We start from the raw sequence: 42,672 nt of genomic DNA on the forward strand, positions 1-42,672 counted from the left end.
GAAGTCCGCGACGACATCCACGAAGCCTTCCTCAGCCTCGGCTGTGCCCTGATCTGCTGGCGTCGCCTCAACTCATTGCGTTAGCAGCTCTAAGGACGAGGTCACCTGGGACGGCCTGACCCTGGTCAGCGAGGTCCTGGTGATCGACGTCGGAAGCCCCGGTTCCCGGCAGGCGCTGAGCAGGGCGAGTGGTCTCCTACAAGAGCACGGGTGGTCGATCATAGATCAGCAACTTCCTGAATCAGTCACCATGGAGTCGAGTCAACGAGAATATGTGCGACTGTCGCTTTATGGGATGGAGTTCGTTGAGTCCGTTGGACCCATGGATCCGCATGAGGAAAGGGTGCTCAAAGACGCTCGGACGCGAGGCGGGTCGAAAGCACTGCTGTTCCTGGAGTTGAGTCCCGCTGGATGATCAGCCTTACGGTCAATGATGCCTCTTGGCGCACTCTTTGGCTTTGATCGTTCGCGCCTCCAGCAGATGCACCTCGAAGGTCGGCATACGCGCTGGCCGGGGTCTCAGGGCTCAGGACCCGTGCGACATATCCGGCGCAGGAGGAGGGCGACACCCCAACTAGATGATCTTTGGTATGTCTTGGCGACAGTATCGTGGCCGGCGTGCCGGGGACAGAGTGCGGTCAGGGATCGGCCGATCCGAGGAAGTCAGCCGGCCCAGAGGCGTTGGCCTTGCTTCAGCACGGCGAGGGCTGCGGGACTGCCGGTCGGCCAGATGTCGATGCGGTAGTGGAGGTGGTCGCCGGGTTCGGAATCGTCGTGTTCGGATGCCGGAGGAGCAGAAGGCGTGTAAGACACGCGCACCCGGCAGCGCCCGGCTGCGACGTTGACGTGCCGTTCTTGGCCGGGACCGTCGGCTGGGCCGTAGACCGCCAGGTCACCGGTGGGTAGCTCGATGCCGGCCTCAACGACGTGATCGGCTTCTTCGAGACTTGCCATGGGGGCGGTGGGGGGGGAACAGCAGCGTCGTCTCCACCATGTCGCTTCGAGCGGTTCCGATGGCGATCGAGTGCGGCTGCACGCCGATGCGGTGGACGTAGACGGCCTCCTCGGTCCACCCGGCAGGAGGATGCTGGTCGTCCTCGGCATGCGATCTCATCCACACACCATGCGCCTCAAGATCCTGCAGATAGAACTGGCAGCAATAGGCAAGAGCCGTGAAACGGTGGCGATCAAACGATGAGGGGGGCATCCGCCAACGGTACTGAAGCCGGGCATCACGGCCCGGCCGTCCGGCCTGTCCACCCCATCTGGACCGGCGGTTCGGCCGTCCTGAACAACGGGCTCGGATCGTCGCGTTCACCGACCCACGTGGTCTTTTGTGGTCTGCGGACCTTGAAACGGGCGATCGATTCGGTGGTTGTGCGAGCGACCTCGGAGACGACCTGGCCGGCGCGGGTGATGCGGAAGGTCGCGTCGGCTTCTTCGACGATCACAGTCGTTCCGGCATGAGCGATGCCGACGCCGATGCGTTGTCCGGCGATGGCGGTCCAGCCGCGGCTGCTGACCCTCCGCTGCACCCGCACCTGCTCGGTGGCCGGTCGGGGTGCGGGTCCGGCGGGGCGGGCATCACGCAGACGGGCCGCCCCATCACCTCATCACCGGTAAGGGGGGTGGGCAGCGTGCGCAGCAGTTCCTGCCCGTCGCTCAGATGCAGTACGTTCTGACCTGAAGGAGAAACGCCCATTCCTTGACTTTGGTTCCCCAGGGCCGCACGTCATCGATGGCAAATATTGGTAAATAAGAATAAATAACCACTTTTTCAGATAAGCCGGAAATATTGCTTATGCTGAAGTGATGATAACTTTATTCCTGTATGGGCTCTTCATCTTGTTTCGTAGATCGAAGCGGGTGAATCGGTAGATGCGAACACTCAGGTCGCCGCCGGGCAGGTTGTCGGGCGATCCCGAACAGTCCGAGCCACTGAGCTCTTTCCATCCTGACGGCGCAGGTCGCAATGGGATGGCTCGGAGAGGTGGCGGACAAGAGGAGGCTCCCGGTAGGACAGCGGTCAATCAAGATCTGATGCTTCACCGGAGCCTTGTTGCTGTCTCATCGTGCCTCGATTCCGTCGTCCAACCACACCCCGGCCCGCCTGTCCGACCTCATCCGGACGCGACCGGGCCCTTCTGGCCGACGACCATGATGGTGCCGTCGGCGGAGACGGGGCGCTGGAAGGCAAGGACTTGGCGCGCATAGTCAATGACATGTCCTCCGATGTTTGCGATGTTCCTACTTGACGAGAACGCAGCGGATCCATCACAAGTGATTTCGGCGAGGTGTTCGCTGCTTGATGTGAGGAGGAAATATGGGCAAGTCTGTGCGCGTAATGTGGCTCACCGCAGCGGCGGCACTGGGAATGCTTTTCTCCGCGGCTCCGGCGAGCGCGGCGGACGTAACGGTAGTCGTGTACGTCAATGGAGCCAAAGCTGGCTCCGGCACGTCATACAACAACAGCACCACGGTTCGAGCCTGCGACGTCAGGGCCGACAATCTCGGCATACGTACGGAGTACATCACCGCCAAGGGACTACGCGACTCCGTCGGTGACGGCAACGGGTCCGCTGACGGCTGTGGATCGGAGCGGCCGGCCGACGGTGGCAGCATCGATCAACTCAGGGTGTGTGCCGGCTCAGGTACCGCGAACTGTTCGCCCTGGAAGCGCGGATATTAAATAGCTGCAAAAGGCCGTTAGGAGCTGTTCAGAGTTCGGATCATGTGGTTGAGGTGAGGAGCTTCAGCCACACGATCGAGCCTCGGAGGTAGATCCCGGCCTCGTGGCCTTCTGGAGCTTCGTCGTAGCGGGTGGCCCGACCGGGCAAGGCCTTGAGCTGCTGGAAGCAGCGTTGACGGTGTTGCGCTGCCACTAGCGCTCAAGAGCCTCCCGCGTGGGCCCATCGAGCCGCCGGCCGTTTCGGTTGCGGTCCACCGGAGCGCCAGATCCCGGCACGGAGGCGGAGGCGATGAGAACGACCCAGCGTTTACGCGTCACGTTCATTGAACGTCAGCCATACGGTGCCGGTTCACCGGAGAACCGAGGCTAAAGATCAACCACTGGGCGGCTACGGGGATACCCGGGTCACCTCGTACTCGGCCAGGTGAATTCCCTATGGCTGCGCGCCCGCGGTGTCCGTCACGCCGGCCGCCAGCTGCGCGACCCAATCGACGATCTTGTCACCCTCGGCGACGCCGTCGCGGCCGACGTCCTCTACGTAGGTGTGACGGGTACCGAGATAGGCGAAGGTGTGAGGGTCGAGGATGAGGACCATCTCCGAGCCGCCGAGCTCCGACACGGGTTCCCACGCGATGCCCAGCCCTCGGTGATCCGTCACGTCCAGGACGTCCTGAAGCACTCGTGTCCCGGGCACTTTTGCCAGCGCCCGGTAGGCCGCGGGCCGCAGGTCCGGGGGGAGTACGGGGTTGGACAGCAACCCGGCGAGGTACATGGCCACCTCCTTCGCTACGTTCACAGCGATCAGCCCGACGGCCATGGTGAGGGCGAGCGTGCCGGTGACCGCGAGCCGCGGCCACCGGCGAGGTGTCCTGGTCGTGCTCGTGCGCGCGGCGGTGAGCAGCCGGTCACGGCCCAGGGCCAGCGCATGGGGGCGCGTGACGTATCGATGTATCTCCTCCGCGTGCCTGTCGTACAGGTCGGCGAACCGGTCGGGCTCATGACGGGACCGCTCGATGATGGTCGCGTCACAGATCCGCTCGGTCTCCACGCTCCATCCCGTCGTCATCTCCGGCACTGTTCACTCATGCGCAATTCCTCGAGGCTCGGGTGGCAAGGTGGGTCATCACCTGCTCTCACCCGTTCACCCGGATCGGCTTCCCGCCCGGACAATCGTGTGGATCGCTCTGTCCCGGCGCCGGCACAATCGTCCGATGCGTTTGTGGACGGTGCAGCATCGAGCGGTTCTCGAGTCGCTGGAGGATGCCGGTGAGCTGCTCGGGGACTGGGACCGGATCATGGTCCGAAACTACCGGGCCTGCTACCAGGAGATGGTGGCGGAGATGGCACGGCGCGGCCTCGTCGGTGGAGACCGGCCACCGGTGTGGGCGTGGGCCGGGCCGGACACCCGCGACAACCGCGTGGCGCTCGTGGCGGAAGCGCTCCTGTGTCCACAGACCCCGGAGGAGTACGCCCGCTATGTGGTGCTCGACCTGGACGTGCCGGACGAGGTCGTCCTGCTCAGCTCGTACGGGCGCTGGAACGAATTCATGGAGGCGGTCATCCTCGGCGAGGAATCGCCGGTCATGGACTGGTCGATCGGACGGGAGGAGCTCAACGGAGTGCAGGCGTGTCTTCCGCGTGTCGCAGCCGGATGGGTGCTCGGTGTCCGTCCGCTGGAACCGTTCAGGCCCGAAGAGGAAGAGGAGGAGGACGAGGACGACGGAATCGGCTCCTGACCGTGCACCGGGATCCGAGTCGTCGGCCGGCGCATGTCGGAGACTCGCCCATGCCCGAGAAGAGCCCGCGGCCTGTCCGCCTCAGGAAGATCATGACTCTGGCGACGGTCGACGGCACCCCGACCGGGCCCGGCCGACATGAGCGGCTGAGCCTGGTCGGGGTGCCGACATGTTGTGACATGTCGCTCAGTTCTGATGTGCGACCTCCGAGGTGGGTTCCTCCTCCGGACGGTAACCAAGACGGCCACGGGTCGCGGCGATCACCGCGATCGCCGCCACGGTGCCCGCGAGCAGGGTGACCCGGGACGCCTGCTCGGCGTCGGCGATCGAGGGGAACATGTCCGAGTAGGCGAGCGACATGAAGTTGTTGACGCCGACGTGCAGCAGCATGACGAGCGGCAGGCTCTGGCCGGTCCTGTTGAACACCCAGGTGACGACCACGCTGAAGACGCAGCAGAAGGCGATGAACTCACCGACCCTCATCCACGTGACGGCCGGCCAACCGCCCCACTCGCTCAGGAAGAGCGGCAGGTGCCACAGACCCCACAGCGGGCCGAGGATGAAGGTGCCGCCCAGCGGACCGAATCTGCGCTGCATGCGAGGCAGGGCGAAGTCACGCCAGCCGGGCTCTTCCGCCAGACCGGTGGTGACCATCTGGATCATCAGGCTCGGCAGGTAGGCCACCAGCACGATGGCAGGCGGCAGACGGATGTCTCCGCCGGACACCGCGAGACCGGAGAGGATGATGGCGGCGGGAACACCGAGGAGGGTCACGAGGTACCAGATCCAGCTGACCCGCCACTTCGTCATTCGCCTGGCCCACCGACGGACGCCTTCCCTGCCGTCCGCGACCGCGGTCACGATGAACGCGGCGAGGATGGGGCCGAGGTAGGCGCCGGGGAGAACCCCGAGGATCTGCGAGCCGCCGAACCGCGTGGGGAACGTGAAATCCCAGACCCCCAGGCCGGTGGACGAAAGAATGTAGGGAATCCAGGCGATCCAGCTCATCAGGTTGGCCAGCACGAAGAAACTGATCAGCGGACTGCGACGGATGATGCCTCGAAGCCCGGTCCGGCTCGGATACTGCTCGACATCCGGTTGGCTGTTGACTGCCATTTCGCCATCTCCTCAGAGGGATTCACCGACAGCCATCAGCACACCAGGCACGGGCCCTCCCGGTCATTCCCACGTACACCCGAACGGAGGTACAGCTAGGGGTACCGGTGAGAGAACGTCCAGGTCGGAGAGTCGCTCAGGAGACGACGGCCCTCCTTTCGCATCGAAGCGGGAAGGCATCCGTGTCATGGTCAGCGACCGGTTGCGAAATGAGTCACAGTCCCATAGGTGCCAAGGCACCGGCGCTCCGCGTCGCCGCACGGCCCGCCGTCCGCCGGCCGGGCGTGCGGAATGGGCGTCGGTCTTCCGGTATTCGTGGCGGCGGTCGTCATCCCCGTGGTGATGGCCGTCGTGCTCATCCGGCTCTTTCGAAGCCGATGTCTCCGGCGGGGGACTCCGCTCCGGGATGAGTGCGGCTGCCGATCACAGAGCCGTGATCGGCCGAGACCGAAGGCCCGGTACCCGGTCGCGCCGGTGCCGGGGTCGAAGAGGTGCGCCGGTCAGTCGCCCTTGCCCGGGATTCCTTTGTACGAGTCGGAATCCATGATGGCCGGCAAATTCCGTTCCAGATCCGCGATGTGGACACCTGACGAAGCGAGAACCTGCGTCGGGAGGGAATGGGGGTCCCGGACTATGGCGAGGAACAGGTGCTCGACGCCGACGTGATCGTGATTCAGTCCTCGTGCGATCTCCCGGCCGGCTCTCACGATGTTCTCGTGACGGGGCGTCGGGCGTGGATTGGTGGGGCTCACGGGTTCTCCCTTTCGTGATCGACGCGGCATTCTCGAGGCCACCTCTTCCTGCTGTCGCAGCGGCTCGGTTCGCAGCCGGTCGTCCCGGTGGCGGGGCCGGTCTGCGGGCGGGAAGCCGTCGAGCCGATACGGTCCTGCGATCGGATCGCCGGGGGACGGCCGGCGCCTGCCCGTGGCCTGGCATCCGTGCCTCGTTCCTCGGCGCGGGTCACCGGGTCACCGTTTGCGGGCCAGCAGTTGCACTGCTCGCGCCGGGTGGCCGTTCATCGTGACGACGGAGATCCGGCGTTCCTCCATGAGATCGAATTCAGGCAGCAGGGCGTACAGGCCGGCCGTGTCGTGGTGTCGCACCACCGCACCGTCGTCGGTGGCGAACACCCCGTACGGGGTGCCGAATCGCCGGGCGTAGGCGGCGTAGCGGTCCCGGCTTCGTTCGTCGTCCTGCAGCACCATGTCACTGATGTAGAGAAGCCCGCCGGGTGCCAGGACGCGGACGAGTTCGGCGATGAGCGCCCGCTGCGCGTCGTCGTCGGGAATGCACGTCAGCACCGCGAACAACAGCACGACGTCGAAGCTCGTCGGCGGGTACGGCAGGTGTGGCGGGGACTCCAGTACCGCGAGGCGCAGGTCGGGGTGCAACCGGCGGCCCCGCGCGATCAGAGCGGAGGACAGGTCCACTCCCGACACGTCGGAGAAGCCCCGGCGGCTCAGCTCGGCGATGACACGGCCGTAGCCGCAGCCGTAGTCCAGGATTCGAGCCTCCCGGCCCATGATCGTCGTCCAGCCGGGATCGACGGGGTGGGTGAAGGTCTTCTCGGCGCCGACGGTGTCCCAGTAGGTGAGTTGGCGATCAAGACCGTTCATGGGACCACGGTGCGCGGCGCGTCTCGACCGTCCCGTGGGTGGCGATCGGAGTGCCGGGGCGCACCGGTCGTGTCAGTGCCCACCGCCGAGCGTCCGGGCCGGTCGCCGGTCGGGTGCCGACATCGCTCCGGCTGCGCGGAGGCGGCCGTCTCCTCAGCCGGTGGCAGGAGCACGCCTTCGAGCTCCTCGGCCGGTGGCAGGGGCAGGACTTCGAGCTCCGCGGCCGACGACAGGAACAGGCCTTCGCGTTCGGGCGTGAGTACGGTGGCCATGGCCGTTCAGGTCCCTCCTGCCGAGTCGCCCCAGGGTTCGCGCTCCCGCGCTCCTTCGATCACCCGCCCATGCCCATGTGACGGTACGTGGGTTCCCATGCTGTGAAATTCCGGGCGTTCTGCGAGGAACGCGGGGCCGTAGAGCTGGAATGCGAGGAGAACGCTGAACCATGGCGCGCCGGGACCCGTGAGGCGGAGCGGGTCGATGCCGTTGAAGACCAGGGTGAAGGTGAAGTCCTGCGGTGCGGGCCACAACTCCACGACGGCCCGGTGTTCCCAGGTGACCCACCGGTCCGAGGCGAACGCCATGATCCGATGGCTCGTCAGCATGGTGCGGTTGTGACCGTGGAACCGCCATTGCTGAGCCGCCATGGCCTCGGCCTGGCGTTTCCGGTGCGCGTTTCCGGCGGCGCTCGCCAGCAGGCCGGCGGCGAACATCACGGGCCCGCCGAAGGCGAACGTCGAGTGCGTGTAGGTGACGTCCATGCCGTACCACACCTCGTGGCGCAGCTGGGTGTCTCCGTGCAGGATCTCGCCGGGGAGAAGCCGTACGGTCTGTGGTGGAAGCCGAGGCACCGGGTGCCCGGCCAGCAAGGACTGCCGTAGGTGGGACGCGCTGTGCCAGCCGTGCGCCAGTTCCTCCTCGGTCCACGAATTCATGATCGATCACCACCAAGGCTGCGAAGGGGCATCCGTCATCTTCCCCGGAGCCTGAGCCCGTGGCGATCGTTGAGGGATTAAGGGATCTCCCATATGTGACATCCGTAGCGGGACGCGGCGCTTAATGTCATACAAAGGGATCCGTAATGCATATGTCCTTTTGAAGTGCCCGTCGCTCCCTCCTGTGCGACGGGCCGGATCCGGAGGTGGCGGACCGTCCCGCTGACCGGTGCCGGCGTGGCCGACCAGGTTCGACACCACCACGCCCGCCGAGGTGGCCCGGCGCTTCCCCGGCGCCGTCTTCTCCCGGGTCCGCTTCGCCGGTCACGACCTCACCACGGGCGCGCCCGCGGACGAGTGCGTCCGCGCCACGCTGCGTACGGTCCTGGCGAACCCGCGCGCCTTCCACGGCGCGCCTCGGTGCGACCGGACGAACTGCGGCCGTCCGGACGGCGAGGTCACCGCCCGGCTGGACGTCACCGGCGGAACCGGCGAAGCGATGATCAAGGTGGCCATGATCCGGTTGACGGCCGCCCGGCTGGCCGGGGAGGAGGTCGAACCGCACGGTCCGATCGAGACCGAAGCGGCTCGACGCCTCGCCGAAGACCTCAATCAGGAGTGATTGCCCGGTTACCCAACACTTTCTTAGGCTTGGCCGCATGACGGGCTTTGAGATCGTCACGCATGTCATGGCGCCGCCGGAGCGGGTCTTCGACGTCTCGTTGGACGTGGACGTTCACGCGGCGTCGATGGCGGGATCCTCTGAGCAGGCGGTCGGAGGTGTGACCGCCGGTGCCCTGAGGCTGGGCGACACCGTCACGTGGCGGGCACGGCACTTCGGCGTCAACTGGCGGATGACGTCCGTGATCAGCGCCTACGATCGCCCTGACCTTTTCGTGGACGAGCAGGTGTCAGGCCCTTTCGAGCGCTGGCACCACGTCCACCGTTTCCGGCCCGACGGCCGCGGCGGCACGGCGATGAGCGACGTCATCGAGTTCGCCGCGCCTTTCGGACCCGTCGGAGGTATCGCCGAGAGGCTGGTTCTCCGCCGCTACATGGCCGAGCTGATCGAGGCCCGGAATCGGTACGTCAAGAAGGTCGCCGAGACCGTGTGCCCTCGCCGCCTCCCGCACGTCGGTCCGCGGCACGGGTCTCGCCCTGGCCGAGTCCGCAGCTCCCGTTTTCTCTGAAAGTCAGGGATCCGGGGTCGCGGTGTAGAAACGGCCCGCTCCTCGTTCGACGTACAGGTGAGAAAGGGCCGCTCGGCGGAACGGGACGGGCGGCCACCACCGAGGAAGGACACGTCATGAAGGTCATGGTCATGATCAAGATCAACGGTGCCGACGAGGCCGGGATCACTATGACGCCGGAGATGGCGGCGGCCATGGACGCCTACAACGAGAAGCTGACGAAGGCGGGCATCATGCTCGACGGCACAGGTCTGGGGTCGAGCTCCGGCGGGGCGCAGGTCGTCTTCGAAGGGGGGACGACCTCGGTCGTCGACGGCCCGTTCACCGAGAGCAAGGAGATCGTCGTCGGCTTCTGGATCTGGCAGGTCTCCTCCGTGGAGGAGGCCGTCGAGTGGGCCCGGCAGTGCCCCGTCCACCCGGACGGGGCACGGGAGGTCCTGGAGGTGCGGCCCGTCCACGAGGAGGGGGACCCGGAGGCCGCGGGAGCGCGGGGCTGAGGACGTCCCCGGTGTCCGGGAGGAGGACCTGATGGACGTACGGCGCACGGTCGAGGCGGTGTGGCGGATCGAGTCCGCGCATCTGGTGGCCTTCCTGGCCAGGGTGGTCCAGGACATCGGGCTCGCCGAGGAGATCGCACAGGATGCGTTCGCCTCGGCCCTCGAACAGTGGCCGCGACAGGGCGTCCCGGACAATCCCGGCGCCTGGCTGACCACCGTGGCCAGGCGCCGGGCGATCGACCTGATCCGCCGCGAGCGCATGCGGGACCGCAAGTACGCCGACCTGGCCAACGGCCTCCTGGAGTCGGGACCCGGGACCGGTGCCGCGGCGGACTCGGAGCTGCTGTCGCTGATCTTCGTCGCCTGTCACCCGGTCCTGTCCCGCGAGTCCCGCGCGGCGCTGGCCCTGCGGCTGGTCGCCGGGCTGGGCACCGAGGAGATCGCCCGCGCGTTCCTGGTGCCCTCCGCCACCATGGGGCAGCGGATCTCCCGGGCCAAGCGCACGCTGGCCGAGGCGCAGGTGCCGTTCGAGGTGCCCGGCGACGGGGAGCTGACGGCGCGGCTGTCGGCGGTGCTGGAGGTCGTCTACCTCGTCTTCAACGAGGGCTACTCGGGCACGTCGGGACAGGAGTGGGTGCGCCGGGACCTCGCCGAGGAGGCCATGCGCCTCGGCCGGATCCTGGCCGGCCTGCTGCCCCGCGAACCCGAGGTGCACGGGCTCGTGGCGCTGATGGAGCTGCAGGCGTCCCGCTTCCGGGCCCGTACCGGCCCGGACGGCGAGCCGGTCCTGCTCCAGGATCAGGACCGTTCCCGCTGGGACCGCACCCTGGTGGCGCACGGCCTGTCCTGTCTCGCGCGCGCCAGGAGAACGGGCGGGCCGCTGGGGCCGTACACCGTGCAGGCGGCCATCGCCGCCTGCCACGCCCGCGCCCCCCGCTTCGAGGACACCGACTGGGAGGCCGTCGTCTCCCTGTACGACGCCCTCGTCCAGCTCGCGCCCTCACCCGTCGTGGAGCTCAACCGCGCGGTCGCGCTGGTTCACGCGGACGGGCCCCAGGTCGCGCTGGAGGCGCTCGACGCGGTCCGCGCCGATCCGCGGATGGCCCGCTACCACCTGTTCGGCGCCGTGCGCGGCGACGTCCTGCTGCGCCTGGGCCGGCACGCCGAGGCGGCCGAGGAGCTGGAACGGGCGGCCGCCCTGGCGCCGACGGCACGCGAGCGCACCCTGCTCATGGAACGGGCGGCGGCCGCGGCCTCCCTGTGAACGACCGGGGACGCGCCCGGACCAGGCCGGACCAGGTCGGACGTGCTCCATGAGGGGCCGGCCGCGGCCCGCGTCCTCAGTGCGTCCCGGCGTGGCCGGCCGGCACGTCCCGGAGTCCGGCCAGTACCATCAGCGCCGCGGCGGTGGTGAGGACCGCGCACATCACGGCGCCGCCCCGCAGGCTCGCGGACCGGGGTGGCGCCGGTGACCGGGGCGTTCACCGGACCGTCCGACGATCGGGGCGATCGGGGTGATCGGGTCGGCCGAGGTGACCGGGATGCCGGGGGTGGCCGGGGTGGTGTCGGCGGCTCCGGCGGACGCGGTCGCGTCGCCGGGCGCGCCGGTCGGCGACGACGGGGCCGGGCCGGTGCCGGCCACCTCCCGGCTCGGCAGGTAGGGCATGTGCGGTATCGGCATGACCAATCTCCGTCTTGTTCGGCGTGGTGTCGCCGGTACAACCCGCGGCGACCGCCGAACTCATCGCCCGGCACGGAACCGGCCCCGATCGTGCCGGGCGTTCTGGGCGTGCCGGTGGTATGACGTGGACGCACCCCCTGGTTCCACGGTCATGAGCAGGGTTCCGGTGACCGGTGCGACCGGCAGTGCGCCGGAGACGGCCCGCGAGCGGTCGACGGCGGCCGGAGAGCGCGGCCTTCGCAGAGGCCGGGCCGAGGGCGTGGGAGTCGTTCGTGGCCTCGCCCGAGCGGGTGACCGACACCGCGGAACGCCTGCTCGGGCGATCGGCGCGGACGTCCCGCCCGTGGGCCGAGGAGCACGCGGACGACCTCCGCCGGCGTCCGCGGGATTTCACGGGAACGGTGTCCGGCCCGGTCGGCCCGGTCGGTGCGGTCGGTGCGGCCGGTGCGCGGTTCAGAGGTCGGGGGCGGGCCGCTGACCCGGGCACGGTGCTCCGACGCCGATGAGGACCTCCCGGAAGGCGCGCCCGTCCACGCTGACCAGGAGCGGAAGGCAGCCGGCCTTCCGGGCGAGGTATCCGCCGACGAAGGCGATCCACTCGTTCCCGGCGTCGCAGCGATTCACCACGCGCATGCCGGTCGGGCCCTGACGCCCCCATTTCAGCCAGAAACGGTCGGTCACCCTCTCCGGCACGGCCAGCTCGACGTGCCGTCCGCGCCGCACCATGAGGCCCTGCTTGGCGAACAGGCCCTCGCTCCCGTCGGGCAGCCTCGTTCTGGACACCTGCAGGGCCCGCTCGTGCGTCCTGCTCGTCGGCAGGGCCACGGCACCGCCGACGACGTCCAGGTCCGCGGAGGGGGCGCGTTCGGCGGCGACCATGCCGTCGCACTCCATGACCACGGAGTCCGTCGAGCCTCGCGGGGCCGCCGTGGATGGCGGGGAGGGCGGGGAGGACGGGGAGGACGGGGAGGCCGACGGTGGTGGCGGGGAGGACGGGGACGCGCTGCGCGGCCGTGCCGGGGACTCGCCGGACGAGCATCCGGCCGCGCCCTGGAGGGCGGCGAGCAGGACGACCACGGCGACGCGGGTTCGCATGCGCCCAGTCTGCCCGCCGCCCTCCTCTGACGCACCGGCCCGCCGACCGCCCTCCCGCGACGCACCGGCTCGTCCGTACCGGCCCGCCCTCCCACCGCCCTTTCGCGTTCCCCTCTCCCGACGTGCCGGTACGGCACTCCGGAGACGATCGTCGTTCCGGCCTGTCCCGGACCCCCTCCGATCGTTCCGCCGGGTCGTCCGAGATGCTTGGAAGCGACACCGGAGTCCGGCCCGGGGTCCGCCGGTGACACGGCCGCGGGACCGGCCGGTCCGGACCACCACACAGGCAAGGAGCGCCTCGTGCGAGACATCACCGTGTTCAGCGGTAGTGCCCACCCCGAGCTGGCGGCGGAGATCTGCGCCCACCTCGGGACCCCGCTGCATCCGGTCCGGGTCAAGCGCTTCGCCAACGACTGCATGGAGGTGCAGCTCCAGGCCAACTGCCGGGAACGGGACGTGTTCCTGATCCAGCCGCTCGTCCCCCCGGTCCAGGAGAACCTGGTCGAGCTGCTGCTCATGCTGGACGCCGCCAGGGGGGCCTCGGCGGCCAGGACGACCGTGGTGATGCCGCACTACGCCTACGCCCGCTCGGACAAGAAGGACGCCCCCCGCATCTCCATCGGCGCCCGCCTGGTGGCCGATCTCCTGGTGGCGGCGGGCGCGGGCCGGGTGCTCACCATGACCCTGCACTCGCCCCAGGTCCACGGTTTCTTCAGCGTCCCGGTCGATCACCTGCACGCCCTGCGCGAGCTGGCGGCCCACTTCCGCCGGTACGACCTCTCCGAGACCGTCATCGTCTCCCCCGACCTGGGCAACGCCAAGGAGGCGGCGACGTTCGCGCGGATGCTCGGCGTGGGGGTCGCGATGGGGGCCAAGCAGCGGCTGAGCGACGACCGCGTCGTCATCAGCTCGGTGATCGGCGACGTCGAGGGCAAGGACGTCATCATCCTGGACGACGAGATCGCCCGGGGCACGACGGTGATCGAACTCCTCGACCGCCTGCGCGAGCGCGGGGTCCGTTCGGTACGCGTCGCCTGCACGCACGGCCTCTTCGCCGACGGGGCCGTGGACCGCCTCGCCGACCGGGCCGAGGTCGAGGAGGTCGTCTGCACCAACACGGTGCCCGTCCCCGACGTCAAGCCCGACTCCAGGCTGACGGTGCTGTCGATCGCCCCCGCGCTCGCCGAGGCCATGCGCCGGATCCACGACGGCGAGTCGGTCAGCGCGCTGTTCGACGCCTGATCCTTCCCGGGACGCCCTCCCCGGACCGTGCTCAGCGGACCGTGCTCAGCGGGACCCTCAGTAGGCGGGCCGGAGAGCGGGACCGGGATCGCGCGAGGTCCCGCGTCGTTCGCCGGGAGTGCGCAGGTTCGGCTCCCGGCCGGACTCCGGGCGGTGCCCCTCGCGCAGGTGGGAGCGCCGGACGTGGACGGGGTGGCCGGGGCGGAGCAGCCGGTAGAGGTCGACGGCGTTGTGCAGCGGGACCCGGACGCAGCCGTGCGAGGCCGGGTAGCGGGGGACGAGGGTGGAGCCGTGGACGGCGATGCCGCCGTTGAAGTACACCGGGTGGAACATCGACCCCAGGACCCCGGTGGACCAGCCCGGTGCCCGCTGCCCGGCCCGGAAGTCCCCGACCGGGGTCTCGGCGAAGCCGCAGTGCCCCTTCTCGCAGTACGACCTGCCCGCGCCGGTGGAGATGTGGCTGACCAGCACCGGCCGCCCGCGGCTCCAGACCGTGAGGAGCTGGCGCCGCAGGTCGATCTCGGTCCGCTCGGACTCGCCGTTCCTCACCAGGGGCCTGATGGGCCGGGGGTGCAGCAAGGCACGCCAGGTCGGCGGGTCGATCCTGTTGACCGGTCTCAGCCCGTTGGCCTTCTGAAAGGCCCAGACGGTCATGCGGAGGGCGGGGTCGTACGTGAGGGTGAGATTTCCCGGAGAAAAGCCAAGTCGCTTAAGTCTTTTTTTCACGTTATATACTTCGATTCCCCTGTTGCCCTCCCTGATGGCGGTGAACTGGTCCGGCAGCGGAACGCGCCGGAAATTCGGGGACGGATCGACCATGGCGCCCGCGGTGCCGCAGCACAGGGCCGTGACCAGGGTGAAGGCCGAGCCGGCGATCAGACAGCGGTGGATGGTGCTTCGCATATGTGACGTCTATCCGCTGCCAGGTGAGATCAACCCTGTAATGCCGCTTGCCAGTAAGTAAGAGTTATAAGGCCGCGTGCGATCTCATGATCGCCGTAGGGGAATTTTCAATACAAGGGGGATATGTCGTATCGAGAAAGGCGCACGCGCTTTATCGAAGCCGCGTGTAGCGGACCGTCCGGTCGACGGCCCGGAAGCCGAGCGTCTCGTACAGCCGGGCGGGCACCGGATGGCCCGCGTCCCCCCGGGGGTGGACGATCGCGCTTCCCGCCCCCGTCCGCCCGAGCCGGTGCAGCGCGTGCAGGCAGACCGCGCGGGCCAGTCCCATCCGCCGGAAGTCCCGGTGCGTGCCGACCGGCTCCAGCTCCCCGACACCGTTGACCTCGTCCGGCCAGATCAGGCAGTACGCGGCCAGGCGGCCGTCCGGCGCCTCGATGACGCAGTCCAGCTCCGGCCGGTACGGCCACGCGCGCATGACGTTCCGGTAGCTCTCCTCGGTGACCGACGAGGGGGCGAACGCCGACCGGTGGACGGCCACCCTCCCGGCCACGTCCTCCTCGCCGCGCACGTGCCGCGCGGTGAAACCGGCCGGCACCTCCGGCTCCGGCAGGTCGCGCAGGTCGCGCGCCATGCGCAGCAGGAAGGGCGCGTCCGCCGGTCCGGGCCGGTATCCGTGCCGGACCAGGGTCGCGGCGAGCTCCTCCTCGCCCGCGAGGATCGTCACGGCCGTCCCGGTCGTCCCGCTCCGGGAGACCACCCCGTGGAACCAGGCGAGCACCTCGCCGGCCAGCTCGGCGTGCCCGGGATGCACGAACAGCTCCAGCTCGCCCGGAGGCGTCGCCCACCCCCAGGCCAGCGTCTCGTCGCCGCGTTCCCAGAGCACGGTCGGCCACTCCGCCTCCCGGCCCACGTGCTGGAACCGGCTCCACGCGAGACCGCCGACGTGCGGCCTGGCGGCGGGGTGCCAGGCGGCCCGTACGAGATCCTGCATCCTGCGCAGGTCGGCGGGGCCCTCGTAGGGGCGCGCGACGATGTTCCGCACCGTGTCCGGTGTCCTTCCCGTGGGGCGGTCTCGCGGCGAGCGGGGTGCCCCGCCCCGCCACCCCGCATTCTTCCTCCCGCTTCGTGGGGGCGCATCCGGATATCGTCCGGCCCGCCGCCCCTCTCGTCCGTCCCGTCCGTACGAAGGCCGCCGACACGAAAGGCCGTCCGTACGAAGGCCGCCGACACGGAAGGCCGTCCGCGCGAAAGGCCGTCCGTACGAAGGCCGTCCGCGCGGAAGACGCTCCCCGGGGAAGGTCGTTCGCGCGGGGAGGCATAGCGGCGACCCTCCCGGCGCGTCTACAGGGGGACGACACGAAGTGGAGGTGATCGTGGACGCCGCAGAGGAGCGACGTTTCCGCGAGTTCGTCTCGGCGCGCTCTCCCGCGCTGATGCGCCTGGCCTTCCTGCTGACCGGGGGCGACCAGCACGCGGCCGAGGATCTCCTGCAGACCGCGCTGGTCAGGACGGTCGCCCGGTGGAAACGGGTGGAGACGCCCGAGGCGTACGTCCGGCAGGTGATGTACCGCCAGCAGGTGTCGTGGTGGCGGCGGCGCGGTGAGACCGTGGTCGCCGACCTGCCGGAGGGAGCCGTGGAGGACGGCACGCGGGGGACGGATCTGCGCATCGTCATGCGCGAGGCCCTGGCCAGGCTCACACCCCGGCAGCGGGCGGTACTGGTGCTGCGTTACTACGAGGACCTCCCGGAGGCGGAGGTGGCCGGAATCCTCGGCTGCTCGGTCGGCACGGTCCGCAGCACGACCCACCGCTCCCTGGCCCGCCTGCGCCACCTCGCACCCGAGTTGAAGGGGCCGCACACGATCTTCGGGGAAGTGACGAGATGACCATCGACGAACTGGTGAGGCAGACCTTCAGGGAGTGGGCGGAGCAGGCCCGGGTGCCGTCCGGCGACCTGGCCGGATCCGCTCTCCGGCGGCGGCGGTGGGCCCGGACGCGGACGTTCGCGGTGGCCGCGGGGGCGGCCGCGAGCGTCGTCGTGGCGGCGGTCACCGTCCCGGCACTGGTCCGGGGAGAGGAGCCGCGGGACGACCGGAGGGGGGGAACGGTCGTGGTCGCCGAGCCGGACCCGTCCACCGAGACCGCCGCGGACCCGGACTCCTCGCCCCCCGAGACCCTGGTCGCCGCGGGCAGGGCGGCGGCCTACTCCTACTACACCTGGGCCGAGGAGAAGATCTCCGAGGACCGCCAGGTCAGGAAGATGACCTGGCACCGCTACGACCGGGAGCTGGGCCGCTACGAGCCCACCCCGTGGGCCTGGCTCGACGTCGCCAGGGGGGGAAGGGCGGCGGCGTTCCTGGAGACGGTGCCCGCGAGCCGGGTGGGGGTTCTCACCGGGCGCGGGACCGAGGTCCACTGGATCACCCTGGATCGTCCCGCCGCGTCCGTGTACTGGTCTCCGGACGCGACCAGGCTGCTGCTCACGAACTACTCCGCGAACCCCGACGAGTCCTACGTCGTCGAGGAAGGCACGCAGCAGACGTCGGCACCCAGCCGCATCGGCTTCACCGTCGTCGAGCTGGCGGAAGGCCGGTCCACCTTCCAGGGCCTGCCGCATCATCCCGACGAGATGGGTACCCGTAGCGATCTCTCCTGGGCGGACGACGGCACGCTCGTCTGGGAGCACAGTTCCAGCGGGTCCCCGATGAAGAGGTACTACGACCTGCGGGGCAACGCCCAGGCCGCGCCGTCAGAGGAGGCCCACACCTACCAGCAGGCCGGCCTCTCGCCGGGCGGCAGGCGCCTGGCCGTCGACGGTCCCGACCGGAGCGCGATCGTCGGCGTCCGGGACCTGACCACGGGGAGCACGGTCCCGTTCAACGCGGCCCCCGGGTACTGGATCGAACAGGCCGTGGCGTGGGCGGACGACGAGCGTCTCATCGTCTGGGCCTGCGAGAGGAAGGGCGAGAACGACTGCGTGGGCGGCGAGTTCCGCAACCGGCTGCTCCTGGTCGGCCTGAACGGCGGCGAGGCCGTGCCCCTGTCCGGCTACCGGGAGAACAACCAGGTGGCGGACAAGACCTGGGAACCGGACTTCACCACCCGCTGACCGTCCGCCCGGGGGCGACCGGATCCGTCCTGTGAGTCGTACGAGACTCCTGTCTTGTACGGCTCACAGGCATGTTGCTATAGTGCAAAACGCCATAAGGAATTTCGCACTAGAGTGTCGACGGGAGCGGTCATGGCACGGGGAGCGGATCTGGCCGGGCTGACCGTGCTCGCGCTGCTCTCGGTCAGACCGAGCCATCCCTACGAGATGCACCGGTTCGTGGTGGACACGCACAAGGACTACCTGACCGGCCTGCCGCGCAGCCTCTACCACGCGGTCGACCGGCTGGTCAGGGACGAGCTGATCGTGCCCGTCAGCACCGGCAGGGAGGGGCGGCGGCCCGAGCGCACCGTCTACGAGCTGACCGGCGAGGGCAGGGCCGAGCTGGCCACCCGCCTGCGCCGGTCGCTGGAGGAGGTGGGGCCGGACGGCCTCGCCTTCACCGCGGCGCTCTCCATGGCGGGATGCCTGCCCCCGATCGAGGTGGAACGGGCGCTGCGCGGCAGGGCCGCCACCCTGGAGGGCAGGGTGGTCACGGCCGACGAGAGCCTGCGGGGGCTGACCGGGAGCGGGCTGCCGCCCGTGCTGCTGCTGGAGGTCGAGTACGAGCGCGCCCTGCGCGCGGCCGAGCTCGGCTGGGTACGCGGCCTCCTGGCCCGGCTGGAGTCGGGCGAGATCACCTGGGACGACCCCGGCAACCGCGAGCTGCTCGGCCGGACCGGCGTGGACGCGGGACCGACCGGGTCCCACGGCTCCGGCGGGGAGCCCGGCCGGTCCCGCGTACCGGAACGGGAACCGGAAACCGGGAAAGGGGAACGGAACGCGCGTACCGACGACCGGAAAGACCGCACGTGAACGAAAGGGCCGCCGACCCGCGGCCGTGAGCGCCGGCCGGGTGCGCCAACACCCGGCCGGCGGAGAAGACACCGAACCGACCGCGAGGCGGCCGTCCCGGACTCCAGAACTCCAAGGATAGGCCCCTCGCCCATCGCGAGGAGAAGACCCATGCCCACCCCCACATCCGCCGACGCCGAGATCCGCGATCTGCTCGACCGCCTGACCGCGGCCTGGAACGCGGGCGACGCCGACGCCTACGGCGACCTGTTCACCGAGGACGCCGACTACATCACCTTCTTCGGGCTCCGCCTGACGGGCCGCCAGGCCGTCACCGAGGCGCACCGCGCCCTGTTCGAGGGACCGCTCAAGGGCTCGCGCCTGACGGGCCTCTCCTCGGGAGAGGGCGGAGCCGACGTCAGGCGGGTACGGCCCGACGTCGCCGTGGTGATCTCCACCGGCGCCCTGGCGGGGGCCGACGCCCCGCCCGACCCCGCCCGGGACTCGATCGTCACCCTGGTCGCCGTACGCGACGACGCCTGGAGGTTCACCTCCTTCCAGAACACCCGCCGGACCTCGCCGTGAGGCCCGCCCCGCTGTTCGAGGCGGCCGGGGTGGTCGGGGCCCCGCCCGGCGAGGTGGGACGGCTGCTGCTGACCGTGCGTCCCGGACCGGTCGGCCGGGACAACCTCTGGCTGCTCACCGCGCACGGCGGCGTCGTCTCGGGCGGGCCGGAGCGGTTCACCCTCAGCACGCCGGCACACGCCATGACCGTCGAGGTGACCGGGAACGGCGGGGACACCATCGCCGTCCAGGGCGGCTGGTGGTACCGCGGTGAGTACACCGTCGCCCCGCACCCGGAGGGGACCCTCGTCACCCACCGGGTCCGCAACGTGGCGAACCGCTGGAGATGGGGCGTCCCGCTCGCCAACCGTTTCTTCGTCGGGTTCCGGCGGGACACCCGCGCCGGGTTCGCCGACGGGCTCCGGCGGATCGGCGACGAGCTGGGCTGCCCCGCGCGCCTGCTCTGACCCCCTCGGGGGCGTGATCCCGTACGGGCCGATCCGTGCGGGGTCGTGCGAAGAGCGGGTGTTCCGATCCCGCGCGGGAGTACGGCCCCGCGCGGGAGTACGGCCCCGCTCAGCGGGGCGGGCCCGGTTCCCTCGCCGGGAACCGGGCCTGGAGCCACGCCCCGGGGGATCCGGCGACCACGCGCAGGCCGCCGCCGTGCCGTACCGCGATGTCCCTGGCGATGGCCAGCCCGAGGCCGGAGCCGCCCGCGTCCCTGTCCCTGGCCTCGTCCAGGCGGGTGAACCGGTCGAAGACCGCCTCGCGGTGCTCGGCGGGGATGCCGGGACCGTCGTCGCGCACGTCGAGCACCACCTCGTCCCCCTCGGCGGCCAGCCGGACGACGACGGCCGAGGCCGCGTGGCGCACCGCGTTGTCCACCAGGTTGGCGACCAGCCGGCGCAGCTGTCCCGCGGAGCCGAGCACCACCGCGTCGGCCGCGACCTCCAGCCCGACCTCGATCTCCGGCCTGGGCCGCGCCCGCGCCGCCTCCTCGGCGACGACCTGGCCGGCGTCGACCTCCTCGGCGTGGACCGGCTCGCCGGCGTCCAGGCGGGCGAGCAGCAGCAGGTCGGAGGTGAGCGCCTGGATCCGTTCCACGTCGGTCAGCGCCTCGGCCGCCAGCGGTCCCGGCGGGGCCAGCTCCAGGCGGGTCCGCAGGACGGCCAGCGGGCTGCGCAGCTCGTGGGCGGCGTCGGCGACGAAGCGCTTGTGCCGCCCGACGGCCACTTCGAGGCGGTCGAGCGTGCGGTTCATGGTCTCGGCCAGGCGGGTGACCTCGTCGCGCGCCCGCGGCACCGGGACCCTGCGGTGCAGGTCGCTGGCGGTGATGTCGGCCATCTCCGCGCGGATGGCCGAGACCGGCGCCAGCGCCCGGCCGACGGCCAGCCAGGTGAGGGCGGCGACCAGCAGCAGCAGCGCGGGGATGCCGGGGATCAGCAGGCCGCGCAGGGCCCCCAGGGCGTTCTCGGCCGGCTCCAGCGACGCCCGTGCCTGTACGAGCAGCACGCCCTCGGCGGTGTCCACCGGCATCGTGGCCACGGCGAAGGACTCGCCGGGCGCCCACCGCGTCATCTCGTCCTTCTCGGCCGGGACGACCCTCTCCACGAGGGTCGTGAAGGTCCCGCCCTTCGCTCCGGGGGGCGGGACGCCGTCCGACATGCGGGTGGAGAGGACCGGGCCCGGCCGTACGGCCTTCGCGAAGACCTTGATGTCGGGGTCGAGGACGGCCGGTTCGGCGGACCCGATGGTGCCGCTCATCACGAGGTCGCCCCGCACGGAACCGGTGGCGAGCACGTCGGCGGTGGCACCGGCGCGGCGGGCGGCCTCCCCGGCGGCGCTGCGGGTCAGGTTCCCGGTCAGCACCCCGACGAGCACCGCCGCGGCCACGCCGAGCGCGATCGCGACGATGGCGGTGGCGGCGAGCGTCGCCCGGAGCCGTACCGACAGGTGCGACGCCATCTCAGGCCTCCAGCCGGTAGCCGGCGCCGCGGACCGTCACCAGCGACGATCGGCCGAACGGAGAGTCGATCTTGCGGCGGAGCGCGCTCACGTAGACCTCCACGATGTTCGGATCGCCGTCGTAGGAGAAGTCCCACGCCTGGGCCAGCAGCTCCCTCTTGGAGACCACCTCGCCCTGCCTGCGGGCCAGGCCGTGCAGGACCGCGAACTCCTTGGGGGTCAGCGGGATGTCCACCTCTCCCCGGCGGCAGCGCAGCCCCGCGGGGTCCACGGTCAGGTCGCCGACCGTGATGGACACCGGCCTGGCCGTGCCGCCCCGCCGTACCAGCGCGCGCAGCCGGGCCAGCAGCACCACGTACGAGAAGGGCTTGGACAGGAAGTCGTCCGCCCCGGTGTCGAGCGCCTCGGCCTCGTCGTGCACCCCGTCCTTGGCGGTGAGCATCAGGATCGGCGTCCAGTTCCCCGCGTCGCGGAGCCGGGCGCACAGGGTGTAGCCGTTCATCCGGGGCAGCATGACGTCGAGCACGATCACGTCGTACGGGTTCTCGGTCGCCATCCACAGCCCGTCGCGGCCGTCGTGGGCGACGTCGACGGCGAAGCCCTCGCCCGCCAGTCCCTCCTTGAGCAGATGGGCCAGGCGTTTCTCGTCCTCGACCAGCAGCACGCGCATGTCGCTCAGCGTGCCGCATGCCACCTAAAGCCAACCTGAAGACGCGTTCCGCGGCCTTCAGCCTGGGTTCAGGTGGCGCACGGGAACCTGTGGTCTCCAGACCCGCTCGATGAGGAGAGACCCATGCGTATCCGTATGCTCGCCACCACCCTGGTGACGACGGGAGCCCTGATGGCCACCCTCACCGGGGCCGCCAGCGCCGACGGCACGCCGGACCCCGGGGACGGCGCCGTCCTCGTCACGTGCGAGGGGGGCGGCGCGGTGGCCGTGAGGGTGAAGGCGTTCACCGAGGCCGAGATCGAGGAGATGAAGAAGGCGGGGAAGATACCCGCCGTCCCCGCCCTTCCGGCCCGGCCCGGGACCGGGACCGGCGGAGTCACCGAGGGCCGCGGGGACGACGGGGTCGTCCGGGCCGTCCCGAAGCCGGGGACCATGAAGTCGCAGGACCTCAGGCCCGGGGACCTGAAGCCGGGGGACCCGAAGCCGGTGGACCCGAAGGCCGTGCCCGAGGGGGCCGACGTCACGGTCATGGTCCGTCCGGACAAGGTCGACAAGGTCGACAAGGTGGAGAAGGGCAGGGGGCCGGAGAGGACGCACGTGGCCACGCCCGAGCCCGGTGAGGCCGGACCCCTCAAGAAGGGGGAGCACTTCGTGCTCGCGGAGGCCGCGCCGGTTCCGGGCGAGGACGGCGTCGCGCACGGGAAGAGCGAGACCCACATCGCCCTCTCCGGTGACGGGCCCCTCATCACCTGCGCGACGAAGAAGTGACCTCGCACCGACGTCCGGAGGGCCACGGGGGCCGACTCCGGAAGGACTCCGCGGGCCGGCCGGTGAGATCCGTGCGGGAGTGACCCGGCCGGCCCGCGGTCCGCATCCGTGACCCCGCGGATCCCTGCGAACCCCCGCGGGGCGTCGCGACGTCCGGCGGGCCCCGCGTATTCGGGATGCGCGGGGGGGCGGGGCATGGGCGCGGGATTCACGGGCGCGAGGCGACCCGCCCTCCGTCCCGAGCACGCCCGGCCGCGCGAGGCCCGGCACGAAGTACGGCCCGCACCATCGTGATGGTGCGGGCCGTACGTCACGGACGTGCCGTACGCCGCGTTCGGGCTGCGGCGTACGCGACCGTCAGGGCTGTGTCTTGGAGGTGTGCTCCGCCCTGGAGTCGTTCGTACCGCTGGACTCGCCGGTCTTCGAGGTGGCGTCACTCGTCACCTCGGGGACCGCGGCCGCCGCCGCCTCCGTCTTCTGTCCCACCCACTGGGACGCGTCGGAGGCGCTCTCCTTGAGCGTGTCCGCCCACTGGTCGGCGTTCTTGCGATACAGCGCGTAACCCGCCGCTCCGAGCGCGACGCCCGTGACCAGAAGGAGCATCGGCCACTTCCTGGACTTCGCGGGAGCGGGATCGATCCTCGCCGCGGCCTGGGACAGCGCGGCGCTGATCCTCGGCGCGAGCTGCTCCTCGATCGAGTGCGCGGCGGCGTCGAGCCTCGGCGCCGCCCACCCACGGGCGACGATGATCTTTTCGCTGGCCGCGTCACGGGCATGACTCGCCGCTTCGCGGGCCTGGTCGGCCATCGGGCCGACCCGGTCCGCGGCTCGGACAGCCTGAGCCTTCACGTGGCGCAGCGACCTTTCCGGTGCCACGATCTTCATCTGGCGCTTTCCAAACACTGCTAGAGGCACAATCAACCTCCCCATTCGTTGGGGCCCCGCCGCCACCCCTTCCCGCTCGAAGGCACCTCAATCATGACGACCCATGGGAGGATGGTTGCGGGCCTGCGGTCGCGGCCGAAATCGTCAAAGCGCCACAAAAGCAATACGTTGCATAGGCATTGCCAACGACCTGAAGGGGGCAGTCCGATCATGGCTGAGAAGTTGATCGCGAACCTCAATACCAACCGCGGTAGCGTGAAGGTCCAGCTTTTCCCGGATCACGCGCCCAAGACCGTGCGCAACTTCGTCGAGCTGGCCGAGGGCACCCGCGAGTGGGTGCACCCGGAGACCGGCGAGAAGTCCACCGCCAAGCTGTACGACGGCACGATCTTCCACCGCGTCATCTCCGGCTTCATGATCCAGGGCGGTGACCCGCTGGGCCAGGGTGTCGGCGGCCCGGGCTACAAGTTCGACGACGAGATCCACCCGGACCTCTTCTTCAACCGCCCGTACCTGCTCGCCATGGCCAACGCCGGCGTCCAGTTCGGCCGCGGCACCAACGGCTCGCAGTTCTTCATCACCGTGGTGCCCACCCCTCACCTGAACGGCAAGCACACCATCTTCGGTGAGGTCGTCGAGGGCCAGGACGTCGTCGACGCCATCGCCAAGACCGAGACCGACGCCCGTGACCGTCCCAGCGAGCCGGTGGTGCTGGAGTCGGTGACCATCGAGCGCGTACAGGGCTGATCCATCGTCCGGCGGCCTCCCCGGAGGCCGCCGTTCGCGTTCCCGCGGCCGGGCCCGCCCGTCGCCGGGAGCGGCGCCCGCCCGGTCCCGGTGCGGTGCCGGGAGCGGCGCCCACCCGGTCCCGGAGCGCCGCCCGCCCGCCCGGTCCGGGGAACAGCGGCGGGGCTCCCGGCGTTCCCGGGAACACGCGTCCGCCACCGGGCGCACGGGTGCCCGCCATCCTGCATAGGCTGGCAGTCTGTGGATGACAGAACGCTCGAAGGGGCCAGCCGCACATCATGACCACCCAGCCGTCCGACGAGCCCGGCACCGTCGTCCCCACCTGCTACCGCCACCCGGGACGTGAGACCTACGTCCGCTGCCAGCGCTGTGACCGTCCCATCTGCCCCGACTGCATGCGCGACGCCGCGGTGGGCTTCCAGTGCCCCGAGTGCGTGGCCGAGGGCGGCAAGGGGATGCGCCAGGCGCAGGCCGTGTTCGGCGGCAGGGCGGTCACCACGCCCAGGGTCACCTGGGCGCTGCTGATCCTCAACGTGCTGGCGTACGTCGCGGAGATCGTGCGGACCGACCAGGTGCTGACCGCCTTCGCGATGAACTCCTACGAGGTCGCCTACAGCGGCGAGTGGTGGAGGATGATCACCGGCGCCTTCCTGCACATGCCGCCGGGGCGGGGCGGCCTGTCGCTGACCCACATCCTGTTCAACATGTGGGCCCTGTACGCCATCGGCCCCGAGCTGGAGCGACGCCTGGGAGCGGCCAGGTTCCTGACCCTCTACCTGCTCGCCGCCCTCGGCGGATCCGTCGCGATCTACCTGTTCGGCATCGCCGCGGTCGGGGCGTCAGGCGCGATCTACGGCCTGTTCGGCGCGCTGTTCGTGCTCGGCAGGAAGCTCGGCTACGACGTCCGCGGTGTGCTCTGGCTGATCGGCATCAACGCGGCGCTCACCTTCGTGATCCCCGGCATCAGCTGGCAGGGACACCTCGGCGGCCTGGTCACCGGCGCCCTGGTGGCCGCCGTCCTCGCCTTCGCCCCGGCCAGGAACCGCAACGCCGTCCAGTGGGGAGGCTGCGCGGTGATCCTGGTCGTGCTGGTGGCGCTGGTCGTCGGGCTGCCGCCGTTCGCGGTGCAGGCCGAGCTCGGGATCATGGGATGATCCACACCCTGATGCTTCCCCAGGGTGTGGACGGCGCCTGTGGAAAACGTCAACGCCAGCGGGTCGACAGGATCACGCCGAGGATGATGAAGGCGAATCCGACCAGCAGGTTCCAGTTCTGCAGGGTGCCGAACAGCGGCGCGGTGGGGGCCACGTAGTAGACGGCGATCCACAGGATGCCGACGATCCAGCAGGTCACCATGACCGGCGCCAGCCAGCGCGGACTGACCTTGATCTGCTGCGAGGCCTGCGGCGGGGTGTAAACCGGCTTCTTGCGAGTCTTGGGCTTGGGCACTGGGGTTCTTCTCCTGCGTCAACCCTGCGCGATCCGGATCGTGCGCAGGCCGTGTCGGTCAGCGTGGTCGCTGGTGGGTGAAGTTCCGTGTAAGGATAGTCCGCGCGCACGGGCCATGGCGATTCCGCGGGGCACCATCCTGTGGCAAATGTTGCGCCGAGGCGGCGATCAGGCGCGGCCGGGACGGTATCGCCGTGATTAACCTGCCCCCATGAGAGCCATGCTGAGGGTCGCGGGCGATCTGAGCATCACCGCGGGCCTGGTCGTCCTGCTCTTCTGCGCCTACCTTCTCTGGGGCACCGGTTCCTACACCGCCCGGCAGCAGATCCTGCTGCAACGGGAGTTCGTCCACAAGGAGAAGGCGGCTCTCGGGCCGATCCGGCTGGGCGGTGCGGTGGCGATGCTGAAGATCCCCAGACTCGGTGACGACTACCGGTACGCCGTGGTGGAGGGGGTCGACCCGGACCGGCTGCGGATGGGGCCGGGCCACTACCCCGGAACCGCAATGCCCGGAAAAATCGGTAATTTCGTACTTTCTGGCCATCGGACGACCTATGCCGCGCCGTTCAACCGCATCGACGAGCTCCAGCCGGGGGATCCACTGATCGTGGACACCCGCGAGGCCCGCTACACCTACCGGGTCACCGACAAGCGGATCGTCGACCCCACCGAGGTGGACGTCATCGCACCGGTTCCCGGGCGGCCGGGACGGAAGCCGGCCAAGGCGATGATCACGCTCTCCACCTGCCATCCGGAGTACTCGGCGGCCCAGCGGCTGATCGTCTTCGGCGAACTGGACGAGCGCAGGGACCGCCTCGAACGCCCCGAATGACCTGAGAACCGTGACCACCCGGCGGCCGGGACGCCCCGAAGCACGACGGGCCCACAAGAACCGGACAAGGAATCGCATGTACGGATGGATCTGGCGAGCGCTTCCCGGAAGCCTCGCGATCAGGGTGTTCACCGCCGTGGTGCTGGCCGGGCTGGCCGCGGCCGTACTCTGGTACCTCGTGTTCCCCTGGATCGAACCTCGCATCTCCCTCGACCCGACCGTCGTGGGCCGATGAGCCGCGTCCTCGTCGTCGACAACCACGACAGCTTCGTCCACACCATCGTGCAGTACCTCAGGCAGCTCGGCGCGGCCTGTGACGTGCGCCCGCGCGACCGGGTCGCGGTCGAGGACGCCTCCGGTTTCGACGGGGTCCTGATCAGCCCCGGCCCCGGCACGCCGGAGGACGCGGGGGTGAGCGTCCCGCTGGTCGGCCACTGCGAGGAGCGCGGCATCCCGCTGCTCGGCGTCTGCCTGGGACATCAGGCCATCGCCGTCGCCCACGGCGCGACCGTGGCGCGGGCCCCCGAGCCCGTGCACGGCCGTACCAGCGCGATCACGCACGACGGGCGCGGTGTCTTCGCCGGGCTGCCCTCACCGGCGACGATGACGCGCTACCACTCGCTGACGGTGCTCGCCGGGACGGTCCCGCGGACGCTGGAGGTCACCGCCGTCACCGAGGACGGCGTGGTCATGGGCCTTCGGCACCGCACCGCGCCCGTCGAGGGCGTGCAGTTCCACCCGGAGTCGGTCATCTCCGAGCACGGTCACCGGCTGCTCGGGAACTGGCTCGAAAGATTGGTGTAACGCGGGGCCCCTACTGGACGATTGACCAGTGAGAGCCCTTCCGCCATCGCCCCCGAGTGGCGGAAGGGCTCTTCCCCGTTTCCGGGCCCCCGCTCGGTGAACGACTCCGCGATCCCCGCCCCCGGACCTCTCCGGAGCCCGTACCCCGTGAACGAGGAGGACCCCCGCGCGGGCGCGGGGGTCCTCCTCGTCATCGGTGCCGGGACGTCAGTTCCCGTCCGGCGGCGCCTCGTCGAGGATGGTGCCGTCGTCGGTCTCCGTGGGCTCCGGGTTCGGGTCCGTCGGCTCGTCGGGGATGGTCGGCTCCTCCGTCGGCTGGCTCGGCTGCTCGGTCGGCTGCGGCGGCTCACCGCTGGAGACCACCAGCGTGATCGTCGTACCGGGCTGGTACTTGCCGCCGGGCTCGGGAGACTGGCTGATCACGGTGTCCTTGGGCAGGTCGCTCGGCTGCTCGACGACCTTCCACTTGAAGCCCAGCTGCTTGAGCGTCTCCTTGGCGTCCTTGACCGTGAGGTTCGTCACCCCCGGCACCTCCACGGCCTCCTTGGGCACGTAGATCCGGACGCTTCCCCCCTTGTTGTACTTCTTCCCGGCCGCGGGCACGGTCTCGAAGACGATCCCCTGCTTGCGGCTGGAGGCCTTGGACTGCAGGGTGACCTCGAAGCCGGCCTCCTCGAGGATGCTCCGGGCCTCCTCGGCGGTCTTGCCGACCACGTCGGGCACCTCGAGCTTCTCGACGCCCTTGGAGACCTTGAGCGTCACCTCGGCGCCCTTGTCGACCTCGGTGTCGGCGGCCGGATCGGTCTCGATCACGACACCGGCGGGGACCTCCTCGTCGAACTCCTCGACCGTCTTCACCGTCAGCTGGAGGTCGGTGAGCCTCTTGGCCGCCACCTCCGCGCTCTGCGAGGCCAGCGGGGGGATCTTCACCTTGCCGCCGGTGGCCGGGGTTCCCGACGAGTTGAGGAACATGTACCCCACGCCGATGAAGGCACCGATGACCAGCAGCGGGATGAGGATCCACGCCGCGGTCTTCACCGCGGTGTTGCCACCGGACTGCTGGCGGCGCCGTCCGCGCTCCCCGCCGCCCGCCGCGCCCTGACCGCCCCCTTCGGGGCCGTACTCGTACGCCGGGACGGCCGTGGTGCGCTGGGTGGCCGGGCCGCCGGGGGGCGGGGCCTGCATGGTCCGGGTGGCCGGGTTGTACACCGCGGTCCCGGCGGCCATGGTCGTCGTCTGGGCGTCCGTCGGGATGCCGGACATCGCCCGCTGGATGTCGGCCCGCATCTCCCCGGCGCTCTGGTAGCGGTGCGCCGGGTCCTTGGCCATCGCCTTGAGCACGATGGCGTCGGCCCACGGGGGGATGTCGGGGTCGATCTGCGACGGCGGGATCGGGTCCTCGCGCACGTGCTGGTAGGCGATCGCGACCGGCGAGTCACCGGTGAACGGCGGCTGCCCGGTCAGCAGCTCGTACAGCACGCAGCCGGTGGAGTACAGGTCGCTGCGGGCGTCGACCCGCTCGCCCCTGGCCTGCTCCGGCGAGAGGTACTGCGCGGTCCCGATCACCTGGGCGGTCTGCGTCATCGTCGCGGCCGAGTCGGCCATCGCGCGGGCGATGCCGAAGTCCATGACCTTGACGTCGCCGTTGCGCGTGATCATGATGTTCGCCGGCTTGATGTCGCGGTGGACGATGCCGCCGCGGTGACTGTAGTCCAGCGCCCGCAGGATCCCGTCGACCAGCTCGGCGGCGCGCTCGGGCAGCAGCCGCCGGTCGGCCCGGAGCAGGTCGCGCAGGGTGCGCCCGTCCACGTACTCCATGACGATGTAGGGCACCGGCGCGCCCTCGGAGACGTCCTCGCCGGTGTCGTAGACCGCGACGATGGACGGGTGGTTCAGTGACGCGGCGGACTGCGCCTCCCGGCGGAAACGCGCCTGGAAGATGTGGTCCCTGGCCAGGTCCGCGCGGAGGGTCTTGATGGCGACGATCCGATCCAGCCGGATGTCTCGGGCGCGATAGACCTCGGCCATGCCGCCACGCCCGACGACGCCGTCAAGCTCGTAGCGATCGCCGAGGCGTCGGGGCTGAGTCATTTCCTGCACTGTCCCTTACCGTTCATCTTGGGTGCCGGTGAGCTCTTGGGCCACCGGTGTCCATCATCGACCCGTTGCCGCATCACGTCTCCTCATTCGGCGGGTTCGTGTCGCCGGGGTCGGGAGTCGCACTGGGTTCTGCACTCGGTGTCGCCGTCGGGGCGGTGGGCGTGGCGGTGGGAGTCGTCGGGCTCGGGCTGGACGGTGGCGACGTACTCGGCCGTGCGGTGGGCGTGGCCGATGTGCTTACCGTAGCCGACGGCGTGACCGTGGGTCGGCGCGACTTCGTCGGCGGGACCGGCGGTCTGCTCGCCGCGGGAGTGCTCCTGTCCGGCCGGGCCGTGGACGGCTCGGTGGCCGGACTCGACCGTACGACCGGCCGGCCCGGCTCGCTGTCACCGGGACTGTCCGCCAGCTCACGGGCGGCCAGCGTGCCCAGTCCGACCGCGGCGGCGCACCCCGCCACGACGGCGACGATCATCGTCGTCCTGCGCCTGCCACGGCGCCCGCCCGCAGGTGGCGGGGCGACCGGGGCGGTGGCCGGCCGCCACGCGCCCGGCAGCGCCTCGCCGGAGCCGGTCCGCCCCTCGCCCCAGCCCTGGCCCTGGTACGCGTTCCCGGACGCCGGCCCCTGGACGGCACCGGGCCCCTGGTACGCACCGGGGACCACCGGAGGGACCCCGGGGCCGGTGGAGGCGGCGGGCGACGAGGAGGTGACCTCGCGCGGCCACTCGGTGGCGGGTTCTGCGCGCCAGCCCGCCGGGTCGGTGAGCCTGCCCAGGCCGGTGGTGCCGGAGGCGGTCAGCGCGTCGAGCAGCACGTCCGCCCGCTCCGACAGCTCCCTGGCGCCGGCCGGCCGTCGCAGCGGGTCCTTGGACAGGCACGCCATGACCAGGTCGCGCACCATCGGCGGCACGTCGTCCGGAAGCGGGGGCGGCGGCTCGCCGATGTGCATCAGGGCGATCGCCACCTGCGTGTCGGCGGTGAACGGCGCCCGTCCCGCCAGGCACTCGTAGGCGACCACGCCGAGGGAGTAGATGTCGGTGGCGGGCGTCAGCGGCTCACCGGACGCCTGCTCGGGGCTGACGTACTGGGCGGTGCCGAGCAGCATCCCGGTCTGGGTGACCGGCGCGGCCTCCAGCACCCGGGCGATGCCGAAATCTGTGATCTTTATCACGCCCGCCTCGGTCACCAGCAGGTTGCCCGGCTTGATGTCCCGGTGGATGATCCCGCCGCTGTGCGCCGCGTGCAGCGCCCTGGCCGTCTGGTGCACCACGTCGAGGGCGACCTCGGGGGGCAGCCTGCCGTCGCGGGTCAGGATACCCGCCAGCGACTGGCCAGGAACCAGCTCCATGACCAGGTAGGCGACGCCCTCGGCCTCGCCGTAGTCGAAGACCTGCGCGATGCCCGGGTCGGAGAGCCCGGCCGCGATGCGCGCCTCCGAGCGGAACCGCCTGCGGAACTCAGGATCCTCGGCCACGTGCGCGCGCAGCAGCTTCACCGCGACCTCGCGGCCGAGCAGGTCGTCCCTGGCCCGCCACACCTCACCCATGCCGCCCGACGCGATACGCCCCAGCGGGCGGTACCGGCCCCCGAGCAACGCGGTCATCTACCCAGCACCGCTTCCATCACGCTCTTGGCGATCGGGGCGGCGGTCTGACCACCGGAGGCGTCGCTTCCGGCGCTCCCGGACTCCACGATCAGCGCGACGGCGATCTTGGGCTTCTCGGCCGGGGCGAAGGAGATGAACCAGGCGTGCGGGTCACGGCCCTGGGCGGTCTCGGCGGTGCCGGTCTTGCCGCCGACCTTGATGCCGGGGATCTGCGCGGCGCTCGCGGTGCCCTTGTCGACGACGTTGATCATCATCTCCTGGAGCTTGCGCGCGTTGTCCTCGCTCATCGCGGTGGAGAGCACGTCCTGGTCGGCGGCCTCGATCTCGTTGCCCTCGGCGTCCGCGACCTTCTTCACCAGGTACGGCTTCATGACCACGCCGTTGTTGGCGATCCCGGCGGCGATCATGGCCATCTGCAGCGGGGTCATCTGGTTGCTGCGCTGGCCGATCGAGGCCTGGGCGAGGGCGGCCTTGTCCTCCTCGGGCCCGATGCTGCTGCCCGCGACGGCCAGGGGGATCTCCAGCGGCTCGCCGCCGATGCCGAACTTGAGCGCCTGCTCGCGCAGCGCGTCGTAGCCCAGCTCCATGGCGATCTTGCCGAACGGGGTGTTGCAGGACTTCTCCAGCGAGAACGAGAGCGTCACGCGCCCGGCGCCGCACGCCGCCCCGCCGTAGTTGGGCAGGTCGGCGGTGGTGTTGGGCAGGTCGAGCACCTGCGGGGCGTCGACCTGGCTGTCCGGGCCCAGGGTGTCGTCGCTGTTCAGGTACGCCGCCATGGTGACCACCTTGAAGGTCGAGCCCGGCGGGTAGGTGCGCTCGATGGCCCGGTTCACCAGGGGCTTGTCCTCGTCCTTGTCCAGCTTGGTGTAGGCCTTGTTGACGACCACCTTGTCGGGCTTGGACAGCGGGTTCGGGTCGTAGGTGGGGATCGAGACCATGGCGAGGATCGCCCCGGTCGCCGGCTCGATCGCGACCAGCGCGCCCTTCTTGCCGCTGTCGCCCAGCGCCTTGTAGGCCGCCTCCTGCGCCCTGGGGTCGATCGTCAGGTCGACGTTGGCCCCCTTGGACTGCTTGGCGGTGAACAGGTCGATGCTGCGCCGGATCAGCAGGTCGGCGCTGCTGCCGTCGAGCAGGCTGTTCCTGGCGCCCTCCATGTCGCGCGCGCTCTCCGGCGCGAAGAACCCGGTGATGGGCGCGTAGATCTTGCCCTCGGGGTAGCGCCGCTGGAAGCGGAACTCGGGGTCGCCGGTGTCGAAGGACTCTGCCAGCACCTTGTCGCCCGCGGTGATCCGGCCGCGTTCGACCTCGTACCGCTTGTAGAAGTTGCGCTCGTTGCGCGCGTTCGCGCGCAGGTCGTCCGCCCGCACGGCCTGCAGGTAGTTCACGTTGATCATGAGCAGGCCGAACATGACCATGCAGGCGAAGGCGGCGCGCTTGAGGGGACCGTTCATCGCTGGAACACCTGCGTCATTCCTTCGTCCTGGATGGCCTGGGGCGGGGGCTTCCTCGCCGTGTCGGACATGCGTACCAGCAGCGCGATGAGGATCCAGTTGGCCAGCAACGCGGATCCGCCCTGCGACATGAAGGGGGTGACCAGACCGGTCAGCGGGATCAGGTTGGTCACGCCGCCGACGATGATGAAGACCTGCCAGGCCAGGATGAACGACAGTCCACCGGCCAGCAGCTTGGAGAACGGGTCGCGGGCCGTGAGCGAGGTGCGCAGGCCGCGCTCCACCAGCAGCGCGTAGACCATCAGCAGGGCCATCAGCCCGGTCAGGCCCAGCTCCTCACCGGCGGCGGGGAAGATGAAGTCGGAGAAGGCCAGCGGGATCTCGTACGGGTGGCCCTGGCCGAGACCGGTGCCGAGGATGCCGCCCTCGCCCATGGCGAACAGGCCCTCCATGAGCTGCGCGCTGCCGCCGACCTGGTCGAAGAGCGCCGGGTCCTCGGGGTTGAGGTAGACCGTGAAGCGTTGCTGCACGTGGTTGAAGAGCATCCCCGCCAGGACCGCGCCGCCCACGAAGAGCAGGATGCCGATGAGCACCCACGAGGTGCGCTGGGTGGCGATGTAGAGCATCGCGATGAACGTGCCGAAGATCAGCAGCGAGGAGCCCAGGTCCTTCTGCAGGATCAGCACGCCCAGGCTGAGGCCCCAGGTGATGAGGACCGGGCCCAGGTCACGGGCCCGGGGCAGGTCGATGAAGAGCAGCCGCCGCCCGGCCAGGGCCAGCACGTCGCGCTTGGCGACCAGGTAGCCGGCGAAGAAGACGACCAGGGCGAGCTTGGTGAACTCCGCCGGCTGGAGGGTGAGGCCGCCGACGCCGATCCAGATGCGGGCGCCGTTGATCTCCCTACCGATGAACGGCAGCAGCGGCGCGACCAGCAGGGCCAGGCCCACCGCGCCCATCGTGTACGTCAGACGCTGCAGCGCGCGGTGGTCGCGCAGCACGATCAGCGTCAGCGAGAACATGACGACCCCGACGGCCGTCCACAGCAGCTGGTTGGTGGCCGAGGCGCCCTTCATGCCGGACGCCTCCAGCCGGTAGATGATCACCAGCCCGATGCCGTTGATCAGCGTCACCAGCGGCAGGATCAGCGGGTCCGCCCAGGGGGCGAACCTCGCCAGCACCAGGTAGGCGGCGAGCATCAGGCCGCCCAGCCCCAGGCCGTAGGTGAGCATGCCCGACGGGATCTGGTTGTCGAGCGCCAGCCCCACATTGGCGTACGCCAGCATCACGATGGCGACCGCGAACGCCAGCATCGCCAGCTGGGCCACCCGCCGTTTGGCGGGAAGCGGGACGGGCTCGGCGCTAGGGGTGCTCATGTCTCTACTGTGACCTCGTGGATTCGGGGGTTCTCACGGGTGTGGGCGAGGCCGAGGCGCTGGGTGTGGCGCTCGGCTTCTTCGCGCCGCCGGATCCGGCGGCGGTCGTCTTGAGCTCCTCGATCTTCTTCAGGCCCGCCTCGACCCCGGCCACCGGGATGCCGTCGCGCACCTGACCCTGCTGGAACGCGCCAAGGGCCGACACCGACTCCGTGGTGCTCTTGGCCACGTCGAACAGCTCGAAGGGGCCGACGTTGGTCTTCACGCCCTGAAAAACCACGATCTCGTTACCCCTGGCCCCTACGAAGTACTGGTCCTCCAGCCACTGGCTGCCGAAGTACCAGCCTAAGCCGCTCCCGAGCACGACGACGCCGCCGGCCGCGGCCAGCAGGGGCCACATCCGGCGGCGTCGGACGGGTCGGGCCGCGGCCCTGACGACCGGCTCGTCGGGGTCGTCGTCGGAGATCACCGGTTGCGGCATGGTGACCGCCCCGGCGGCGCGGCCGGCCGGGGTGTCCGGCGGTTCGGACGGCGCCCCGCCGGAACCGGCGGCGCCGACCACGGCGGCCTCGGTACGCGGCGTGAAACCCTCGTCGACCTCCAGCACGTCGGCCACGACACAGGTGATGTTGTCGGGACCGCCGCCCCGGTTGGCCAGGTCGATCAGGGCCCGCACCACCCCCTCGGGATCGTCGATCGTGGAGAGCGTGTGGTGCAGGGTCTCCGCGCTCACCACCCCGGACAGGCCGTCGGAGCACAGCAGGTAGCGGTCGCCGATCTGGGCCTCGCGCAGGGACAGGTCGGGGTCGACCTCGCCGCTGCCGTCGAGCGCCCGCAGCAGGATCGAGCGCTGCGGGTGGGTGGCGGCCTCGTCCTGGGTGATCCGGCCGTCGTCCACCAGCGACTGCACCAGGGTGTGGTCGTGGGTGATCTGGTAGAGCTCACCCGCGCGCAGCAGGTAGGCCCGGGAGTCACCGACGTGGACCAGGGCGACCCTCGTACCGGACCAGAGCATGGCGGTCAGGGTGGTGCCCATGCCCTTGAGGCTGGGATCCCGGCCCACCATCTCGTGCAGCCTGCGGTTCGCGTCGCGTACCGCCGCCTCGATGGCGCTGAGCAGGTCACCTCCCTGCGCGTCCACGTCGAGCGAGGACATCGCGGCGATGGCGACCGAGCTGGCCACCTCACCGTGTGCGTGGCCGCCCATGCCGTCCGCGACGGCGAGCAGGCGGCCGCTGGCGTAGGCGGAGTCCTCGTTGCCTTCGCGGAGGAGGCCGACGTCTGAGCGGGCGGCGTAACGGAGTGCGATGGTCATTTGCGCAATTCGATGACGGTCTTACCGATGCGGATCGGAACACCGAGCGGCACCGGAGTCGGACGGGTGACTTTGGAGCGGTCGAGATACGTGCCGTTGGTGGAGCCGAGATCTTCCACGATCCACTGACCGTCCTGGGGGAAGAGCCGGGCGTGCCGGCTGGAGGCGTAGTCGTCGCTGACTACCAGCGTCGCGTCGTTCGCCCGGCCGATGGTGATGGGCGTCTCCGTGAGATCGATGGTGGTGCCTTGGAGGGGACCACCGATGACGACCATCTGCCGTGGTTCCCCCTTCTTGGATTTGGCCGCGGGCTTCACCGGCTTGGGGACCTTGCGCGCGGGGACGGCGACGGCCGTGCGCGAACCGAACAAGTCTGTCCGGATCACACCGACCGCGGCAATCACGAAGAACCACAGCACCGCGAGGAAGGCGAGCCGGATCAGCAGCAGCGTGAGCTCGGACATGGACCGTCTGTTTACCTTTAATCGCGCCGGAAAACCAGAGTCGTGCGCCCCAGCGTGACACGAGTGCCGTTCTGGAGCTCGACCCGGCGAACCGGCTGGCCGTTGACGAAGGTGCCGTTCGTGGAGCCGAGATCGACCAGCGCGACCTGGGGGCCCTCCACTCGCAGCTCGGCGTGGTGCCGGGACACACCCGGATCGACCAGCCGTAGATCACAGTCGGTGCCCCTGCCGAGCAGGGTCACCGGGGTCGTGAGGTCGAAGGACCGCTGGCCCTGCGGGTCGTCCTGGGTGGAGACCAGCAGGCGGGGACGACCCTGGAAGGCCTGCCGCTTCCCGGGGGGCACGTCGCTCACCGGTGTGCGGATCTCGTCCTGCTCGACCGTCGCGCCGCGGATCACGCCGGAGCGGATGCGGAACAGGCCGACCGCGAGGTCGTCGGCCATCTCGAAACGGACCCTGACCGGCCCCACGAAGGAGTAGCCCTGTTCCTTGGCGTACTCCCTGGCGAGGTTGGCCAGCTCGTGACTGATGCTGTCGGCGTAGACCTCCAGGCGCTCGCTGTCGGTCGTGGACAGCTCGACCACGAAGTCGTTGGGCACCAGGGTGCGCCCCTGGGCGACGATCGCCGCCCGCTCGTCCATCTCGCGTTGGACCGCACTGGCGACCTCTACCGGCTGAAGGTCAGATTTGAACGCCCGCGCAAAGGCACCTTCAACCAAGCCTTCGAGCCTCCGCTCGAAACGCTGAAGGACTCCCACCGGGTACCTCCCCTCATCCGTCTATGTGGTCGCGGTCGCTCGGGGGCTTGTTGGCTCGTCCTCGCTCTCTCGCACCCGCCGCTCCGCTCTGGCATCTAGGAGGATCGTATCCGGGTTCATGGGTAACGGCTGATCCGTGCTAATGTTTCGACCGCACCCAACAAGGGCGGGTGGCGGAACGGCAGACGCGCACGGTTCAGGTCCGTGTGTCCGAAAGGACGTGAGGGTTCAAATCCCTCCTCGCCCACCAGGATCCACCGGTGAAACGGGTGGGTCCACAGTGACGAAAGAGGGCCCCGGTTCGCAAGAGCCGGGGCTTCTTCGTTTTCCGTGGTCTTCCAGGTGTCCGCGCACGGGCAGAGATCTATCCGGACCCGCTTGCAGACGGCTTTCGCGTGACTTGCGCTGTTTATTACGCTGACGGCTGAGAGCCGCGACGGGCCGCGGGACCGCCGGGCCCCGCCGACCGGCCGTTCCGCCCCATGCCGCAGGCGGCCGCGGCCCGGGATCCGGGCCACGGCCGCCACACGTCACGGCATGCCGGCGCACGCTCGCCCCGGATTCCTCCGGTTGACCCCGGATTCTTCCAGGACGTACGCCGATCGGTCAGCGGACGCCGCGCCTGCCGTACATGCCGGCCACGAGGGCGACGCCGGCGGCGGCGAGGGCGACCTGGATGATGATCTCGATCCAGTCGATGCCCCTGGTGTCACCGACTCCCAGGGCGTTGGCAAGGAAGGACCCGAGCAGGGCCGCCACGATACCGATCACGATGGTCAGCCAGATCGGGATGTTCTGCTTCCCGGGGACGACCAGTCGTCCCAGAATGCCGATGATGGCACCGATGACGATGGCGGTGATGATGCCGGTGACTGTCATGTCCACACTTCCTCATTGATCGACTGCAAGCCGTATGCCCGTGACGGGGGGCATGATGCATAACGGAACGACGACACCGGGTGAACATTCCCCCACTGCCCCTGCGTGACTCCCGTCCCTCAGGCCACCGAGTGGGTGATGGTGGCGGTGTAGATCCCGATGACCACCCCCACCGGCGGCGTCACGGTGATCGTGGGGTCCCAGGTCGCCGAGTTGTTCCCGATGCCGTCGGAGGCGGAGAAGGCCACACGCGCGGAGCCCAGGTCACCGGCGGTCCCGGGGGTGAAGGTCGCCTCACCGGTGGTCCGCGTGGCCGGGCCCGGCGAGTAGCCGACGAGCTCCCCGGGGATGGTCTCGGACTCGGTGCCCTCGCCGGTGGTGAAGTCCGTCGAGCCGACGGTCACCACCCAGGCGGCGGGCGAGGCGCCGCGCTCGTCGGTCACGGTCACCTCGCCCAGGTTGTTCGACAGGCCGCTTCCCCCGGCCGTCACGGACCCCAGGTCCGCGGCCGGGGGCACGCTGATGGACAGGGGGCCGGGGGCGGGGGCGGTGGGGGCGGTGACGGTGTTGGTGTCGAGGGTGACGGCTCCGTTGCGGGCCAGCAGGCGGCCGTCGACGGTCACGCCGGTGGTGGCGGTGATCGAGGTCAGCGCGAGGACGGTGCCCACGAGGTCCGAGCCGGTGCCCAGCGTGGCCGAGCTGCCCACCAGCCAGAACACGTTACGTGCCCGGGCGCCGCCGACGAGGTCGACCGTACTGGCGGAGGCGGTGACGAGGGTGGACGCGGCCTTGAAGATGAAGACCGCGTCGGGGTCGCCCTGGGCGTCCAGGGTGAGCTGCCCGGTGATGCCGAAGGTGCCGGCCGCGGAGTCGTAGGTGCCCGGGGTGACGGTGGTGCCGCCCAGCTCGGTGGGCAGGGTGGCGTCGACGGCCTGACCCGCGGCGTCGTCGTAGGCGACGGTGAGGTCGCTCCGGGCCTGGGCGGCGGCCGTGTCACCGGCGTGGACGGTACCGCTGACGGTGCCGGGCGGGAAACCGGTGATGGCCGTGCCCGGGCTCACCCCGAGATCGCCGGTGAGCACGGTGGCGCCGGTGTTGGTGACCGTGCTGCCGCCCAGGACCGCGAACGCGCCGGCCGTCCCCAGCTCCACCGGCTCCGCGACGCTCAGGCCGGGCCGCGCGGCGGCGAACGTGATCAGAAGGGGGACCAGGAACACGATCACCAGCGCCGGGACCACCCCGGTGAGAGGGCGGAGCCCGGTCGGTCTCGAAGCGCCGGTACGTCGCGGCGGCACCGAGACGGAAATCCTCATGCGTCCCTCACCCACGAGTGGCGTCACCGGGAAAGGTTGCGACGACCGCGGAGCCCGGTTGATCTCGTTGTAGCACCCGATCGCACCGTCACACCGGCGGCGTGCCGTCCGGCGGACGGCTCTGTCCGGGCGCTTTCCCGCGGGGCGATCGTTCTCGGCGCCCCTCGTGCGCCGGGCCCGTCTGCGGGGTCCTCCCGGGGCGGTGGGCCGGTCCTCCGCGGGCGTGCGACGGAGCGGCCCGATGGAGCGGCCCCATGGAGCGGCGCGGTGGAACGGCCCGTGAGCCTGTCGGGCCGTTCCGGCGACCGTTCCGTCATATGGCCGTCATATCCGCCGCGACCGTCTTGCGCGTCCCGAGGAACTCGAAGTCGTAGACGGTGTTGTTCACCTGAAGCCCGTCGATCGCCCCGATGAAGGGGCCGTCCGTGCTGGCGAACCCCAGGCTGAAAGTGATCACCGCGTCCGGCAGCCTGGCCTTGAGCTCGTCGAACGTGCACGGGGTGGCCTGCGTGCAGCCGATCAGGGTGCCCGTCGCTCCGGTGGCGTACCAGGCGCTGCCGGCGGCACCGGCGTCGTACTGCTGCCAGGTGTTGACCGTCGGCGTCGCCGGTGCCGACGGGGCGGTGGACGCCTCCGGCAGGTAGATCAGCTTGGTGACGTCCGTCGTCCCCACGTTGGGGTCGGCCTCGATGGTGAGGGAGGGCAGCGACACGTCCGCCATGGAGTCGGTGCCCGCGAACACCCAGTAGCTCAGGGTGGTGATGTCCCCGACCGGCAGCTCCGCGAAGTCGGTCTCGTTCCCGAAGGCGATCTCGTCGGGTTCGTCGTCGACGATGATGCCGATGCTGCCGCTGCCGTAGGGCGGTGGCACGTCGGCGGCGGAAACGGTGGGATCCGTGCGGGCGTACGGGCCGGTGCGGTAGACCGCGCTCGGGTCCCCCAGCGTCTCGCGACCGATGATGCCCCACGTGTCGTCGGCGCACACCGTCTCTCCCACCGGGCCGATGGGTCCCGCGGGTCCCGCGGGCCCGGTCAGGCCGGTCGCTCCCTGGGGGCCGGTGGCTCCTTCGGGTCCTGCGGGTCCGGTGAGGCCGGTGGCTCCTGCGGGTCCTTCAGGTCCGGTCGGTCCTTCGGGTCCTATGGGTCCGGTCAGGCCGGTCGCTCCTTGAGGGCCGGTGGCTCCTTCGGGTCCTACGGGTCCGGTGAGGCCGATCGGTCCCCGAAGGCCGGTGGCACCGGCCGGTCCCGTCGCTCCCGTCAGGCCTGTGGCTCCTGTCGGTCCCGCGGGTCCGGTCAGGCCCCTCGGCCCCTGGAGGCCGGTGGCGCCCACCGGGCCCTGCGAGCCGGTCGCGCCCGTGGCACCCACCGGGCCTCGCAGGCCGGTGGGTCCTGTCGCTCCCACCGGGCCTCGCAGGCCCGCCGGTCCCGTTGCACCGGTCGCGCCCGCGGGTCCGGTCGCACCTATGGGCCCGGTCGCACCCGTGGCACCTCTCGCTCCCGTCGCTCCCGCCGGGTCTCGCAGACCCGTGGCGCCGGTGGCACCTGCCGGTCCCGCAGGACCGGCAGGACCGGTCGGACCGATGGTGCCCACCGACCCCTTCGGGCCGACCGGACCCATGGGGCCGCTGTGGCCCCGCTCACCCCGGTCGCCACCGCCCGGCATCATCCTGCCCGCCGGTCCTGTCCTGCCGGCAGGTCCGGACTTGCCCAAGGGACCGGTGGGACCCATACGACCGGTGGGTCCCATACGGCCGGTGGGCCCCATCGGACCCGGCGGTCCCATCAGGGCAGCCTCCGGCCCTGCCGGGCCCACGGGACCGGCAGGTCCGACAGGTCCGACCGGTCCCGTCGGACCGGTAGGCCCCACGGGCCCCGGCGAGCCGTCCGAACCCGCGGGGCCGACGGGGCCCGCAGGGCCCGTCTCGCATCGTGGCCCACGTCGTTCGGGCGTCCGGCGCGGACGGCATGAATCACAGACACGCGGGCCGCGTGCGCACACGCAGCACTTTCTTCCGCATCGACGAGAACCACAGCACCGCTTCCGGCAGTGGCCCTTCACAACCGCCTGAGGATGGTACGGGTGGAATCCTCGCCCGCACGCCGCGGTCGTTCTTCCGGAGCCGTCGAACCGGCCGAAACCGATGATGCCCGCTTTTTCGCCGGAGGAGTTCGCCGCCGCCGTTTCCGGTGCGGCGAGAAAGGCCCCGATCGCGGCGACCGCGATGCCCAGGAGCCGAGCGCCCCTGCCGGGCCGCGAGCCCGTGATGAATCTGTCTCGATGAGAATTCATTTCGTTTCCATGTTGCTCGGCGGCTCGCGGAGACGATGTCCGCGATGCCTGATCGGTGGCCACCGGGGAGCCACCCGCAGAGGCTTTGAAATGCGTCGTCCCGGTCAGGACCGGAGCGCTCGCCCGGGGCACGGAAGCCGCGGCGGACGCACGGACAGGGCCGTGTCGATCCCGGTCAGACGTTCCGTCGGGGAACGGACGACCTCGTCTGGAGGCCGCGGCGGACCGCCTGCCCGCACGCCGGTACCAGGCAGAAACCGTCGGCGTCCACGTCCTGCGTGAACACCGCCGACGTGCTCGGGTCGAGCGCGTCCGTGCCCGGGAAGACGGCCGTGATCTGCCGTGCGCCCTCGGTGAGGCCGCTCACGGTCAGGTCGGCGTGACCCGTGGCGTCGAGCTGGGCGGTGCCGAGGCTGACCCCGTCGGCGAAGAACTCGACCGGCCCGGAGGGAACGACCGAGCTCGAGGACCTCACCGTCGCGGTGAAGGTGATCGGGCCCTGCTGCGTCATCGCGCACGACGAGTTCACCGTGGTGGTGGTCGTCCTCGGCGGATCGACCGCGCACTGCGACACGGTGACGGTGTCGGAGTCGAGGGTGACGGCTCCGTTGCGGGCCAGCAGGCGGCCGTCGACGGTCACGTCGGCGCCGGCGGTGATCGAGGCCAGGGCGAGGACGGTGCCCGCGAGGTCGGAGCTCGCGCCCAGCGTGGCCGAGCTGCCCACCAGCCAGAACACGTTGCACGCCTGCGCGCCGCCGGTGAGGGTCACCGTGCTGGCGGCGGCGGTGATGAGGGTGGACGCGGCCTTGAAGATGAAGACCGCGTCCGGGTCGCCCTGGGCGTCGAGGATCACCTCTCCGGTGATGCCGAAGGTGCCCGCGGCGGAGGTGTAGGTGCCGGGGGTGACGGTGGTGCCGCCCAGTTCGGTGGGGATGACGGCGTCGGAGGGCTGGGCGGCGGCGTCGTCGTAGGCGATGGTGAGGTCGCTCTGGGCCTGGGCGGCGGCCGTGTCACCGGCGTGGACGGTACCGCTGACGGTGCCGGGCGGGAAACCGGTGATGGCCGTGCCGGGGCTCACCCCGAGATCGCCGGTGAGCACGGTGGCGCCGGTGTTGGTGACCGTGCTGCCGCCCAGGACCGCGAACGCGCCGGCCGTCCCCAGCTCCACCGGCTCCGCCGCGTACGCGGCGTGCGGTGCCGCCACCAGGGTTCCCATCGCGACGATGATCGCGACGGTCCCGTTCCGCCAGGGGGACAGGCTCTTTCGTGGTACGGAGAAGAAAGGTCTTCTGTCTACCATGATTCTGTTCTTTTCTCTTGATATTTCCCGTCCACGCGCATTGCCGACGATGCGCAATTAATTCGGATCCTACTGATGGGTGGCGCCGTTTCCGTCATACGACATGCGCGGAGAACCGATGTGCGCATCTGTTCGTTGCATATCTGGTAATGAGGGAAGTGGAGGGATCAATCGCAGAATTTCGTGTTTTTGGCGCCCCGCCGTGAGGGCTCGGAATCACGGTTCCGGGGATCGTTCATCGGGATCCGGGACGGGAGGCTCACCCAGGGAGCCTCGCCGTAGCCGTAGCCGTAGCCGTAGCCGTAGCCGTAGCCGTAGCCGCAGTCGTGGCCGTGGGGACACGGCGGCCGCTGCCTCCACCGCCACGTTCGGAACGGCGGGAACGGCGGGGACGGCGCGGAAAGCGGCGTGGGGGGGGGGGGGGGGGGGGGGGGGGGGGGGGGGGGGGGGGGGGGGGGGGGGGGGGGGGGGGGGGGGGGGGGGGGGGGGGGGGGGGGGGGGG

At 70.4% G+C, this 42,672-nt stretch carries 44 protein-coding genes and 1 tRNA gene; 19 read left to right on the top strand and 26 right to left on the bottom strand.

Translation table 11 applies throughout. From position 1 onward, the window contains the following. Positions 1-663 precede the first annotated feature (663 nt). Entirely contained in the window at positions 664-954 is a 291-nt protein-coding gene (locus ACZ6RT_RS35500) for a hypothetical protein (RefSeq protein WP_470158365.1), read from the bottom strand. Between the two features lie 70 nt (positions 955-1,024). On the opposite strand from ACZ6RT_RS35500, the gene ACZ6RT_RS35505 reads away from it, so the two are divergent. Beyond that, entirely contained in the window at positions 1,025-1,198 is a 174-nt protein-coding gene (locus ACZ6RT_RS35505) for a hypothetical protein (protein WP_470158367.1), read from the top strand. Positions 1,199-1,232: 34 nt separating this feature from the next. On the opposite strand, the gene ACZ6RT_RS35510 is transcribed toward ACZ6RT_RS35505, so the two are convergent. Both ACZ6RT_RS35510 and ACZ6RT_RS35515 read right to left on the bottom strand, forming a co-directional pair. Beyond that, positions 1,233-1,535, bottom strand: a complete 303-nt coding sequence (locus ACZ6RT_RS35510; RefSeq protein ID WP_470158369.1) for a hypothetical protein — start codon at positions 1,533-1,535, stop codon at positions 1,233-1,235. Positions 1,536-3,122: 1,587 nt separating this feature from the next. Further along, positions 3,123-3,755 carry a hypothetical protein gene (locus tag ACZ6RT_RS35515; RefSeq protein WP_470158370.1) on the bottom strand — a complete coding sequence of 211 codons (633 nt, stop codon included), beginning with the start codon at positions 3,753-3,755 and terminating at the stop codon, positions 3,123-3,125. A 145-nt stretch (positions 3,756-3,900) separates the two neighbouring features. On the opposite strand from ACZ6RT_RS35515, the gene ACZ6RT_RS35520 reads away from it, so the two are divergent. After that, the gene (locus ACZ6RT_RS35520; protein ID WP_470158372.1) at positions 3,901-4,425 is read left to right on the top strand and encodes a DUF3841 domain-containing protein; all 525 of its coding nucleotides are present in this window, start codon (positions 3,901-3,903) and stop codon (positions 4,423-4,425) included. Positions 4,426-4,611: 186 nt separating this feature from the next. Here the strand turns inward: ACZ6RT_RS35520 and ACZ6RT_RS35525 are convergent, their stop codons facing one another. The 4 genes from ACZ6RT_RS35525 to ACZ6RT_RS35540 all read right to left on the bottom strand — a co-directional run bounded on the left by ACZ6RT_RS35525 (position 4,612) and on the right by ACZ6RT_RS35540 (position 8,089). After that, positions 4,612-5,541, bottom strand: a complete 930-nt coding sequence (locus ACZ6RT_RS35525) for a CPBP family intramembrane glutamic endopeptidase (protein WP_470158373.1) — start codon at positions 5,539-5,541, stop codon at positions 4,612-4,614. A 500-nt stretch (positions 5,542-6,041) separates the two neighbouring features. Then, a complete protein-coding gene (locus ACZ6RT_RS35530) occupies positions 6,042-6,293 on the bottom strand; it encodes a Clp protease N-terminal domain-containing protein (RefSeq protein WP_470158375.1) in 252 nt (83 codons plus the stop codon). Between the two features lie 216 nt (positions 6,294-6,509). Beyond that, positions 6,510-7,157, bottom strand: coding sequence for a class I SAM-dependent methyltransferase (locus ACZ6RT_RS35535; RefSeq protein ID WP_470158377.1), 648 nt, complete (start codon positions 7,155-7,157; stop codon positions 6,510-6,512). Between the two features lie 278 nt (positions 7,158-7,435). After that, complete coding sequence (locus tag ACZ6RT_RS35540; RefSeq protein WP_470158379.1) at positions 7,436-8,089, bottom strand: hypothetical protein; 654 nt, start codon at positions 8,087-8,089, stop codon at positions 7,436-7,438. A 229-nt stretch (positions 8,090-8,318) separates the two neighbouring features. On the opposite strand from ACZ6RT_RS35540, the gene ACZ6RT_RS35545 reads away from it, so the two are divergent. The 4 genes from ACZ6RT_RS35545 to ACZ6RT_RS35560 all read left to right on the top strand — a co-directional run bounded on the left by ACZ6RT_RS35545 (position 8,319) and on the right by ACZ6RT_RS35560 (position 11,040). Beyond that, the gene (locus tag ACZ6RT_RS35545) at positions 8,319-8,711 is read left to right on the top strand and encodes a hypothetical protein (RefSeq protein ID WP_470158380.1); all 393 of its coding nucleotides are present in this window, start codon (positions 8,319-8,321) and stop codon (positions 8,709-8,711) included. 37 nt (positions 8,712-8,748) lie between these two features. Beyond that, on the top strand, positions 8,749-9,279 hold the full coding sequence (locus ACZ6RT_RS35550) for an SRPBCC family protein (protein WP_470158381.1): 531 nt from the start codon (positions 8,749-8,751) through the stop codon (positions 9,277-9,279). A 116-nt stretch (positions 9,280-9,395) separates the two neighbouring features. Further along, positions 9,396-9,776 (top strand): YciI family protein, encoded by a 381-nt coding sequence (locus ACZ6RT_RS35555; protein WP_399190432.1) that lies wholly within the window; start codon positions 9,396-9,398, stop codon positions 9,774-9,776. Between the two features lie 31 nt (positions 9,777-9,807). After that, a complete protein-coding gene (locus ACZ6RT_RS35560; RefSeq protein WP_470158383.1) occupies positions 9,808-11,040 on the top strand; it encodes an RNA polymerase sigma factor in 1,233 nt (410 codons plus the stop codon). A gap of 162 nt (positions 11,041-11,202) precedes the next feature. On the opposite strand, the gene ACZ6RT_RS35565 is transcribed toward ACZ6RT_RS35560, so the two are convergent. Then, positions 11,203-11,457: a hypothetical protein gene (locus ACZ6RT_RS35565; protein ID WP_470158384.1), complete on the bottom strand. Its 255-nt coding sequence runs from the start codon at positions 11,455-11,457 to the stop codon at positions 11,203-11,205. Positions 11,458-11,910: 453 nt separating this feature from the next. Further along, positions 11,911-12,552 (bottom strand): hypothetical protein, encoded by a 642-nt coding sequence (locus ACZ6RT_RS35570; RefSeq protein ID WP_470158385.1) that lies wholly within the window; start codon positions 12,550-12,552, stop codon positions 11,911-11,913. Positions 12,553-12,852: 300 nt separating this feature from the next. Between ACZ6RT_RS35570 and ACZ6RT_RS35575 the strand changes: the two genes are divergently transcribed. Beyond that, the gene (locus ACZ6RT_RS35575) at positions 12,853-13,794 is read left to right on the top strand and encodes a ribose-phosphate diphosphokinase (RefSeq protein WP_399190442.1); all 942 of its coding nucleotides are present in this window, start codon (positions 12,853-12,855) and stop codon (positions 13,792-13,794) included. Positions 13,795-13,851: 57 nt separating this feature from the next. Here ACZ6RT_RS35575 and ACZ6RT_RS35580 read toward each other — a convergent pair whose 3' ends face one another. Continuing rightward, complete coding sequence (locus ACZ6RT_RS35580; protein ID WP_470158387.1) at positions 13,852-14,697, bottom strand: L,D-transpeptidase family protein; 846 nt, start codon at positions 14,695-14,697, stop codon at positions 13,852-13,854. A 151-nt stretch (positions 14,698-14,848) separates the two neighbouring features. Beyond that, a complete protein-coding gene (locus ACZ6RT_RS35585) occupies positions 14,849-15,739 on the bottom strand; it encodes a GNAT family N-acetyltransferase (RefSeq protein ID WP_399190446.1) in 891 nt (296 codons plus the stop codon). Positions 15,740-16,070: 331 nt separating this feature from the next. On the opposite strand from ACZ6RT_RS35585, the gene ACZ6RT_RS35590 reads away from it, so the two are divergent. The 5 genes from ACZ6RT_RS35590 (at position 16,071) to ACZ6RT_RS35610 (ending at position 19,671) form a co-directional block, all read left to right on the top strand. Continuing rightward, a complete protein-coding gene (locus ACZ6RT_RS35590) occupies positions 16,071-16,583 on the top strand; it encodes a SigE family RNA polymerase sigma factor (RefSeq protein ID WP_399190448.1) in 513 nt (170 codons plus the stop codon). Then, positions 16,580-17,806, top strand: a complete 1,227-nt coding sequence (locus tag ACZ6RT_RS35595; RefSeq protein ID WP_470158389.1) for a TolB-like translocation protein — start codon at positions 16,580-16,582, stop codon at positions 17,804-17,806. Before ACZ6RT_RS35590 ends, ACZ6RT_RS35595 begins: the two co-directional genes overlap by 4 nt. Positions 17,807-17,938: 132 nt before the next feature. After that, entirely contained in the window at positions 17,939-18,661 is a 723-nt protein-coding gene (locus ACZ6RT_RS35600) for a PadR family transcriptional regulator (protein WP_470158391.1), read from the top strand. A 150-nt stretch (positions 18,662-18,811) separates the two neighbouring features. Further along, positions 18,812-19,225 carry an SgcJ/EcaC family oxidoreductase gene (locus ACZ6RT_RS35605; RefSeq protein ID WP_470158393.1) on the top strand — a complete coding sequence of 138 codons (414 nt, stop codon included), beginning with the start codon at positions 18,812-18,814 and terminating at the stop codon, positions 19,223-19,225. Beyond that, entirely contained in the window at positions 19,222-19,671 is a 450-nt protein-coding gene (locus ACZ6RT_RS35610; RefSeq protein WP_470158395.1) for a hypothetical protein, read from the top strand. The genes ACZ6RT_RS35605 and ACZ6RT_RS35610 overlap by 4 nt, the downstream gene beginning before the upstream one ends. Positions 19,672-19,780: 109 nt before the next feature. Here ACZ6RT_RS35610 and ACZ6RT_RS35615 read toward each other — a convergent pair whose 3' ends face one another. Continuing rightward, positions 19,781-21,169, bottom strand: a complete 1,389-nt coding sequence (locus ACZ6RT_RS35615) for a sensor histidine kinase (protein WP_470158396.1) — start codon at positions 21,167-21,169, stop codon at positions 19,781-19,783. Position 21,170: 1 nt separating this feature from the next. Continuing rightward, positions 21,171-21,839, bottom strand: coding sequence for a response regulator transcription factor (locus ACZ6RT_RS35620; protein ID WP_344892234.1), 669 nt, complete (start codon positions 21,837-21,839; stop codon positions 21,171-21,173). A 123-nt stretch (positions 21,840-21,962) separates the two neighbouring features. On the opposite strand from ACZ6RT_RS35620, the gene ACZ6RT_RS35625 reads away from it, so the two are divergent. Further along, positions 21,963-22,607 carry a hypothetical protein gene (locus ACZ6RT_RS35625; protein WP_470158397.1) on the top strand — a complete coding sequence of 215 codons (645 nt, stop codon included), beginning with the start codon at positions 21,963-21,965 and terminating at the stop codon, positions 22,605-22,607. A gap of 357 nt (positions 22,608-22,964) precedes the next feature. On the opposite strand, the gene ACZ6RT_RS35630 is transcribed toward ACZ6RT_RS35625, so the two are convergent. Further along, positions 22,965-23,456, bottom strand: a complete 492-nt coding sequence (locus tag ACZ6RT_RS35630) for a hypothetical protein (protein WP_470158399.1) — start codon at positions 23,454-23,456, stop codon at positions 22,965-22,967. A 246-nt stretch (positions 23,457-23,702) separates the two neighbouring features. On the opposite strand from ACZ6RT_RS35630, the gene ACZ6RT_RS35635 reads away from it, so the two are divergent. Both ACZ6RT_RS35635 and ACZ6RT_RS35640 read left to right on the top strand, forming a co-directional pair. Further along, positions 23,703-24,239 (top strand): peptidylprolyl isomerase, encoded by a 537-nt coding sequence (locus ACZ6RT_RS35635; protein WP_344892225.1) that lies wholly within the window; start codon positions 23,703-23,705, stop codon positions 24,237-24,239. Between the two features lie 278 nt (positions 24,240-24,517). Next, positions 24,518-25,393 carry a rhomboid family intramembrane serine protease gene (locus ACZ6RT_RS35640; protein WP_399190465.1) on the top strand — a complete coding sequence of 292 codons (876 nt, stop codon included), beginning with the start codon at positions 24,518-24,520 and terminating at the stop codon, positions 25,391-25,393. Between the two features lie 49 nt (positions 25,394-25,442). Here the strand turns inward: ACZ6RT_RS35640 and ACZ6RT_RS35645 are convergent, their stop codons facing one another. After that, positions 25,443-25,688, bottom strand: a complete 246-nt coding sequence (locus ACZ6RT_RS35645) for a cell division protein CrgA (RefSeq protein WP_399190467.1) — start codon at positions 25,686-25,688, stop codon at positions 25,443-25,445. A 211-nt stretch (positions 25,689-25,899) separates the two neighbouring features. Between ACZ6RT_RS35645 and ACZ6RT_RS35650 the strand changes: the two genes are divergently transcribed. From ACZ6RT_RS35650 to ACZ6RT_RS35660, 3 genes are all read left to right on the top strand, one after another. Beyond that, positions 25,900-26,520: a class E sortase gene (locus ACZ6RT_RS35650; RefSeq protein ID WP_399190469.1), complete on the top strand. Its 621-nt coding sequence runs from the start codon at positions 25,900-25,902 to the stop codon at positions 26,518-26,520. Between the two features lie 76 nt (positions 26,521-26,596). Then, a complete protein-coding gene (locus ACZ6RT_RS35655; RefSeq protein ID WP_470158401.1) occupies positions 26,597-26,755 on the top strand; it encodes a hypothetical protein in 159 nt (52 codons plus the stop codon). Continuing rightward, positions 26,752-27,324, top strand: a complete 573-nt coding sequence (locus ACZ6RT_RS35660) for an anthranilate synthase component II (protein WP_399190472.1) — start codon at positions 26,752-26,754, stop codon at positions 27,322-27,324. Before ACZ6RT_RS35655 ends, ACZ6RT_RS35660 begins: the two co-directional genes overlap by 4 nt. Before the next feature lie 207 nt (positions 27,325-27,531). Here ACZ6RT_RS35660 and pknB read toward each other — a convergent pair whose 3' ends face one another. The 7 genes from pknB to ACZ6RT_RS35695 all read right to left on the bottom strand — a co-directional run bounded on the left by pknB (position 27,532) and on the right by ACZ6RT_RS35695 (position 36,388). Then, a complete protein-coding gene (pknB, locus tag ACZ6RT_RS35665) occupies positions 27,532-29,415 on the bottom strand; it encodes a Stk1 family PASTA domain-containing Ser/Thr kinase (protein WP_470158403.1) in 1,884 nt (627 codons plus the stop codon). Between the two features lie 82 nt (positions 29,416-29,497). Beyond that, positions 29,498-31,024 carry a serine/threonine-protein kinase gene (locus ACZ6RT_RS35670; protein ID WP_470158404.1) on the bottom strand — a complete coding sequence of 509 codons (1,527 nt, stop codon included), beginning with the start codon at positions 31,022-31,024 and terminating at the stop codon, positions 29,498-29,500. Beyond that, complete coding sequence (locus ACZ6RT_RS35675; RefSeq protein WP_399190478.1) at positions 31,021-32,478, bottom strand: peptidoglycan D,D-transpeptidase FtsI family protein; 1,458 nt, start codon at positions 32,476-32,478, stop codon at positions 31,021-31,023. Before ACZ6RT_RS35675 ends, ACZ6RT_RS35670 begins: the two co-directional genes overlap by 4 nt. Beyond that, complete coding sequence (locus tag ACZ6RT_RS35680; RefSeq protein ID WP_399190480.1) at positions 32,475-33,851, bottom strand: FtsW/RodA/SpoVE family cell cycle protein; 1,377 nt, start codon at positions 33,849-33,851, stop codon at positions 32,475-32,477. Before ACZ6RT_RS35680 ends, ACZ6RT_RS35675 begins: the two co-directional genes overlap by 4 nt. Before the next feature lie 4 nt (positions 33,852-33,855). Continuing rightward, a complete protein-coding gene (locus tag ACZ6RT_RS35685) occupies positions 33,856-35,166 on the bottom strand; it encodes a PP2C family protein-serine/threonine phosphatase (RefSeq protein ID WP_399190482.1) in 1,311 nt (436 codons plus the stop codon). Then, complete coding sequence (locus ACZ6RT_RS35690) at positions 35,163-35,630, bottom strand: FHA domain-containing protein FhaB/FipA (RefSeq protein WP_399190484.1); 468 nt, start codon at positions 35,628-35,630, stop codon at positions 35,163-35,165. Before ACZ6RT_RS35690 ends, ACZ6RT_RS35685 begins: the two co-directional genes overlap by 4 nt. Before the next feature lie 17 nt (positions 35,631-35,647). Further along, positions 35,648-36,388 carry a DUF3662 and FHA domain-containing protein gene (locus tag ACZ6RT_RS35695; RefSeq protein ID WP_344892191.1) on the bottom strand — a complete coding sequence of 247 codons (741 nt, stop codon included), beginning with the start codon at positions 36,386-36,388 and terminating at the stop codon, positions 35,648-35,650. A gap of 164 nt (positions 36,389-36,552) precedes the next feature. Between ACZ6RT_RS35695 and ACZ6RT_RS35700 the strand changes: the two genes are divergently transcribed. After that, a tRNA-Leu gene (locus tag ACZ6RT_RS35700) sits at positions 36,553-36,638 on the top strand. Between the two features lie 356 nt (positions 36,639-36,994). Here the strand turns inward: ACZ6RT_RS35700 and ACZ6RT_RS35705 are convergent. From ACZ6RT_RS35705 to ACZ6RT_RS35720, 4 genes are all read right to left on the bottom strand, one after another. Next, positions 36,995-37,267 (bottom strand): GlsB/YeaQ/YmgE family stress response membrane protein, encoded by a 273-nt coding sequence (locus tag ACZ6RT_RS35705; protein WP_399190486.1) that lies wholly within the window; start codon positions 37,265-37,267, stop codon positions 36,995-36,997. A 119-nt stretch (positions 37,268-37,386) separates the two neighbouring features. After that, positions 37,387-38,580: an ice-binding family protein gene (locus ACZ6RT_RS35710; RefSeq protein WP_470158407.1), complete on the bottom strand. Its 1,194-nt coding sequence runs from the start codon at positions 38,578-38,580 to the stop codon at positions 37,387-37,389. Between the two features lie 313 nt (positions 38,581-38,893). Beyond that, positions 38,894-39,577, bottom strand: a complete 684-nt coding sequence (locus tag ACZ6RT_RS35715; RefSeq protein WP_399190490.1) for a hypothetical protein — start codon at positions 39,575-39,577, stop codon at positions 38,894-38,896. Positions 39,578-41,045: 1,468 nt separating this feature from the next. After that, on the bottom strand, positions 41,046-42,170 hold the full coding sequence (locus tag ACZ6RT_RS35720; protein ID WP_399190492.1) for an ice-binding family protein: 1,125 nt from the start codon (positions 42,168-42,170) through the stop codon (positions 41,046-41,048). Positions 42,171-42,672 lie beyond the last annotated feature (502 nt).

This window comes from Streptosporangium sp. NPDC050148 (assembly GCF_055586505.1).

Bases quoted from the DNA above. Each gene is read 5' to 3' on its own strand.
- ACZ6RT_RS35500 (WP_470158365.1), bottom strand. From the start codon at position 954: ATGGCAAGTCTCGAAGAAGCCGATCACGTCGTTGAGGCCGGCATCGAG.
- ACZ6RT_RS35515 (WP_470158370.1), bottom strand. From the start codon at position 3,755: ATGACGACGGGATGGAGCGTGGAGACCGAGCGGATCTGTGACGCGACC.
- ACZ6RT_RS35520 (WP_470158372.1), top strand. From the start codon at position 3,901: ATGCGTTTGTGGACGGTGCAGCATCGAGCGGTTCTCGAGTCGCTGGAG.
- ACZ6RT_RS35525 (WP_470158373.1), bottom strand. From the start codon at position 5,541: ATGGCAGTCAACAGCCAACCGGATGTCGAGCAGTATCCGAGCCGGACC.
- ACZ6RT_RS35535 (WP_470158377.1), bottom strand. From the start codon at position 7,157: ATGAACGGTCTTGATCGCCAACTCACCTACTGGGACACCGTCGGCGCC.
- ACZ6RT_RS35540 (WP_470158379.1), bottom strand. From the start codon at position 8,089: ATGAATTCGTGGACCGAGGAGGAACTGGCGCACGGCTGGCACAGCGCG.
- ACZ6RT_RS35550 (WP_470158381.1), top strand. From the start codon at position 8,749: ATGACGGGCTTTGAGATCGTCACGCATGTCATGGCGCCGCCGGAGCGG.
- ACZ6RT_RS35555 (WP_399190432.1), top strand. From the start codon at position 9,396: ATGAAGGTCATGGTCATGATCAAGATCAACGGTGCCGACGAGGCCGGG.
- ACZ6RT_RS35560 (WP_470158383.1), top strand. From the start codon at position 9,808: ATGGACGTACGGCGCACGGTCGAGGCGGTGTGGCGGATCGAGTCCGCG.
- ACZ6RT_RS35565 (WP_470158384.1), bottom strand. From the start codon at position 11,457: ATGCCGATACCGCACATGCCCTACCTGCCGAGCCGGGAGGTGGCCGGC.
- ACZ6RT_RS35570 (WP_470158385.1), bottom strand. From the start codon at position 12,552: ATGCGAACCCGCGTCGCCGTGGTCGTCCTGCTCGCCGCCCTCCAGGGC.
- ACZ6RT_RS35580 (WP_470158387.1), bottom strand. From the start codon at position 14,697: ATGCGAAGCACCATCCACCGCTGTCTGATCGCCGGCTCGGCCTTCACC.
- ACZ6RT_RS35595 (WP_470158389.1), top strand. From the start codon at position 16,580: ATGACCATCGACGAACTGGTGAGGCAGACCTTCAGGGAGTGGGCGGAG.
- ACZ6RT_RS35600 (WP_470158391.1), top strand. From the start codon at position 17,939: ATGGCACGGGGAGCGGATCTGGCCGGGCTGACCGTGCTCGCGCTGCTC.
- ACZ6RT_RS35605 (WP_470158393.1), top strand. From the start codon at position 18,812: ATGCCCACCCCCACATCCGCCGACGCCGAGATCCGCGATCTGCTCGAC.
- ACZ6RT_RS35615 (WP_470158396.1), bottom strand. From the start codon at position 21,169: ATGGCGTCGCACCTGTCGGTACGGCTCCGGGCGACGCTCGCCGCCACC.
- ACZ6RT_RS35620 (WP_344892234.1), bottom strand. From the start codon at position 21,839: ATGCGCGTGCTGCTGGTCGAGGACGAGAAACGCCTGGCCCATCTGCTC.
- ACZ6RT_RS35625 (WP_470158397.1), top strand. From the start codon at position 21,963: ATGCGTATCCGTATGCTCGCCACCACCCTGGTGACGACGGGAGCCCTG.
- ACZ6RT_RS35635 (WP_344892225.1), top strand. From the start codon at position 23,703: ATGGCTGAGAAGTTGATCGCGAACCTCAATACCAACCGCGGTAGCGTG.
- ACZ6RT_RS35640 (WP_399190465.1), top strand. From the start codon at position 24,518: ATGACCACCCAGCCGTCCGACGAGCCCGGCACCGTCGTCCCCACCTGC.
- ACZ6RT_RS35650 (WP_399190469.1), top strand. From the start codon at position 25,900: ATGAGAGCCATGCTGAGGGTCGCGGGCGATCTGAGCATCACCGCGGGC.
- ACZ6RT_RS35655 (WP_470158401.1), top strand. From the start codon at position 26,597: ATGTACGGATGGATCTGGCGAGCGCTTCCCGGAAGCCTCGCGATCAGG.
- ACZ6RT_RS35660 (WP_399190472.1), top strand. From the start codon at position 26,752: ATGAGCCGCGTCCTCGTCGTCGACAACCACGACAGCTTCGTCCACACC.
- pknB (WP_470158403.1), bottom strand. From the start codon at position 29,415: ATGACTCAGCCCCGACGCCTCGGCGATCGCTACGAGCTTGACGGCGTC.
- ACZ6RT_RS35670 (WP_470158404.1), bottom strand. From the start codon at position 31,024: ATGACCGCGTTGCTCGGGGGCCGGTACCGCCCGCTGGGGCGTATCGCG.
- ACZ6RT_RS35675 (WP_399190478.1), bottom strand. From the start codon at position 32,478: ATGAACGGTCCCCTCAAGCGCGCCGCCTTCGCCTGCATGGTCATGTTC.
- ACZ6RT_RS35680 (WP_399190480.1), bottom strand. From the start codon at position 33,851: ATGAGCACCCCTAGCGCCGAGCCCGTCCCGCTTCCCGCCAAACGGCGG.
- ACZ6RT_RS35685 (WP_399190482.1), bottom strand. From the start codon at position 35,166: ATGACCATCGCACTCCGTTACGCCGCCCGCTCAGACGTCGGCCTCCTC.
- ACZ6RT_RS35690 (WP_399190484.1), bottom strand. From the start codon at position 35,630: ATGTCCGAGCTCACGCTGCTGCTGATCCGGCTCGCCTTCCTCGCGGTG.
- ACZ6RT_RS35705 (WP_399190486.1), bottom strand. From the start codon at position 37,267: ATGACAGTCACCGGCATCATCACCGCCATCGTCATCGGTGCCATCATC.
- ACZ6RT_RS35710 (WP_470158407.1), bottom strand. From the start codon at position 38,580: ATGAGGATTTCCGTCTCGGTGCCGCCGCGACGTACCGGCGCTTCGAGA.
- ACZ6RT_RS35720 (WP_399190492.1), bottom strand. From the start codon at position 42,170: ATGGTAGACAGAAGACCTTTCTTCTCCGTACCACGAAAGAGCCTGTCC.